Source organism: Agrococcus casei LMG 22410 (assembly GCF_900163565.1).
Classification (GTDB): Bacteria; Actinomycetota; Actinomycetes; order Actinomycetales; family Microbacteriaceae; genus Agrococcus; species Agrococcus casei.
This window is the reverse complement of the sequence record NZ_FUHU01000020.1, coordinates 227006-272467: the sequence shown is the minus strand read 5'-3', so window position 1 is coordinate 272467 and position 45462 is coordinate 227006. Positions and strand designations below refer to the sequence as shown.

Here is a 45462-nt window from a genome sequence, read left to right as displayed (position 1 = left end):
ATCCTTCCAGGCCAGCCCTCTCGGCTAGCCACGCTCGATGTCACCAGTTCCTGCACCAGACCCAACTCATCCCCGCCAACCCGGCAGCACGCTTACGCCTCCCCCAGCCCGACAATCAACGCGAACGCTACCTGACCCGCGACGAAGCATCCCAACTCCTCAACGCGCTCAAAGGTCAGGAGAAAGCGATCGTCGCCATGCTGCTCGGCACCGGCCTCAGATGGGGCGAACTCGCCGGCGCCCACATCGAGCACTACGACCCCAAGACAGCGACGTACAGGGTGACGAAGGTGCACGACGACCACAGCCGCGAACTCCGCGACTACCCCAAAGGCAAGAAGCGCCGCACCGTCCCCATCCCACCCTGGGTACAGAAGGAACTCACCAAGGTCATCGGTAAGCGCCGCAGCGGCCTCATCTTCACCACCACGACTGGAACAGCACTCGACAACGGAAACTTCGTCAAACGGACGCTCACGCCCGCCCTGCTCCACACAGGCATCGAAGACGTCACCCCACACACGTTCAGACACACCTACGCCTCCTGGCTGATCCAAGAAGGCGTATCGCTCGCCGAAGTCGGGAAACTCCTAGGCCACGTCTCCCCGCAAACGACAGCCCGCTACACGCACTTGCTGCAGGAAGCATCGCAGCAAGTGATCGACGCGCTAGCCGATCCGTGGGGCTCGACCGAGAACGATACAGAAATCGGTCAAGTGCGTGGGGCAAACGTGGGGCAGATTCGCGCTACACGACGCTCCGCCACGCTACGCCACTCGAACAGACGAAAGCCCCGTCTCCCCAGCAATAGCAAGGAAATCGGGGCATAACGCTACGCAGCGCATCATCACGCTACAAGGCTCTGTTCAGACTTTTAATCCATTGGTCGCGGGTTCGAGCCCCGCAGGGCCCACTCTGCACATCACGCGTCAGTCGCGCTCGGCGAGCTTCGCCGAGTCGACGATGATCCGAAGCGCCTGCACGTGCCCTTCGAAGGCCTCGCGGCCCATGGCGGTTGCCGAGAACCAGCGCGTGCGCCGCTTGCCCGTGTAGGTCTCCTCCGCCGAGACGTAGCCGACCTCGGCGAGCACCGCGAGGTGGGCCGAGAGGTTGCCGTCGCTGAGGCCGAGGGCCTTCGCGAGCGCCGTGAACCTGATCGACCCCGACTGCGGCAGCCCGTGCAGGGCGGCCTGGATGCGCAGCCGGTTCGAGTCGGTCAGCACCTGGTCAAAGGGCGTGCGCAGCTGGCGGCCGAGCTCGTCTGAGAGCTCGCTGCGGCTCATCTGGTCAGCCACGTCGCACCGTCGCGATCACGCGCGCGAAGCCGACTGCAAGCAGCGGCAGCCCGGCAGCGAGTCCGAACAGCAGCAGCGGCCCGACCGCCTCCTGAAAGCTCGCCACGGCCGCGGCCACGACGCCGATGCCGGCACTGACGGCGTACGGCACGTCCTGCGTCGCAATGGCGTAGAACACCATGCCGACGCTCCACAGTGCGCCGAGCAGCAGCGCGATGTTGACCCAGGTGGCCGGCTGGGCGGCTGCGACGATGAACGGGGATGCGCCCATCAGCACGAACCACCCCGCCTGCATGCGCCCCTCGGTGCCGGTGCGCACCGCTGCGCGCATGGGAGCCCAGCTCAGCGACATGCCGACCATCCACGCGACAACCGCTGCGGCGACGCGCCACCAGCCGTCGAGCAGCTCGAGCGACGAGTAGCCGGCGGCCCATGCGAAGCCCCAGCCGATCAGCGGATATCCGGTGGCGACAGAGCGTCCGCTCGTGCGCGTTCGATCGCGCAGCTCGTCGAGTTCGCGGATGACGCGCTCGGCCTGATCTGAGTCTGAGGACACGGTCAGCATGCTACCCGCGCGAAATTCCTCTGGCCAATACTCCATGCCACAGGGTATCGTGCTCTGTGACACAGAGTATCGGCGTCGAACACCGGGGCCGTGCAACAGATCAGAGCAGATCGAAGGGCAGAACAATGGGTCGTTTCTTCACAAGCGGACTTCTGGCGGGCGTCGTGGCCGCCGTCATCTGGATGGCAGCGGGCCTCTGGGTCGGGCTTCCGCCCGACGCCGTGGGCATGTGGGCGCTGGTGTTCCTCGTGGGCACAGCACTGCTGACCATCCTCGGTGCAACCCTCGGCTCTCGTGCCGGCGACGCCGTCAGCGCACGCACAACCGCAGGCAGCTGAACCTCAGGCTTCGGCGCGCTTCACCATCTCGCTGATCCAGATCGGCGCGAATGGTGAAGTGCAGCCGGGCGCGGTCGGGTAGTCCTTCAGCACCTCGAGCCGCTCGCCGATCGCGAGCGCACGGTCACGGAATTGCGGATGCGCGATGCCGATCTGCGCAAGGGTCGTGTTCATCTCCCACTGCAGACGATCGTGTGCGGTCGACATCTGCGACTCGATCGTGCTGAGCAGCGCGTCGTGGTCGAGGCCGTCGTCGGTGCCCTTCGCGATGCGATGCGCGGTGAGCGCCCACCCGGCGCTTGCGACGACGGGGTCGGTGTCGCGCATCCATCTCTCGCGCAGCGCCTCCATGTGCGGCCCCTTCGTGACGACGTAGCCGATCAGCCAGTCGTGCACCTTGGGAGTGCGGGCCTCGCGCAGCATCGTGTCGAGCTCGTCTGCGGTGAACTCCTTGGGCTTGCAGATGAGCAGCGCGACGAGCCTCGCGGCCGTGTCGTCGGTCGCCCAGAGCTGGCGGGCGAGCTCGGGGTCTCTCTTGAGCGCCTTGGCAACGGCGCGCAGCTTCGTGAGGTTGACGCCGTAGTCGTTGCCGTGCCGCTCGTTGATCGCGCGCGCCTTGGGGTCCTCGAGCTGCGCAAGCTCTTCGAGCGTGCTCGCGACTCGGTCGTCGGTCTGTGGTTCGCTCATGCTGGCATCGTAGCCGTGCCTCAGTCGATGAGACCCTTCTCGCGGGCGACGTGCACTGCGCGCGAGCGGCTCTCGACGTGGAGCTTGGTGAAGATGTGCACGAGGTGGCTCTTGATCGTGGCCTCCGAGACGAAGAGCGCCTTGGCCATGTCGCGGTTCGAGGCGCCTGTGGCCAGCAGCTGCATCACCTCGAGCTCGCGATCGGTCAGGCGCTCGCTGGAGCCGCGCATCCCTGCCATGAGTCGGTTCGTGAGCTCCGGCGGCATGAACATCCCGCCGCGCGACACCGTGCGGATGGCCTCGACGATCGTGGCCGGGTCGACGTCTTTCAGCAGGTAGCCCGAGGCGCCGGCCTCGACGGCTCCGGCGATCTCGGCGTCGCGATCGAAGGTCGTCAGCATGATGACGCCGGGAGCCGGCCGCAGCGCACGCAGCGCCTTTGTCGTCGCGATGCCGTTCATGCCCTCGCCGAGCCGCAGGTCGCACAGCACCACCGCCGGCTGCAGCTGCTCGCTGAGCTTGACGGCCTCTTCTCCGCTCGACGCCTCGCCGGTCACCGCGAGGTCGTCGTATGCCTCGAGCACTGCGCGCAGCCCCGTGCGCACGACGGGGTGGTCGTCCACCAGCAGGATCTCGATGCTCATAGGGCTTCCTCTCGTTGGTTTCCGGCCTCGCCGCTCAGGCGCAGCGGCACATGGGCGCTGAGTGTCGTGCCCTCCCCCGGGCTGCTGACGATGTCGATGCCGCCGCCCAGCTGCACGAGGCGCGATCTGATGAATCCCAGGCCGTAGCCGGCCTCGGCAGTGGGGGTCGACGCCTCCCACTTGGCGACGTCGAAGCCGACGCCGTCATCGACGATGTCGAGGCGCACGACGTCATCCTGGCATGCGAGGGTCACCACGACGCGGTCGGCTCTCGAGTGCTGTGCCGCGTTCGCGAGCGCAGACTGTGCAGCGCGCAGCAAGGCGACTTCGCTCTCGGTGTCGATCGCGGGCATCATGCCCTCCACGCGCAGGTCGGCACGCAGCGTCGACCCCTGCGCCGCGGCTTCGGCGCGAATTCGCCCCACGATGGTCTCTAGTGCGTCTGGCAGCGCGGCCGCCTCGAGCTCTGCCGGAGCCAGCGCCGCGATGATGCGCCGCACATCCGTCAGACTCTCGGTCGCCAGCTGGCCGACGTGTGCAAGGGCCTTCGAGTCGTTGACGTCGACCGCCTTGCCCGCCGCCGCGTGCGACAGCAGCCGGATCGACGAGAGCTGCTGGGCGACGGTGTCGTGCAGGTCGCGTGAGATGCGCGTTCGCTCTTCGCTTGCACCGGCATGCCGCTGAGCGAGCGCGAGTTCGTCCTGCAGGTGCGCGGCCTCGCGCTGCGACCTCGTGAGCGAATCGAGCAGCTGCTCGCGCTCGTGGCCCTCGCGGACGAGCTGGAGGTATCCGCGGGCGATTCCGATTGCGAAGACGCCGCCGATGAGGGGGCCGAGCACGCTTGCGTAGTTGGTGGTGCCGTGGTGGATGAGCGGTGCGATGACGACGACGATGAACACCAGGGCCGAGACCACGAGCGCGCTGGCCATGCCGAGCAGGTAGCCCGCGAGCATCCAGAGCAGGAACGCGACCCAGACGAACTCGGCCGAGACGACGACCGCGAGCCCCCAGACGGCGAGCAGCACCACCCACCACAGCACACGGCGCGACCGCTGCAGGAGGCTCTCGACGAAGATCATGCCGGCGAAGTACCAGGCGAGCATCGCGAGCGCGACCACGCTCGTGGCGAATGGCTCGGCGCCGGTCAGCAGTGCGCGGATCAGGCCGACGGTGACGAGCGCGATCGCGATGAGGTGCTGACCGCCGCGAACGGCGCGCACGACCGGGCGGTCGCTGCGAGAAGGCAGCGGCACGTCGCCCACGCGGGCGCCCTCTGGGTCGGCTTTCGTCACCCTCTGATTGTTGCACTGCCCGGCGGTGCTGCTTTTCTCGGTCGCTCAGCCGATCCGCGACAAATATCGACGCGGCGGCGCCCAGCGACCGAGAAAAGCGCATTGCGGAGGCCAGAACCACCGCATCGCAGCTGCTATCGCTTCGCGGCTTCGACAGGATTCAGGTCAAGGGTGCGCAGCAGCTGCGCATTGAGCGCGACGACCACGGTCGACAGCGACATCAGCACAGCCGCGACGCTCATCGGCAGCATGAACCCGATCGGCGCGAGCACGCCAGCCGCCAGCGGCACCGACAGCAGGTTGTATCCGGCGGCCCACCACAGGTTCTGCAGCATCTTGCGGTAGCTCGCGGCCGAGAGATCGATCACCGAGAGCACACCCCGCGGGTCTGACGAAGCGAGGATCACGCCAGCCGACCCGATCGCGACGTCGGTTCCGGCGCCGATCGCAAGCCCCACATCCGCCCGTGCCAGGGCCGGCGCATCGTTGACGCCGTCGCCCACCATCGCGACCTTGCGGCCATCGGCCTGCAGCTTTGCGACGTGCGACTCCTTGTCTTCGGGTCGCACCTGCGACAGCACGCGGTCGATGCCGAGCTCGCGGCCGACGCTCTCAGCGACAGGAGCCGCGTCGCCCGTGATCATCACCACTTCGACACCGCGCCGATGCAGCGCGTCGACGGCCTCGCGCGACTCGGGGCGAATGGCATCCGCGATGCTCAGCGCTCCCACTGCCTGCCCGTCGACCAGCACGTGCAGCACCGTCGAGTCTCCCCACGCTTCGGTGTCGCCGAGTGGCTGCAGACCGTGCTGCTCGAGCAGGTATGGTCCGCCGACTTCGACGACCGATCCGTCGACGGATGCGCGCACACCGACCGCAGGCGACGACGAGAAGCCAGACGACGCCGGGATGCTGAGGCCGCGCCCCTCGGCAGCCGCGGTGATCGCGCGGGCGAGGGGATGCTCGCTGTCGGCTTCGGCCGCCGCCGCGAGCGCCAGCACCTCGTCGTCACTGCGAGGCTCGATTGCTGCGACGCGCGTGACTTCGGGCTCGCCCTTCGTGAGTGTTCCGGTCTTGTCGAACAGCACGGTGTCGACGGTGCGCATCGATTCGAGGGCGAGGCGATCCTTGACCAGGACGCCGGCTTTGGCCGCGCGCTCCGTCGAGATCGAGACGACGAGCGGAATCGCGAGCCCGAGCGCGTGCGGACACGCGATGACGAGCACCGAGATCGTTCGCACGACGGCATCGTCAGGGCGCCCGAGCAGCAGCCAGACGACAGCGGTGATGACGCCCGCTGCCAGCGCGAACCAGAACAGCCAGCCGGCCGCACGGTCAGCGATGCGCTGCGCCTTCGATGACGACGACTGCGCGTCTGCCACCAGCCGCTGGATTCCGGCGAGGGCGGTCGACTCGCCAACCGCAGTCACGCGCACGCGCACACCCGAGTCGGTCGCGACCGTGCCTGCGACGACCTGCTCGCCCGAACCCCTCCGCACTGCTGCAGACTCGCCCGTGATCATCGACTCGTCGAAGCTCGCCTCGCCTTCGACGATCTCTCCGTCTGCCGGAACGGATGCGCCCGGCCGCACCACGACGACGTCGCCTTCGCGCAGGTCGGCAGGTGCGACGCTCACCGTCTGCTCTCCTTCGACGCGCTCGGCGGTGTCTGGCAGGAGGGCTGCGAGCGAGTCGAGAGCGGATGTGGTCTGGGCGATCGAGCGCATCTCGATCCAGTGGCCGAGCAGCATGATGACGATGAGGAGTGCGAGCTCCCACCACACGTTGAGCTCATGGCTGAGCCAGCCGAGGGTCGAAGCCCAGGACGCGCCGAAAGCGACGGAGATGCCGAGCGCGATGAGCATCATCATTCCGGGCTTGCGAGCCTTCAGCTCGTCGAGCGCACCGGTGAAGAACGGGCGGCCGCCCCAGACGAACATGACGGTGCCGAGCACGGGCGAGATCGACTGCACGAAGATGCTGTCTGGCAGCTCGTAGCCGAGCAGCCCCGCGAACATGCCGTTGAACACGACCACGGGGATCGCGAGCACCAGGTTCACCCAGAACAGGCGGCGGAACATGCCGACGTGGTCGCCGTGGCCGGCGTGGCCAGAGTGATCAGCGTGAGCGCTGTGATCTGCGTGAGCATTGTGGTCGTCGTGGCCCGCGTGCTCGTGAGCGGCGTGCTCATCGTGGTGCTGGTGATCGCTGCTGTGGTTCATGGGTCTCCTTGCCGCCGAGTTTATACCCCTAGGGGGTATCAATCAAGGGTCGTGTCAGAGCCGAGGGATACACTCCCACCATGACTGACGATGCCAATCGCAGCGAAGTGCCGCCAGCTCCGGGCGAAGAGCTCGTGATCGTCGACGGCAAGGTCGCCGCTGACTTTCCTGCAGCACCGGAAGGCGTGCACTGGAGCACCTACGGGCTCGATGTCGCGCCTCCCCCGCCGCCGCGCGGCATCCTGCCCGCCGTCGCCCTCACTGGACTCGTGATCGGCACTTTCCTGCTCGGAGTGTTTCCCGTCGACGCCACGAACTGGCCGACGGCAACGCTCGCAACCTTCGCGAGCATCCATCTGATCCTCGTCGCCGGAGCCCTGGGCTACCGTTCGCGCGCGTTCGCGAGCGTGGCGTTCGGGCTGTCGATCGCGCTCGCGGTGGCCGCGCCGATCGTGCTGCTGGTCACGGCGCTGATCAACTCGACCCCGCAGTCCACGGGCGACCTGGGCGTCATCGGCACCACGTTCGTGCTGTCAAGCATGCTGACCACGATTGCCGCTGTGCTCGCATTCGTTGCTTCGTTCAAACGTCGCGACTGGCCGCGCGGCATGGTAATCACGGCAGCAGCCATGGTCGGGGTCGCCGCGCTCGGCATGCTCGTCTCGAGTGTCATCACGCAGGCCTTGCAGGGCGTCAGCGCCGATGTGTCCGCGGGCTTCCACGCCTACTGGATCACGGCCGTGCAGCTGCTGGTGCTTCCCGTCTCGGCGACCCTCGTCGGCATTCGCAACCCGAAGTTCAAGCTCATCGCGGCAGCCCTGCTCGTGCTCACCGTGCCGCCGATTCTGGTGCCGATTCCGATCGGATTCACGCTCACCCATCTGGCTGTGCCGCTGCCGTTCATCGGCGCCGCCGTCGCCGCCGTGTTCTCGGCTCGCAGATTCACCGAGACCACCCACTACGGCGATCCCGATCGTAGACTGAGCACATGACTGTCTACGAAGGCGTGACCATCCTGCCCTTTCGCCTGAACGGCGAAGTCCGTCAGCCCGAGATCCACGAGAGCGCGACCCTGATGCCAGGCTCATTCGCATCCGGTGCCGTCTCGATCGCCGAAGGCGTCTCGCTGTGGCCCAGCGCATCCGTGCGCGGCGACTCCGACGAGATCTCGATCGGCGCGAACTCGAATGTGCAAGACAACTGCTCGCTGCACGCCGACCCGGGCTCGCCCTGCCGCGTCGGCAGCGGCGTCTCGATCGGCCACAACGCCGTCGTGCACGGCTGCACTGTCGAAGACGACGTGCTGATCGGCATGAGCGCAACCGTCATGAACGCCGCGGTCGTCGGCACGGGCTCGCTCGTGGCTGCAGGTGCGCTGATCACCGAGGGCACCGTGATTCCGCCGAACTCGCTGGTCGCTGGCGTGCCCGGCAAGGTGCGACGCGAGACGACAGAAGAAGAGCGCGAGGCGATCCGTGAGAATGCCCGCCGCTACAGCGAGCGCCCCGCGAACTACGAGGTCTGAGCCGGCGCCACGGCGTGCGGCGGCCGCTGCGTGTTCGCGGTCGGAGCAGCCGGGTCGGTCTCGAGCTGCACGATGCGGTTGTCGGCGTCGACGTGCACGATGTGCGGCACGAGCGCGCGGGCCTCGGCGTCGTCGAACTGGCCGTAGGCGATCACGATGAGCAGGTCGCCGACCTGGCCGAGGCGGGCTGCGGCTCCGTTGAGGCCGATGACGCCCGACCCGCGCTCACCGGCGATCGTGTAGGTCTCGAAGCGAGCGCCGTTGTTGACGTTGACGATCGAGACGAGCTCGCCAGGAAGAATGTCGGATGCGTCGAGCAGGTCGAGATCGACGGTCAGCGACCCGACGTAGTGCAGGTCGGAGTGCGTCACCGTGGCACGGTGGATCTTCGACTTGAACATGGTGCGCTGCATTGAATACTCCCCAGGATTGCGGCCACGCCATTGTACTCGCTGGCAGAACTGCCAGTTGGCGCGGCCGCATCCGGGCGAACGAGTGCCGCTAGCGCGTGCTTCGCTCAGCAGCCGTCACGATGTTGTGCAGCAGCATGACTCGCGTCATGAGGCCGACTCCGCCGGGCACCGGCGACAGGTAGCCTGCGACCTCGGCGACACCCGGGTCGACGTCACCGACGAGCTTCGCCTTGCCGTTCGGGCCGACCGGTCCGCGCGTGATTCCGACGTCGAACACGGCTGCGCCAGGCTTCACCATGTCAGCCGTGACGAGGCCGGGGCGACCTGTTGCGGCGACCACCACATCCGCCTCCCTGACCGTCGCGACGAGGTCACGGGTCTGCGAGTGCGCGAGCACGACGGTCGCGTCGACGCCGCGGCGCGTGAGCAGCAGCCCGAGCGGGCGACCCACAGTCAGGCCGCGACCGACGACGGCAACGTGCTTGCCAGCCAGCTCGATGCCCGAGCGCTGCGCCATCTGCACGACACCGTGGGGCGTCGCGGGCAGCGGAGTCTCGAGCTGCCCCGAGACGCCGAGCACGAGCTTGCCGAGGTTGAACGGGTGCAGGCCGTCGGCGTCCTTGCCCGGATCCATCAGCTCGAGCATCGCCTCTTCGTTGTGCCCGACCGGCAGCGGAAGCTGGATGATGAACCCGGTGATGTCTCGCGCACTGTTGAAGTCCTCGATCGCCTTGCGCACATCCGCCGTCGATGCGCCACTGGGCAGATCGACGCGCACCGACTCGATGCCGAGCTCTTCTGCGTCGCGGTGCTTTCCGTTGACATAGGCGACGGATGCGGGGTCGTCTCCGACCTGCAGGGTCGCCATCTTGGGGTGCACACCGAGTCCGCCGAGGGCATCGACGCGGTCTTTCAGCTCAGCCTTGATCTCGGCCGCGATGGCCTTGCCAGAGAGGATCTGCGCTGTCATCAGGCTCCCAGCGTGGGGTAGAGCGGGAATGCGTCAGCCAGCTTGCGCACACGCTCGCGCAGTGCGGGCAGGTCGGCGTTCGGCAGCAGCGCGAGGGCGATGACGTCGGAGACCTCGGTGAACTCCTCGTCGGCGAAGCCGCGGGTCGCGAGCGCCGGGGTGCCGATGCGCAGACCGCTGGTGACCATCGGAGGTCGCGGGTCGTTCGGCACGGCGTTGCGGTTCACGGTGATGCCGACCTCGTGCAGCACGTCTTCTGCCTGCTTGCCGTCGATCTCGGCGTCTCGCAGGTCGACGAGCACGAGGTGCACGTCGGTGCCGTTCGAGCGAACCGCGATGCCTGCCTGCTTGACGTCATCAGCCTGCAGACGGTCGGCGAGGATGGTCGCGCCGCGCAGGGTGCGCTCCTGGCGCTCCTTGAACTCGTCGGAAGCCGCGAGCTTGAACGCTGTCGCCTTGGCAGCGATCACGTGCATGAGCGGGCCGCCCTGCTGGCCCGGGAACACTGCCGAGTTGAGCTTCTTGGCGACATCGGCGTCGTTGGTGAGGATGAAGCCCGAGCGGGGGCCGCCGATGGTCTTGTGCACGGTCGACGACACGACGTGCGCGTGGGGAACGGGGTTGGGGTGCAGGCCTGCTGCGACGAGTCCGGCGAAGTGCGCCATGTCGACCCAGAGGTATGCGCCGACCTCGTCAGCGATCGCGCGGAATGCCTCGAAGTCAAGCTGACGCGGGTACGCGCTCCAGCCGGCGACGATGACCTTGGGCTTGTGCTCGAGTGCGAGCGCACGCACCTCGTTCATGTCGACGCGGCTGGTCTCGTCGTTCACACCGTAGGCGACGATGTTGTAGAGGCGGCCCGAGAAGTTGATCTTCATGCCGTGCGTCAGGTGGCCGCCGTGGTCGAGAGAGAGACCGAGCAGGGTGTCGCCGGGGCGTGCGATCGCGTGCATGACAGCGGCGTTCGCGGTTGCGCCCGAGTGGGGCTGCACGTTGGCGTACTCAGCGCCGAAGAGCGACTTCGCGCGCTCGATGGCGAGCGACTCGGCGACGTCGACGTACTCGCAGCCACCGTAGTAGCGGCGGCCGGGGTAGCCCTCCGCGTACTTGTTCGTGAGCACGCTTCCGGCGGCTTCGAGCACTGCTGTGGGCACGAAGTTCTCGCTGGCGATCATCTCGAGGTACTCGCGCTGGCGGTTGAGCTCGTTCTCAAGCACCTCGGCGATCTCGGGGTCGACCGTGGCAAGCGGCTCATTGAACGTGGAAGGCAGGCGATCAGACATTGACTACTCCTTGCGGATCAGGTTCGGCCCAGGCGCGCGACCGTGACAGAGCGCCGCTCCCCGGTGGTGACCACCTATGCGCCAGTTGCGGCTGCCTCCATCGTATCCCGTGCCGAGATGCTGGCCCATGCCCCGGATGCTGGAATCCCGCCAGCATCTCAGCACGCATCGGCACATTCCCAGCATTTCAGCACGGCTGATGAACACGGGGGTCGCCTTGCGAGAGCAGTGTGCGGATCACGCGGATGCACGACTCAAGGCGGTAGATCACGTCTGCGTACCCGAAGCGGTGCCAGCGCAGGCCAATGGCAGCGAGCTGCGTGTTGCGGCGGCGGTCCTTGCGCGCCTGATCCTCGTCGTCGTGGGTCGCGGAGCCATCGGCTTCGATGCACAGCCAGCCGTTGATGACCAGATCGAGCCGGCCTCCGCGAAACGGCACCTGAACATCCACCGACCAGCCCTCGTCTTGGCACGCGAGCCTGAGGATGCTCTCAAGACCCGACTCGGCTCTCCCGTCGACACGCTTCAGCCACGATCTCCGTCGCTCAGGCAGCAGACGTGCGAGCTTCTGCAGGTCTGATCGAACGATGCGCTTCTTGTGCAGGGCACTGTCGATCGATGCGATGGCATCGTTTCGGGATGCGCGGCTGCAGTGCTGAGCGAGGGCATCCAGAATCGAGACGCGCCAAGGCGCCGCTGGGTCGAGGGCGAAGGCGCATTCAATGCGACGGGTTCCTGGTTCGAGAGGCGCACAATGAGCGCCAGGCTTCACCGCGAGCCAAGTGGAATCCTCATGCGTGACCCAGACGCCGGCGGTGACCAGTGCCGTGCTGCCTGCCACGCGCCCGTGCGATGCGAGCGCCTTTGCGATGCTGGGATGCGCATCCGGCCGCACCACCCAGCTGCGCGCCGGCGCGATCAGACTTCCGCAGCCAACAGCTGACTGCAGGGAGCGCTTCGAGTGTCCCAGCGCGTAGAGCGCTCGTCGAGTGGTTGCGCCGCCGAAGCGTGCGACATCTGCCAGCAGGTTTTCCATGCGGCCAGCCTTCCTCCCGGATGGGGGCTGATGCGGCAGTTCTTCTCGCCTGTGCAGAGCGAGAACTGTGGAAAGCGCCCCTTGGGCAAGCACGGGCTGGCCAGAATGCTGGGATGGGCGCAGTTGTGCCTGAAAAGCTGGCCCGGGACCAGCAGTTGAGGCACACGCCAGCTATTCAGAACAGCAGCAGCCAGCCACCCTCACCGCCGCGACGAGAACGCCATCAGCGCGATCGCGGCCACGGCCGACAGCAGCAGCGTCCACGGCAGCGCGGCAAAGCCGAACGCGCCGATCACGATCGTGCCCAGCAGCGCTCCGCCGCCGATGCCGATGTTGAAGCCCGTCGTGTAGAGCGCCATCGTGGGCTGCAGCGCCCGCGCCGGCACCACGTGCATGGCGCGCGTCTGCAGCAGCGGCGGCAGCGCCCCGAACGCGAAGCCCCACAGCAGCACGGCGCCGATGACGACCAGAGGCGCGTCGAACATCAGCAGCACGATCATGCCCACCACGATCAGCAGCAGGCACACGATCGCCTCGACCGTCGGCCGCTTGCCGAACCAGATCGAGAGCAGCACGAGAGCCACGACGCCGACGACGCCGTAGAGCAGCAGGGTCGGGCTCAGCCACGTCTCGGGCAGCCCGCCGTGCTCGACGAGGTAGGGCGTGATGTGCGTGTAGACCGCGTACTGGCCGATCATGACCAGCGTCGTGCTGACAATGGCCGCGATGACGGGGAACAGCCAGGCGCGCTGGCTGCGGGCCGGCGCACCTGAGGCGGCCCCCGCATCCGCCACCACGTCGACCGGTCCGGTCTGCGCGACCACGTCTTCTGCACGGTGGTCGACCGCGGGCAGCACCTTCGCCACGACGAGCGCGGCCACGATCGAGACGATGCCGAAGAATGCGAAGGCCCAGCGCCATCCGATCAGCTGTCCCATCAGCGTCGCCAGTGGCACGCCCAGCACGAACGCAACCGAGCCGCCCGCGTTGACGATCGCGACCGCGCGACCGAGCTGCGCCTTGGGCACGAGGTATGCCGAGTACGACCCGACGACAGCCCAGAACACACCGTGCGCGAGGCCGCCGGCGATGCGCAGCGCCACCACGGCGCCGAATCCAGGTGCCACAGCGACCCCGATGCACGAGAGAGCGAAGACCACCAGCACGATCACGACGAGCAGCTTGCGCGACACCTTGCGCGTCAGCCAGATCAGCAGACTCGACGTCAGCACGACCGTGAACGCGAACACCGTCACGAGCAGCCCGACGAGTTCGGCGCTGACGTCGAGGTCGCGGCTCATCGGCAGCATGAGGCCCATCGGCAGCATCTCGACGGTGATGTTGACGAAGATCGTGAACGACAGCGTCAGCAACGCCGCCATCGGCAGACGGGCCGGAGCTGTGGTGCGTGCTGAAGAGGGCATCGATCCAGAATAGAGTGAATCCGTGCCACAGCATCACTGGATACTCTCGTTCGTCTGCGATGACATGCCCGGAATCGTCAACGCCATCTCTGGCGCGATCGTCGACTGCGGTGGAAACATCACCGAATCCCAGCAGTTCGCGTCGTCGAACGGCCGGTTCTTCATGCGTCTGCAAGTCGAGGCGGATGCGCCCCGCGCCGATTTCGAGGCGAGACTTACGCAGGTGGGCGAGCGGCATCAGATGGAGTGGCAGCTCGACGACGTGGGCCGCCCGCTGCGCACCCTCGTGCTCGGGTCGACGGCCAAGCACTGCGTCAGCGATCTGCTCTTCAGGCAGCGCGAGGGCCAGCTGCCGATCGATGTGCCGCTGGTGCTCTCCAACCACGAGTCGCTCAGCCGCATCGCCGACTTCTACGACGTGCCCTTCGAGCACCGGCCCGTGATGACGGCCGAAGAGAAGCAGGCGATGGAGGCTCGCATCCTCGAGCTCGTCGACCAGCACGACATCGAGCTCGTGGTGCTCGCGCGCTACATGCAGATCCTCTCCGAAGACCTCTGCCGTGCGCTCGAGGGTCGCGCGATCAACATCCACCACTCGTTCCTGCCCGGCTTCAAGGGCGCGAACCCATACCGCCAGGCGCACGACCGCGGCGTCAAGCTGATCGGCGCGACCGCGCACTTCGTCACGCCCGATCTCGACGAGGGCCCGATCATCGAGCAGAACGTCACGCGCGTCGACCACTCGCACTCCCCCGCCCAGCTGCAGCACATCGGGCAGGACGTCGAGTCGCAGACCCTCACGCGAGCCGTTCGCTGGTTCGCCGAGCACCGCGTACTGCTCGACGGCGACCGCACCGTCATCTTCAGGTAGCAGCCGGGGCCGACCGTCAGGCGCTGATGGCGGCGAAGGCAGCGTCCGATCGCGCCTCCGCTTCGCGGTCCCAGGTCGCACCGGTGATCATCAGCTCATCGACGCCGACTCGCTCGACCATCGCCTGCAGCCGCCTCGTGACGACATCCTGCGTGCCGTAGACGACGCCGCGCATCCCCGTCTCCAATCGCTCGCGCTCGCGGTCAGTCAGTGCCGAAGCGTCGAGCTCGGCTGCCGGCCGCAGCGGATCGAAGGCACCCGTCGAGCGCGACAGCACGAGCGACCACACCTCGGGCAGCGCAAGGTCGTGGGCCCGGTCGGCAGTCTCGGCGATGTGCGCAGACACCGACAGGATCGCGTGCGGATGCGCGCACCGCTTCGAGGGGCGAAACTCGCGGCGGTACTCGGCCACGGCATCCGCATCGGCAGCCTTCGGGCCGCCCAGCACGAGCCCCAGGCCCATGCGGCCGGCGAACCCCGCACGACTGCCGCCGGTCAGCACGAACAGGGGCGTGTCTGCGACCGGCTGCGGCTGCATCGTCACTGACCCCTGGCCCGAGAGATAGCCGAGAATCTCACTGACGTCGTCGTCATAGCGCCACTTCGCCGGGGCGTCCTGGCGCAGAGCGGCCCGCACCGCCTGTGTGAATCCGACGGATGCGCCGAGCCCTCCGTCGATGCGCCCCGGAAACAGCGCCTCAAGGGTCGCGATCTGCTCAGCGGTCATCATCGGCGGGCGCGCCGGCACCATGAAGCCACCGGCCCCCACGCGAATCGTCGACGTCGCCTGGGCGATTGCCGCCATGAGCAGACCAGGAGCCGACCCGACGATGCCCGGCACCGCGTGATGCTCGGCGACCCAGAGGCGACGGATGCCCAGCTCTTCCAGGTGCGAAGCACGAGTCACGACGCCGGCGAGGGTGTCTGCAGCGGTCTCCCCTGCCCGCGAGTTGGCCCGGTCGAGCACAGAGACAGGAACAGAGAGACGATCCGGCATGCCGCCATTGTCTCAGGGCGCGGCCCCGCACATCCGTTCACTGGATCCGGCCTGAGCCACCACTACTCTCTTGCGACGGATGTTGCTGGATTGGTTCAGCCTCAGTAGACGATGTTCTTGGCTCGCCTCCGACCCTGCGGTCTGGCTGTCGGATGTCATGACCAAGTGGATTCGGCACCGCCACGGGCTTCACGCGCGCCGCTGTGCCGCCCGTTGTTGAGACGACGAGGTTTCGCAGCCATGTCGGTCGAATGATTACCAATGTCACAGCTCCGATCACGATCAGTCCAATAATCACTGTCAGTACTATTCCGGTCTGCGACATGCCGCTGGCGTACAGCGTCACGGGCTCGCCATTGTGGGAGATCGCGCTCCCATTCTGGACCGACTGTGGGAAGGGGACCCCCACTTCTGTTACAACTTGTCCGGTGACGCCATGCTGAGCAACTAGTGGAGCCAGCGAGGGATTGAACCATACATGCGTCGCGGACTCGAACAAACTGGGCTGCGTCGTCGACAGGTTAAACTCCCCACCATCTGTCCAGGACTGGTACGAACCCTGGAAATCGTCGGCGTTGTCACCAGCGATCTCCACGGTGTAGACCACGCTGTCGCCATCTTCGCGTGCCTGCAGCGAACCAGCCGCTTCCCCCGGAGACAGCAGCATCTCGAAACCGTCTCCTACTAGAGCTGCGTCGCTCGCGGCTACTGTGAATTCTGTCTTCGCATTGACGCTCCCGTTGGCGTCAATCTGAACCTTCTGGTCTATCGACTCAAACGCCGGCGCATACTCGAATGCTGTTGACGTTCCCGGCTGGAGCCAGACTTCCGCACTCCCGGGGGAGAAGGAACTCGGCGCAGTCACCTCGTCAAACAACTGCATCACATCAGAGCCACAGATCTTATCGCAGGTTGCTTCGTTGGCAACAGTCACCTGAACCACGGCGGGTCCTCTCTCTGACGGGCCGCTTTCCACTGAGAAGTATGCGTCGTCGGTAGAGAGAACAGTATTTGTGAGATTTGTGATCTCCTCTGGTGTGCCCGAGACCTCAACGCTCCAACGATTGCCCTCATGCACCACGTCGAGACCGTCTACCAGAACTTCGTCAAAGTAGGACTGGTATAGCTCTTCGGGTCCGGACCCGGAGACAAACATGATCTGTCGCTCAACGTTGTCCAGGTCGATGATCTGTGTGGCCATCTTCACCTGTGAGAAGCCATTGTTCACGGTTATATTCTCATTGATGTCGGCCCAAGACTCGTGAGTCGTTCCATCAAACTCCACGACAGTGGTGCCGAGCGAATAGAGGTTGCTTGCTCCCTGGCTTCCATCAATCACACCGTCTTCGACCAACCCGTCGAACAGCCACGCCAGCAAGTCGTAGCTGGTGAATTCCTCTTCGATGATGACTCCATTCACCAGCTTCGAGTCAATAACCTCAAGCTTCGGCGTTGCGATGCTGTCATCCGACAGTCCGAGGAGTGCATCGATCTTCTCGACGTACTCTTCGGTTGACGAAAACTCCAACACGAACGTGGCTTCCAGACCCCCTTCAGCATTCTGAGAGATCCCCGAGTAGTCCAGATCATCAGGGACTCGCTCTACGATGGATGCCTCAAGGGCAGCCGACCCGCCCTTTACGTTCTCCAAGTCACTTTCGTCCAGAACCAGCAGAATCTCGCGCGACCCCGACCCGTCTGTCTCGACGGTCAGCACGGTGCTGATTTCGGCGCCACAAGCCGTCAGCACGAAGGCGAGGCCAGTCACAGTGAAAAGTCGAAGCAGTTTCGACAGCCATCCGGGCCGTCTGTTATTTCGGTGCTCTCGAGAGTCGGACATCGCTTCGTCGCGCACAATGCATCCTTAGTTGTCTTCAAATATACCGAACTGACCGAATAATGGTCGCACACATCTGCTATTTCGTCACTTCTCCTGTCGCCCGCCCATCCGTTCATCAGGCGTTCACCGAAGTCGCGTCAGACGGCAACGTGCGCTCAATAGAGTGCTGGCGTCCGCAGGCCGATTGCTCCTGCCCTCTACTGAAGGACCTCCCATGCACATTCGCAAGAAGACCGCCGCGAGCGCGACCGCGCTGCTGTTGGCCGGTGGTGCGCTGCTCGTCGGCCCGACCGCCGCGAACGCAGCCGAGCATCCGTCTGGCGTCGCCATCAACGAGATCAACTCGAAGGGCGACGATTTCATCGAACTCATCAACACCGGCGAAGAAGCAGTCGACATCTCGGACTGGACCTTCACCGATGACAACACCGACCGCAGCGACGACCGCGGTCGATTCGAGCCTGGTACGACGATCGAACCCGGCGCAGTCATGCTGCTCTGGGGCGAGGGCCACACAGAAGAGGCCTTCGCATTCGGCCTCGGAGGCGGCGACGAAGTCAACGTCTTCGATGGAGCAGGCGAAGTCGTCGATGCCCACGCATACGCCGACCACGCAGGCGACGGCAACACCTGGGGTCGCATCCCCGACGGCGCGGGCGCTTTCGTCCTGACCGCTTCGACGCCGGGCGAGCTCAACCACCCCGCCGACATCGAGACCGTCGAGAGCCCCATCGTGATCAACGAGATCGAGTCGAACGGCGACCCCGTCGACGACTGGGTCGAGCTTGCAAACACCGACACCGAGAACTCGATCGACCTCTCCGGCTGGTCGATCATCGACGGCGACCCGACGCACGAGCCCCTCGTGTTCCCCGAGGGCACCGAGATCGAATCCGGCGGCTACTGGAGCATCTACACCGACGCCGAGCAGGGCGACGCAGGCTTCGGACTCGGCGGCAACGACTCGGTCACACTGTTCAACGCTGACGGCGACGTCGTCGACCAGACCTCGTGGGAAGGCCACTCGGTCACCACGTGGGGCCGCATCCCCGACATGACCGGTGAGTTCGCCGTCACGGGCGAGCCCACGCGAGAAATGCCCAACGTCGAAGCCGGCGAGGCAGAACCCGTCAACAGCACCCCGTGGCCGTGGGCTCTCGACGAGATCGTCGCAGCTGACGCCCCCGGCACCTTCGACGGCGACATCTCTGGCGTCGACTTCGACGAGCAGGGCAACGCCTACGCCGTGCACAACGGAACGGGCGAGCTGTTCGTGCTCGAGTTCGCGGACGGCGGCACGGATGCGCAGGTCACCGCCTCGTACCAGCTGCGGTACGCAGACGGCAGCGGGATCCCCGACGCTGAAGGCGTCACGGTCGGCGAAGGCGGAGCAGTCTTCGTCGCAACCGAGCGCAACAACGCCGACAACGGCACGAGCCGCCCGTCGGTGCTGCGCTTCGAGCTGCCTGCTGACCCGTCGATCGGCGAGCTCGAGCTGAGCGCGACGACCGAGTGGAACCTCGTCGACAGCGTCGGCACCCTCGGCGCCAACAGCGGCCTCGAGGCTGTCGAGTGGCTGCCGAACGCATTCGGCGGCGTCTACGCCGTGGGTGTCGAGGGCACCGGCGAGGTGCTGTTCGTCTCGCTCGCAGCCGACGGCTCGCACGAGCTCGTCAACCGCTACGCATCGCCGTTCCAGGGCGTCATGGCGCTCGACTACCAGGAGCAGTTCGGCGAGCTGCTCGTCACGTGCGACGAGGTCTGCGAGGGTCGCAGCGTGCTGCTGACCATCGACGGCGACGAGATAGCCGAGTCGTCAAACGACAGCGGCGTGCTGCTGATCGACAGCCCCGAACTGCTGCCGAACGTGGCCAACGAAGGGTTCGCGTCGCACATCACAGTCGAGGCGTGCCCGGCGGATGCGCAGGGCCAGCAACAGGACGGCTTCGTGCAGACAGTGCGTCAGCTGTGGGGCGACGACAATGCCACTGACGGCGTCTCGCTGCGCACCGGCATCTCGGTGATCACCGAGTGCGCACCCGCAACAGCCGACGACGACAACGGCACCGGCGATGACGGAACCGGCGACGACGGAACTGGCGACGACAACGCCGATGACGGATCAGTCGACAGTACAGGTGGCAACGAGCTGCCCGAGACCGCAGGGGCTCCGGCACTGTGGATGCTCGCAGCGGGCATGATGCTCGCAGCTGCGGGTCTGCTCACACTGCGCGCCCGCAAGGTCTAGCCAGACGACCGCATGCAGTCAGAGAGCCCGACTACTCCCCGTCAGTCGGGCTCTCTGAGGGCAGCGAGTTCTGGTACGCGCGCTCCATCGCCTCAGCGACCTCGCTGCGAGCGAGTTCGAAGTCAGGATCCTCCGAGAGGATCAGCGGCGGCACGAGCTCGAGGTTCTCGATCGGCAGCACACGAGTCTTGTCAGCGAGGTCGGTGAGGTATCCGATCATCGACTGCGGAATATCGGTCTGCACGAAGTCCTTGCCGGCCTCGGCCAGCCCGTTGTACGAAGTCAGCAGCGTCTGCGGCGTGAACTGCTTGATCACTGCCTCCATCACCTGCCGCTGGCGCTCCATGCGGTCATAGTCAGACGAGTCGGCGCGCGAGCGGGCGTACCAGAGGGCCGTGTAGCCATCCATCACCTGCTCACCCGGCTCGATCCACGCCTCGACCGGGCCACCGGTGATGCCGATGGGCACGCGCTTCTCGACGTTGATCTTCACGCCGCCGAGCGCATCCACCAGGTCTGCGAAGCCCTGCATGTCGATCACGACGTAGTACTGGATCTCAAGCCCGGTCACGCCCTGCACCGCGTCACGCGTTGCCTCGAGCCCGGGGTCGGAATTGTTCTCTTCGGCATCCGGGTAGAGGTCGGGGTTGGCCATGCCGTACGTGTACGCGGCGTTGATCATGCAGTCTGCGCCCGCGCAGTTGAAGCCGTTGGGCCAGTGCGAGGCCATGGGCGAGTCCTCAGGGAACGGCACGTTCATGAGGTTTCGAGGGATGCCCACCATGGTGGCCGCACCGGTCTCGGCGTTCACCGTCACGACGGCGATCGAGTCGGGCCTGAGGCCCTCGCGGTCTTCGCCGGAGTCGGCGCCGAGCAGCATGAACGTGTAGTGGCCGTTGATCGGGTCTTGCGTAGGGCCGCTCGCCTGGAAGACATCGTTGATGAAGCCGCGCGACGCATCGAGCAGGCTTGCGACATAGCCAGCGGCACCGACGGGAACGATGATGGCGACCAGCGCCGCCACTGCGACACTCCACTTGCCAGCACCGCGTATCTTCACGAGCTTCGTGAGCCTGAGGGTGTCGAAGCCGATCACGAGCCAGATGATGCCGTAGGCGATCACGATGATCTCAATCCCGAGCATGGCGATGCCGTTGCCCACGATCGTCAGCAGCAGTCCGCGGTTCACGAACCAGAGCAGCAGCGCAAGCAGCGCGATGCCCCACATGATGAACGTGGTGACGAGGCCGAAGCGGCCGAGCTTGCGATTGCCCGCTGCGATCTGGGCGCTGCCGGGCAGCAGCAGGCCCATGATCACGAGCCACCAGCCGCGCCGATGCATGACCTTCGGCATCTCGGCGACGGGATGCCGAAGCGTCACCTTGGGAGCAAGCAAGCTCACTCGCCGGCCTCCTCGATGATCCTCTTCAGCAGCGACTCGTTCTTGCGCTCGACCTCGTCGCGCAGATTCGCAGCGAACGTCTCGAGGCGAGCGCGGAGGTCGTCGTCGAATGCGCCGATCATGCGCGCAGCCAGGATGCCCGCGTTGCGTGCGCCGGAGATCGACACCGTCGCAACGGGGATGCCGGTCGGCATCTGCACGATCGACAGCAGCGAGTCGAGGCCGTCGAGCTTGTCGAGCTGCACAGGAACCCCGATGACCGGCAGCGTCGTCAGCGATGCGACCATGCCAGGCAGGTGCGCTGCCCCTCCGGCGCCGGCGATGATGACCTTGATGCCGCGACCGGCGGCGGCCTCAGCGAACTCGACCATCTTGTGCGGTGTGCGGTGGGCCGAGACGACCTCTACCTCGTGATCGACGCCGAGCTCTGTGAGCACGGTCGCCGCCGCCGCCATGACTCGCCAGTCTGAGTCCGAGCCCATGATGATGGCTGCCTGAGTCACGCTGACCTCCCGAGTGTGCCGTGGCTTGCTGGTGCCCGCGTCGGGCGAGTCCAAGAGTACGGTCTAGACCTCAAAGAATCGTGCACCGACGCCCGCGCGGTCGGCAACACGCTGAACATCATCGCCGATCGCGGTGACGTGGCCGACCTTGCGGCCAGGCCTCGCGGTCTTCGCGTACGAGTGGAAATGCACGTCGGGGCAGGCTGCAAGGGCGTTCGCGTAGACGTCTTCCATGCGGCCGCTCGAGGGCCCTCCGAGCACGTTGACCATGACCGCAGCGGGCCGCACCATGTCTGCGGTGCCGAGCGGCAGGTCGAGCACGGCACGCAGGTGCTGCTCGAACTGGCTCGTGGTCGACCCTTCGATGGTCCAGTGACCGGAGTTGTGCGGACGCATGGCCAGCTCGTTCACCACCACCCGCCCATCCGCCGTCTCGAACAGCTCGACGGCCATGACGCCGGTCACGCCGACACCCTCTGCGATCAGGTGCGCGATCTCTGCGGCCTCTGCTGCGCGCTTGCGGGCGTCGCCGGCTCCGGCCCTGGCGGGCGCGTAGACCTCGGCACACACCGAGTCGCGCTGCACCGTCTCGACCAGCGGCCAGCTGACGATCTCGCCGCGGATGCTGCGAGCGAGCTGCTGCGAGAGCTCGCGGGTGAAGTCGACGAGCTCCTCGACCAGCAGCTGCGGGCCCTCGCCGCTGACAGCCGCGTCGATCCAGTCGCGCGCATCCGTCACGCTCGTCACGCGCCGCACGCCCTTGCCGTCGTAGCCGCCCTTCGCGGTCTTCAGGATCGCGGCGCCGCCGTGTGCGTCGAGAAACGCCTGCAGATCGTCGTCTGAGTCGACGGGCGCCCAGTCGGGCTGCGGCGCACCGAGCTCGCTCATGCGGCGGCGCATCTCTCGCTTGTCCTGCGCGAACAGCAGGGCGTCGGGGCCGGGAGCCACGCGGATGCCCGCATCGACGACCGCACGCAGCACGTCTTGGGGAACGTGTTCATGGTCGAACGTGAGCACATCGACACCGCGGGCGAACTCGAGCACCGTCGCGGCGTCGCGGTAGTCGCCCACCGCGGTCTGCGCGAGCTGTGCGCTCATGCCGTCGGCTTCTGCCAGCACCCGCAGCTCGATGCCGAGCTGCACCGCGGCAGGGATCATCATCCGGGCCAGCTGCCCGGCGCCGACAACGCCGACGATCACGCTAGGCCTTGGGCTCGAGCGTGCGGCGTCCGAGTGCGATGACCTTGAAGCCGGCGTCGTGCCAGCGCTTGCGGTCGAGGGTGTTGCGTCCGTCGATGACCACCTTCGCGGGGCTCTCGAGCGTCGCGGGGTCGACCTCCTTGAACTCTGCCCACTCGGTGCCGACGACAATCACGTCAGCCTCGGCCACTGCCTCGGCAAGAGTCGAGCGGATGTCGAGGTCAGGCTGCACGCGACCTGCGGTCTCGCCGGCCTTGGGGTCGTAGCCGCGCACCTCGTAGCCGTCGGCCGTCAGGCGCGCCGCCACGTCGAGGGCTGCCGAGTCGCGCACGTCGTCGCTGTTGGGCTTGAACGCGAGACCGAGCACCGCGACGCGCTTCGAGCCGAGGGCGTCGAGCTCACGAGCTGCCAGGTCGACGACGTGGTCGCGACGGCGCAGGTTGACCTTGTCGACCTCCGAGAGGAACTGCAGCGACTCGGTGGCACCGACCTCTTCTGCACGCGCCTGGAAGGCACGGATGTCTTTGGGAAGGCAGCCGCCGCCGAAGCCGAGGCCCGAGTTGAGGAACTTGCGGCCGATGCGCTCGTCGAGGCCGATCGCGTCTGCGAGCTCGGTGACGTCGGCACCGACCTGTTCGGCGATCTCTGCCATGGCGTTGATGAACGAGATCTTGGTCGCGAGGAACGCGTTGGCGCTCACCTTGACGAGCTCGGCCGTTGCGAAGTCGGTGACGATGCGGTCGACGCCCGTGTCGAGGATCGAGCGGTAGACCTCGTCGAGCTGCGCGACGCTGGTGGTGTCGCCGTCGCCGATTCCGTAGACGAGGCGGTCGGGGCGCAGGGTGTCCTGCACTGCGAAGCCCTCGCGCAGGAACTCGGGGTTCCAGAGCATGCGGGCGCCGGTCGACTCGATCTCGCTCGCGAGGCGAGCTGCGGTGCCGACGGGAACGGTCGACTTGCCCGCGATGAGCGTGTGCGCGCCGATGTAGGGCTTGAGCGACTCGATGGCCGAGTTCACGTAGCGCAGGTCGGCCGCGTTCGAGCCCTCGGTCTGCGGGGTGCCGACGCCGATGAAGATGACCTCGGCGTCTGCGACCTTCGAGAAGTCATCAGTGAATGACAGTCGTCCGGTTGCGACCTGTTCGGTCAGCAGCTCGTCGAAGCCCGGCTCGTAGAAGGGCGCGTGGCCCGAGCTGAGCATCTCGAGCTTGCGGGGGTCGACGTCGACGCCGACCACTTCGTGCCCGACCGAAGACATTGCTGCAGAGTGCACAGCCCCGAGGTATCCGCATCCGATGACTGCGATCTTCATAGTTCCTCCGCCGGTTCTTCCAATAGCTCATTCAGCGCTCGATGCACGAGCGATGCGTTGGGCACATCAGCAAGCACAATAGCGCGTTCTCCACCTGTAGACACGAGAACGTCTCCGGATCTGAACATCATCTGCAGGCCGCGTCTGCGCAGCGTGACGTCGTGCACGCGGTTCAGCTGCACCTCGCGGCGTATGCCGCCGAAGCCCGACCGCAGCGTGACCCGCCTGGTCGTGAAGGTGTAGCGGCGCGACATCCACGCCAGAAACGGAAACACGCACAGGATCGCGACCAGTACGCCGCCTGCGATCAGCACGACCGCATTCCAGGGCGACCAGTCGACTCGTCCGAGCAGGAACATCGTGGTGAAGCTCAGCGCCCACAGCACGAGGGTCGGCAGAATCAGCGTGCGGGCATGGGGCCTCACACGAGCGATCACTCGCTCATCCTGCGGATCGGACATGCGTCTAGTCTGCCTGTTCGCCGCCGGTTCGCGCGCTTTGCCACGCCTCGGGCCTCAGGTGCACGACGTCGCCCGCGACCACGGCCGTCTCGCCCGCGTCGGTGTCGATGACCAGGCCCCCATCGTCATCGAGCCGCACAGCTCGCCCTCTGATCATGCGGTCGCCCGGCAGTTCGGCGCGCACGTCGAGCCCGAGCGTGAGGCATTCGGCTTCGATCTGCTCGCGGAGGGCAGGCGTGCCGAGCTGGCCGGCCAGCTCCCGCAGATGGGCACGCATGTCGTCGAGCACGCGCTCGGCCAGAGCTGTGGCCTCACCCTCGGCACCCGCCTGCCGCAGTGAGACTGCGGTCGGAAGCAGCGCATCCGCCTGCTGCACGAGGTTGACCCCGAAGCCGACCACGACGGCACCGTCGCGCATCTCGCACAGGATGCCCGCGACTTTGCGGGCTTCTCCGTCGATCTCGATCTGCACGTCGTTCGGCCATTTGACCCCGACCGGATGCGCGACAAGCGGTCGCAGCGCACGCACCAGTGCCAGCCCGGCCGCCAGTGGCAGCCAGGTCATGCCCTGCTCGGGCTTCACCAGCACGCACGCGGCGAGCGACTCCCCCGGGGTCGACTGCCAGGTGCGATCGCGCCGGCCGCGACCTGCGGTCTGATTGAGCGTCGCCCAGGTCGTCCATTCGGCGGCTGCCGGGTCGGCGTGCTGAAACGTCGAAGGCGTCTGCGCATACATATGAGTCGTTGGCTCGAAGCGCCTGTCTGTTGCCATGGCACCAGAGTAATGCTCGGCCGCTGGGCCGCCTCATCGGAATATCCTCGGATGCCGCGGCGCGACAACGTACACTCGGATGCGTGACTGAAGAGAACGAGAAGCTCCAGACAACGGCCGGCCGAGTCGCCGACCTGAAGACCCGCCTGTCAGAGGCAGTCCTCGCGAAGGAGGAGAAGGCGAAGGAGCGGCAGCACGCCAAGGGCAAGAAGACCGCCCGCGAGCGCATCGCCGAGTTCGTCGACCAGGGAAGCTTCGTCGAGTTCGACACGTTCGTGAAGCACCGCACGACGGCCTTCGGCATGGAGAAGAACCGGCCCGCCGGTGACGCAGTCGTCACGGGCATGGCGACCGTGTTCGGCCGCCGCGTTGCCGTCTACGCGCAGGACTTCACGACCTTCGGCGGCTCGCTCGGCGAGGTCGCGGGCGAGAAGATCGTCAAGGTCATGGACTACGCCCTCGACCTGAAGATTCCGCTGATCTCGATTCTCGACTCGGGCGGCGCGCGCATCCAGGAGGGTGTCGTCGCCCTCGGCAAGTACGCGCAGATCTTCAAGCGCAACACCGCCGCGAGCGGTGTGATCCCCCAGATCTCGATCATCATGGGCCCGGCAGCCGGTGGCGCCGTGTACTCCCCCGCCCTCACCGACTTCGTGATCATGGTCGACAAGTCGAGCCACATGTTCGTGACCGGCCCCGACGTCATCAAGACCGTCACGGGTGAAGAGGTCGGCTTCGAAGAGCTCGGCGGCGCCCGCACGCACAACGAGGTCTCGGGTGTTGCCCACTACCTCGCGGCAGACGAAGACGACGCGCTCGACTACGTGCGCGCGCTGCTGTCGTATCTTCCCGACAACAACAAGGTCGAGGTTCCCGCCTACGACCACACTGCCGCTCGCGTCGTGAACGACCACGACCGCAGACTGAATTCGATCATCCCCGACTCGCCGAACCAGCCGTACGACATGGTCGAGATCATCGAGTCGCTCATGGACGACAACGAGTTCCTCGAGGTGCAGCCGCTGTACGCGCCCAACATCACGATCGGCTTCGGCCGACTCGAGGGCCGTTCGATCGGCGTGATCGCCAACCAGCCGAAGGCCATGGCAGGCACGCTCAACATCGAGGCCGGCGAGAAGGCCGCGCGGTTCATGCGCTTCTGCGACGCCTTCAACATTCCGGTGCTCACCCTCGTCGACGTGCCCGGCTACCTGCCCGGAACCGACCAGGAGTGGTCGGGCGTCATCCGCCGCGGTGCGAAGCTGCTGTACGCATACGCAGAGGCGACGGTGCCCCTCGTCACGGTCATCACGCGCAAGGCCTACGGCGGCGCGTACATCGTGATGGGCTCGAAGCACCTCGGCGCCGACATCAACATTGCGTGGCCGACCGCCGAGATCGCCGTCATGGGCGGCCAGGGCGCCGTGAACATCCTTTACCGCGGGCAGCTGAAAGACGCCGAGAGCAACGGCGACGACGTCGAGGCAGTGCGCAAGCAGCTCGCCGACGACTACACATACAGCGTCGCCAGCCCCTACCTCGCAGCAGAGCGCGGCGAAATCGACGGCATCATCGAGCCCGCCGAGACGCGCGTTGCCGTGTCGAAGGCGTTCCGCTTCCTACGGTCGAAGCAAGTCGCAGGGCCCGACCGCAAGCACGGCAACATTCCTCTCTAGGAGGCGCTCATGTTCGATTCACTCGCGTACTCGCAGACGGCCAAGGCCAAGTCACCGGCGCCGGCTCCCGGAGTCGATGCCAAAGAGATCTACTCCGACATGCAGATCGTCGCCGGCAGCCCCACGACAGAAGAGGCCGCGGCAGTCGAAGCGGTGCTGACAGAGATGGCAGCCGAGTGGGGCGAGACGAAGCACCGCAAGGTGCTCGGCTGAGTTCATGACGCAGCAGCCGACCCGCGCATCCGCCGCCACTCGCATCGCCTTCACCGCAGTGCTGCTGATCGCAGTCGCTGATCTGCTCACGTCGCTGGTGCTCGCCGTCAGGATCTTCGGAGGATCGGCGGGCGTCGGCCCCGTGGTCGCGGCACAGTTCGTGATCCTGCTGAGCGAAGCGGCCGCGCTGACCCTCATCCTCGCCCTGGTACTCTTTCCGTTTCGGGCGGGCCACATCGCCGGCATGATCATCGCCGTGCTCTACACCATCGCACTCTTCGGCGTCGGCGCGTTCTCGCTCGTGCAGGTCGGAGACCTCTCTGGAGCAGCCACGATGCTCTTCAGCGTGTGCTTCGTGATCGCGGGCGGCGCTGCTGTCTACGCGATGCGTGCCGCGCGCCAAGGGCAGACGGGCGTGCCCAGGCTGCCGCTCGTGCTTGGTCTCGTGGCAATCGCTGTGAGCCTGCTGCTCGGCTTCCTGTCGCCGTTCATCTCGGGCACGACGGGCAACACCGGCGTGCCGCTGCTGTCGCTGCTTGCGTCGCTGATCCCGAGCCTCGCGGTCGTCCTGATCGTCGTGCTCGCGGCGTTCGAGTCACTTGCGACGCGCCTGACCGCTGCGGGCGTCTCCGTGCTGCTGGCGCTGGCCTTCGGTGCGCAGGCGATCAACAGCCTGGTCGTCGTGTACGCGCGCGACCAGGCTCTGGGGCTGCTCGCGAAGACCCTCGCTGTGCTGATCGCGGCGGGTCTGCTCGTGTGGGCTGCTCTCGCAAGCCGCAAGCGCCAGCGGGTGCTCGTCAGCCCGCAAGCGCCGCAGTGACCTCGGCGAACGCCGACGACTCGGGGTCGATCAGCTCGTAGTGCCCGCAGTTCGGAGTCGAGAGACGGATGCACGAGTCGCGTTCCGCAAACCGCCTCGAGTACTCGACCGGCACCTCGGTGTCGTTTACGCCATGCACGAGCGCAATCTCGCCCGCGGGCAGCGGCTGGCTCATGGGGTCGGCGCCGGCTGCCGGTGCTCCGCCGAGAAACTCGTCGGCTGCTCCGTTCGACAGGCCTTCGCGCTGGGCGGCTGCCAAGTCGAGTACTCCTGCAAGGGAGACGACCCGCGCATCCGTCTCACCCGCCGCGAGCATCGCGAGGTGGCCTCCGGCTGAGTGGCCGACGACGGTCAGGGGTGCCTCTGGGGCCCCGACCAGCGACCGCACCCCGCGCACCAGGCCGCGGATGTCGTCGACGGATCCGGGGAACCCGCCGCCCGGGTCGCCGACACGGCGAAACTCGGGCAGCGCGACGATCCACCCGGCATCAGCGAGGGCCGCGGCCATCGGGCGCAGGTGCATGCGGTCGTAGCGAGCGCGCCAGAAGCCGCCGTGCACGAGCAGCAGCACGCCGCGCGAGCCTCCGTCATAGACGTCGACCACGCCCGTCGGCGCCGCGCTGTATCGCAGCACCCGATCGGGATCGCGGGCAGAGCGCTCGAGGATGTCGGTCACGGCAGGTCAGCGGGCGAGGCCGGCGGCGATGCGCGAGATCGCGTGCTCGACCTCGGCGAACGACGTCGACAGGGGTGACAGCCCGAGCCGGATGCCTGCCGGGGGCCGGAAGTCGGGGATGACGCCTTCGCTCCAGAGCTCACCGATGAGCGCGGGAAAGCGCTCGTGGTCGATCGTCACGTGGCCGCCGCGCACCGCAGCATCTCTAGGCGACGTGAGCTCGACGCCCGACGGCGCGAGCAGCGCGTCATAGAGCTCGATCGCAAACTCTGTCAGCGCCACCGACTTCTCGCGAATCGCCCCGATGCCCGCCTCTTCGACGAGATCGAGCATCGCCTCGATGCCGATCATCGCGTTCACGGGCGGTGTGCCCGAGACGAACCTGCGGATGCCCTCTGCCGGCTCGTAGACCGGGCCCATCTCGAACGAGTCGCGCACGCCCATCCATCCCTGGATCGGCTGCTGCGCCAGCTCGTGGTGCTCGGCGCGCACATACAGAAAGGCCGGGGCTCCCGGTCCGCCGTTGAGGTACTTGTACGAGCAGCCCGCCGCGAAGTCGACGCCCCAGGCATCGAGCTCGATCGGCAGCACGCCGACCGAGTGGCAGAGATCCCACACGACCAGGCCGCCGGCCTCGTGCACGGCAGCGGTGATCGCCGGCACGTCGGCGACGAAGCCCGAGCGAAACGCCACGTGGCTGAGCAGCACGACAGCGGTCTGGTCGCCGATCACGGCAGCGACGTCGTCGGGCGTGACCCCGGCGCCGAGCTCGACGTCGATCCAGCGAATCGTGCGCCCCGTGTCACGGGCGATGCCCTCGACGATGTAGCGATCGGTCGGAAAGTTGCCCCTATCGACGACGATCTCGCTGCGATCGGGGCGTGCCGCGAGCGCCGCGTGCACAAGCTTGTAGAGCGAGACCGTGGTCGAGTCGCCGACGATGGTCTGGCCTGCGGCGGCTCCGAGCGTGGCTGCTGCGATGCGGTCGCCGAGGGCGAGGGGCTTCGCGAACCAGCCTTCGTCCCAGCCGCGGATGAGCCTGCCGCCCCACTCGGTCTCTACGAAGTCAGCCCAGCGCTGCTTGGCAGCCAGCGGCGGCCTGCCGAGCGAGTTGCCGTCGAGATACGCCGGCACCGCCGGGTCGTCGTGCCCTGCGAACTGACTGCGGAAGCCGGCCAGCGCATCCTGTGCATCGTGCTGCGCTGCGCGCTCTGCCCAGTTCATCGTCCGACCTCCGTGCGCACTTCGAACAGCTCAGGAAAGAACGTGAGCTCAAGCGCCTTGCGCAAGAACGCGACGCCGCTCGATCCGCCCGTGCCTCGCTTGAAGCCGATCGTGCGCTGCACCGTGCGCATGTGCCTGAAGCGCCACTCCTGAAAGTTGTCTTCGAGGTCGACGAGCTCTTCGCACGCTTCGTACGCGTCCCAGTGCTCGGGCGCGCCGTCGTAGATGACCTTGAACACCTCGACCAGCGCGGGGTCGCTCACATGCGCCTTCGACACGTCGCGCTCGAGGATGCTCTCGGGGATCGCGTAGCCTCGGCGGGCGAGGTAGCGCAGGAACTCGTCGTAGAGGCTCGGCGCCTCGAGAATCCGCTCGAGCTCTTCGCGCCACTCGGGCTCGCCGTCGAACACGCGCAGCATGCCGCGGTTCTTGTTGCCGAGGGCGAACTCGACTGCGCGGTACTGGGCCGACTGGAATCCGGATGCGTTGGCGAGCGTGCCGCGGAACTGCGCGTACTCGGTGGGGGTCAGGGTCGCCAGCACCGACCACTGCTCGGTCATGGTCTTCTGGATGTGCTTGATGCGGGCGATCTTCTTCATCGCATCGCCCAGGTCGTCGGCGGCGAGGCTGCTGATGGCGGCGCGCAGCTCATGCAGCACGAGCTTCAGCCAGAGCTCAGAGGTCTGGTGCTGGATGATGAAGAGCATCTCGTCGTGGTGCTCGGGATCGCTCAGCGGGTGCTGCGCCGACAGCACGCGGTCGAGGTCGAGATACGACCCGTAGGTCATCTGCTCGCGCAGATCGGTGTGGATTCCCGACTCGATGTCACGTGTGTTGTCGTTGTCACCCATGGTCGCCTCTCTGCGCGGCAGGCTTCGTCGATGCCGCGGCGACTACGAGTCTATGTCGACGATGGGATTCGGGACGTGCCCCCTTCGCCATTTTCAGGGACTGAGCGGGGCTTCGACGGGATTATCCAGATGACGATGCTGTGCACGCCGAAAAACGGCGACGAATCTGCAGAGACCTCGAAGCAGCGAAGAGCCCCGCACTCATGAGCGAGTGCGGGGCTCTTCAGCGGATGCGCGGGGCTAGCGAGCCTCGACCTCTGCGGCGAGCGGGTGCTCGGGGCAGAGCTGCACGGCAGCCTGCAGCTCAGCGGTCTCTTCGTCGCTGGCAGCAGCCGGGTCGATGCCGCCGAACTCGGGGTGCGCGCACACTGCGTAGAGCGGCGCAACTGCCTCGATGTCGTCGGGCTGGCCGAGCGCCTCAGCGGCTGCGGCCTGCTCCTCGGTCAGCGTGCCGTCGGTCAGCACCTCGCTGCTGCAGTCGGCGATCGAGTCGCCGGGCGACGAGAAGTTCCACGAGGTCTCGAAGTCGATGATCGTAAACTCTGCTCCGCCCTCGGTCGTGCAGATGGTGCTGACGGCAGCGGTGCGCTCGACAGCCTGCTCGCTCGAAGCCGCGCTCTCGCTTTCGGCAGTCTCATCAGCACCGCCAGCGCTGGCGCAGCCTGCCAGGGCGAGTGCTGCTGCGGCAGCAGCGGCGATGAGTGTTGCAGTCTTCTTGAGGGTCATATTCTCAGCTTTCTTCGTCTTCTTCACACAGCAAAGAGACCGCCCCAGCCGGGTGTCATCGATGACACCCGCAGAGCGGTCGTACAGCATTCAGTCTATCGACTGATTGAGAAAACACAATTCAATCGGCGTGCCCTGAGGCACCGTCACGAAACCCCTCAGAGAACCGTGTCGCCCTCACGATTTCGGCGGTATCGCTCGCGCATTCCGAGCACGGGATACACGATCCACGGCAGCGCGAATGCGGCGAGCAGCAGCAGCCACAGCGACCCCTGGGCGATGCCGACGAGTGCGAGGCACCCCATCAGCACCAGCACTGCGGCACCGAGCATCACAGCGACCGGCCAGACCACGCCCGGGGGCACAGCCATGCGCGGCGTCTCGACCCACACCGTGATGAGGGCGCCGAGGAATGCAATCACGACGAACACCGTGATCCAGGGGCTGTCGGTCACGTTGAGGATCGCGATGATGCCGCCGGAGTAGCCGATGGCGAATGCGAGCGTCCAGAGGATCTTGCGCAGCAGCATGCCGGCTACGCGCGTCTGAACGCGGCCACCGACTCGAGGTGGTGCGTGTGCGGAAAGAGGTCGTACGACTCGAGCGTCGCAAGCTCGTAGCCGCGCGCCCGCAGCAGCCCCGTGTCGCGGGCGAGCGCGACGGGGTCACAGGCGACGTAGACCAGCTGCGCCGGCGCATAGTCGGCAAGCAGGTCGATCACCGGCTCGCCGGCACCGGCACGAGGCGGGTCGAGCACGACGGTCGCTGCCCTGAAGCGGTCGCGCTCGGCGGCGCTGGCGCGCTCGAGGGTCGACTTCAGATACTGCTGCACGCTGGCGGTCGCGGTCTGGGCTCCGACCCACTCGGCCAGGTTCTCGGCGGCGTGGTCGGTCGCGATCTCGTTGCCTTCGACGCTCGTCACGCGAGTGGTCGAGCCCAGCAGGTCGCCCAGGGCAGCTGCGAAGAGGCCGACGCCTCCGTAGAGGTCGAGGTTGGCGGCCTTGGGGTCGGCGAGCGAGACGTCGATGGCACGGCGCACAGCATCGGTCAGCAGCGCGGGCGCCTCGCGGTGCACCTGCCAGAACCCTGCCCGGTCGAGCTGGAACTCGCGGTCGCCCACAAGCTCGACGATGGTGTCGCTGCGGCCGGCCTCAGCACCGGCTTCGCTCGCGATGATGTCGGTCGAGCCGTCGGCGAGCGCGACGTAGTCGACGATGGCTGCTCCGACGAGTCGCTCGTCGAGCAGGGCATCACGCTGGATGCTCGGTGCGGCAAGCGGCAGCGACGAGACCGGGACGACATTGTGGGTGCGTGCGGCGAACGGCCCCTGGCGGCCAGCCTCGCTGACCTGGAGTCGGACCCGCGTGCGCCAGCCGAGGCCCCTCGCGTCGTTGTCGCCCGGCGCTGCGACGACCCGCGCATCCGCCTCGACTCCTCCGAAGCGCTGCATCGCCTCGCGCAGCACCTGCGTCTTCAGCTCACGCTGCTTTGCGAGCTTGATGTGGCCGAACTCGGCTCCGCCGGCTCGATGCTCGGGCGCGCGGTCGAGCCTGGCCTCTGGCCAGAAGTGCTCGACGCGGTCGCTCGAAGGCTCGAGCACCTCGAGCAGCTCTGAGTGCGCGAACGACTTCTGCACCCGCGACACCTCGACGCGCACGCGCTCGCCGGGGAGCGCCTCGGGAACGAACACGACCCCGTGCTCGGTGCGCGCGACGAAGATTCCGCCGTGCGCGACGTTGTCGACAACGACCTCGAGGGTGTCGCCTGCTGTCAGTGAGTTTCTCAGATCGCGTTTTGCCACGGTCTCAGTCTAGGAGTCGCGTGCCTGCTTCGAGTGCGCGATGATCGCCTGGGCGGCGCGCTCGCCCATCCGCACGGCTCCGTCGACGTGCTGGTAGCCCTCGGAGGCGATGTCGCTGCACGCGTAGTGGATCGGCCCGGTCGGGCGATTCTGCAGGTGCCCCCAGCGGTGCAGGCCGCCCAGGTCGTAGCTCGTTGCGTAGGCGCCGCGGGTCCACTCCTCGGCACCCAGATCAGAGAGGGCGAACGCGATCGGCCGTTTGGCCTCGTCGCCGAGGTACAGCGCGATCGCGTCGAGGATGCGGGCCTTGCGCTCGTCTGCGTCGAGCGCCCACATCTGCTCGGCGTGCACATCTGAGATGAATCCGACGAGCGTGCCGTGCGGGTCTTCTTCGCCAGGCGTGCCGCCGGCGATGTTCTCGCCGAAGTTGGTGTTGTCGTAGATCTCCTGCACGAGCCGGCCGCCGCCGAAGCCCGTGCCCGAGAGCCCCTGCTCGCGCCAGAACGGCGTCTCGTACACGGCGTGCACCTTGATGACGAGGCCCATCGAGATGTGCTGGTGCGCGACCTGCTGCTCGCGAGGCATCGGAGGAACGAACTGCACGCGGCTGTACAGGTTGGGCGGCACGGCCAGCACGACGCTCTTCGCAGTGACGGTCAGCTTGTCTGACCTGACGACCACGCGCCCGGGTGCGCCGTTGTTCGGAACGCCGTTGCGCACATCCGCCTTGATGCCGTTGCGGGGGTCGGCCGTCGACTCGTCGGGCGTCGCCCACTCGATCTCTCGGACCGGCGATCCGAGCACGACCGCGTCGCCGAGCTCGCGCGCCATGGACTCGGAGACGCGCTGCATGCCGCCGATCACCCGCTTGTCGAGAATGAAGTCCTCGTCGACGAGGTTCGAGAACGAGCCGGCGGATGCGGCCATCAGCACCGCCTGCAGGGTCGAGAACGCGTGCGAGGGCTTGGTGAGCATGCCCGATGCGACGTAGATCGAGACGTTGTCGATCGCCTCAGCGTCGTCGCTGCGCTGCTCGAGCCACGAGCGTAAGGCGATGGTGTCGAGCTCGGCCGCACGCTCGGCAGCCCACGGAGCCTCGGCGCCGACCTCGGCCGCGAGCGCATCGAGCTCGTCAATGAGGCGCTGCATCTCGGTCGCGGTGGTCTCGCTCACGGGCATGCGGTCGCCCTCGTACTCGTGGCGAGTGCCGTCGGGCGAGACGTAGATCGACTTGCCGTCGCGGTAGCGGTCGAAGGTCTCGAGGCCGAGCTCTTCGACGAGTGCGGCGAGGCGCGTCTGGTCGGGCGAGATCCACTGGCCGCCGAGTTCGATGAAGTGCTCGACGCCGGTCTCGTCGATCGTGACGCCGTTCCAGGTGCGGCCGCCGACGCGCTCTCGCGCCTCGAGCACGACGACGCTCCTGCCTGCTGCGGCGAGCGTTCGGGCGGCCATGAGGCCTGCGGGACCGGCTCCTACGACGACGACGTCTGCTTCTGTTCGCATGCCTCGACGATATCTGTGGGCTGCTCGCCGATAGAGTTGCGCCATGCAACTGGTGCTCGCATCCGCCTCCCCCGCCCGGCTCATGCTCTTGCGACAGGCAGGAATCGAGCCCGACGTTCGACCGACCGACGTCGATGAAGATGGGCTGATCGACGCGCACATCGCCGAACACGGCGCACTGACGCCCGAGGCGTATGTCACGCTGCTGGCGCGGGCGAAGGCCGAGGCGTTTCTCGGCGCTGCCGCCGTCGACGGCTTCACGGGGCTGGTGTTCGGCGGCGACTCTTCGCTCGAGCTCGACGGCGAGATGCTCGGCAAGCCCCACACGCCCGAGCGAGCCCGCGAGCGCTGGATCGCGCAGCGCGGCAAGACTGCGGTGCTGCATTCGGGGCATCACCTGATTCGCGTCGAGAACGGCGAGGCAGTGCAGGATGCGCGCTCGGCGACCGCAACATCGGTCACGTTCTCGGCCGACATCACGGACGCTGAGATCGACGACTACGTGGCGACGGGCGAGCCGCTGAAGGTCGCGGGCGCATTCACGATCGACGGTCGCGGCGCCGCCTTCATCGACACCGTCACGGGCGACCCGTCGACGGTGATCGGCATGAGCATCCCAGCGGTTCGGCGCCTGGCGCGCGAGCTCGGGGTGGCGTGGCCGCAGCTGACAACGTAGGGGCCTGTCGGCTTGGCTGCGTCTGCTGGGCTGGCGCGCGTGCACGAGAAGCCGAGATGTGACGAGAAGCCGCAGAATCTGCGGCTTCTCGTGCACATTGTGCTGCATTGCGGTTTCTGGTGACAGCAGCCACAGCAGCGACCCCAGCCAGCCCTACGTCGTCTGCTCCTGCACCGCGATCGACCCGGTCTCGAGCGCCTCTTCGGCGTCGATGTCGACAGCGGCCATCTCGAACTGCGCCTGCAGCAGGCGGTAGTAGGCGCCCTCGGCCGCAACCAGCTCGTCGTGCCCGCCGTGCTCGACGATCGAGCCCTGCTCCATCACCAGGATGACGTCGGCATCGCGAATGGTCGACAGTCGGTGCGCGATCACGAACGACGTGCGGGCAGACCGCAGCGCCGTCATCGCGCTCTGCAGCAGCGCCTCGGTCCGGGTGTCGACCGAAGACGTCGCCTCGTCGAGGATCAGCACGCTCGGCTGCGTCAAGAACGCCCTGGCAATCGTGATCAGCTGCTTCTCGCCCTGTGACAGGTTCGTCGCGTCCTCGTCGATCACCGTGTCGTAGCCGTCGGGCAGCGACTGCACGAAGCGGTCGACATAGGTGGCGCGCGCCGCCTCGAGAATCTCGTCCTCGCTCGCGTCGGGCCTGCCGTAGGCGATATTGTCGCGGATCGTGCCGCCGAACAGCCAGGTGTCCTGCAGCACCATGCCGGTCTGCGCACGAAGCGCCTGCCTGGTCATGTCACGGGTGTCGCGGCCGTCGAGCAGGATGCGCCCTCCATCGATCTCGTAGAACCTCATCAAGAGGTTCACAAGGGTTGTCTTTCCGGCACCGGTCGGGCCGACGATCGCAACCGTCTGCCCCGGCTCGACGACGAGCGACAGGTCTTCGATGAGCGGCTTGTCAGCCGAATACGAGAACTTGACGTGCTGGAAGTCGACGCGGCCTGCGCCGCGCTCGACCGCATCCGTTCCCGTGTCTGCTTCTTCGTCGTCTGCGTCGAGCAGCTCGAAGACGCGCTCTGCCGAGGCTGCGCCCGAGATCACCATGGATCCCGACTGGCCCAGCTGGCTCATGTTCTGCGTGAACTGCTGCGAGTACTGAATGAACGCCTGCACGTCACCGACGAGAATCGCACCGGCCGCGACGAACAGGCCGCCGGCGACCGCCACGAGCACGTAGCCGATATTGCCGACGAAGGTCATGAGCGGAAACATCAGGCCCGAGACGAACTGCGCCTTGAACGATGCGTTGTAGACCTGCTCGTTCTCTTCTTGGAACTGGACGAGGGTCTCGCGCTCGCGTCCGAACACCTTGACCAGTGTGTGCCCCGTGTAGGTCTCTTCGACGATCGAGTTGAGCGCACCGGTGCGACGCCACTGCTTGCGGAACAGCCCCTGCGCCGGAGCCATGACGCCGCCGAGCACGATCGCCGTCAGCGGCAGTGTGATCAAGGCTATGAGCGCGAGGCGCCAGTCGATCCAGAACATCATGAACAGCACGCCGGTCAGCGTCAGCAGCGCTGTGACGATCTGGCTGAACACCTGCGAGAGCGTCTGGCCGATGTTGTCGAGGTCGTTCGTGAGCCGGCTGAGCAGCTCGCCGCGGTTCATGCTGTCGTAGTAGCCCAGCGGCAGCGAATGCACCTTGTTCTCGACGTCCTCGCGCAGGCCGCGAACCGTCTTCTGCACGACGCGGTTGATCACGAAGCCCTGCAGCCAGTTGAACAGGCTGGCCGCGACATACAGGCCGAGCACAATCGCCAGGATGCCCGCGAGCCGCTCGAAGTCGATGCCGGCACCGGCATTGAAGTTCTGCATCGCGGCGATCATGTTGGCGAAGTCGTCTTCGCCCTGCTGCCGAAGGCCTTCGACGATCTGATCCTGCGTGGCTCCCTCGGGCATCTGCCCCTGAATGAAGCCCTCAACGACGACGTGGGTGCCTCGCCAAGCACCTTCGGAGCCAGCACGAGCAGCACGACGCCGATCGAGCCGACCGCGAAGACCGTCGCGAGCAGCCATTTGAACGGCGCGAGCAGACCGAGCAGTCGCTTCACAGTGGGGCCCAGGTTCTTCGGCTTGCCCGGCGGCGGGCCACCCCAGTCGCCGTCAGCCGAGCGACCGGCTTCTTCGAGCTCGAGCTCGAGCTTCTCCTGCTCGGTCAGCTCTTTCGGGGCTTCCGGCTGTGCGTTTCTCTTCGCCATGATCAGGCCTCTACGCTCATCTGCGAGTTCACGATCTCGCGGTAGGTCTCACTGGTCTCCAGCAGCTCGTCATGCGTGCCCTGGTCGAGGATGCGTCCGCTCTCGATCACGAGGATGCGGTCGGCACCCTGCACGGTTGCGACGCGCTGCGCCACGACGATCCTGGTGATGTCTGACAGCTCGGCGTCGAGTGCCGCCCGCAGCCGCGCATCCGTCGACGTGTCGAGCGCCGAGAACGAGTCGTCGAACAGCAGCACTCTCGGGCGCTTCACGAGCGCCCTCGCGATCGACAGTCTCTGTCGCTGCCCTCCCGAGAAGTTCGTGCCGCCCTGCGCCACGCGAGCGTCGAGCCCCTTCTCTGCGACGAATCCCTTGGCCTGCGCGATCTCGAGCGCCTGCCACAGATCAGCTTCGGTGGCGTTCTCATCGCCGAAGCGCAGGTTCGAGGCCACCGTGCCCGAGAACAGGTACGGGCGCTGCGGCACGAGGCCGAGATTCGCCCACAGCTGGTCGGTGTCGGATTCGCGCACGTCGACACCGCCGACTCGCACTGACCCTGCCGTGACGTCGAACTGCCTCGCGATCAGGTTGACGAGCGTTGTCTTTCCGGCGCCCGTCGATCCGATGATGGCAACGGTCTCACCCGGATGCGCGGTGAACGTCACGTCTTCTAGCACAGGGGTGTCGGCACCGGGGTATGAGAAGCTGACGCCCTCGAACTCCACCGTGCCGTCTGCCGGAGCAGCGCTGCCCGTGCCTCGGGCGACCGAGGCCTCAGTCTCGATGACCTCGCTGATACGGCGTGCGCCGACTGCAGCGCGAGGGATCATCATCGTCATGAAGGTCATCATCATGATGCCCATCAGAATCTGCATCAGATACTGCAGGAAGATCATCATCGTGCCGATCTCAAGCTCGCCGCTGTCGACGAGATGGCCACCGAACCAGATGACGGCGACGCTCGAGACCTCGACGATGAGCATGATGAGCGGAAACGCCAGAACGAACAGATTGCCTGTTCGCAGCATCGCCGAGTAGAGGTCTTCGTTCGCCTTGTCGAAGCGGCGCTTCTCGCGCTTCTCCTGCACGAATGCCCGAACGACCCGAATGCCCGTGAGCTGTTCGCGCATGACACGGTTGATCGCGTCGACTTTCTCCTGCAGCGTCGCGAAGATCGGCACCAGACGGCTGACGATGAGCGCCATGACAATCAGCATCACCGGCACGGCGACGGCGACGATCCACGACAGCGTTGCGTCAGCGCGAATCGCGAGCACGATGCCGCCGATCGACAGCATGGGCGCCGACATGAGCATGGTGCACGACATCAGGATGAGCATCTGCACCTGCTGCACGTCGTTCGTGTTGCGGGTGATGAGGCTGGCGGAGCCGAAGCGCTGCATGTCCTGCTCGCTGAAGGCCGATGCCTTCTGGAACACGTCTGCGCGCATGTCGCGGCCAGCGCGCATGGCGATGATCGCTCCGCACAGGATCGCGAGCGTGTTCGCGGCGATCTGCAGCAGGCTGACGACCAGCATCCAGCCGCCGAGGCGCCAGATGACGTCGGTGTTGCCGACGAGCACGCCGTCGTTCAGGATGTCGCCGTTGATGGTGGGCAGCAGCAGGCTGAGCACCGACTGCGCGAACTGGAAGAGCACCACGAGCACGATCAGCGGCCAGTAGGGCCCCGCGTAGCGCTTGATGAGGTGGAGGAGTTTCATTCTTGGGTTCCCTGAGTGGAGTCGTGTGCAGCGGAGTCGCGTGCAGTGGAGTCGAGTGCAGCGGCATCGTGTGGCCGCATGAGGCCGTGGAGGAAGATGTCTGCGTGCTCAGCGGGCGTGAGCTGCTGAGTCCACATGTTGGTGGTGTCGGCCGCTGCCACTGCGTGCATGCGCAGTATCGAGGCAGCTGACTCGGGAGAGGCGCGCAGCCGGTGGCTGTGCTGGAGGAGAGCGTCGGTCCAGGGCTCGAGCTCGCGCTCGAACTGCTCGAGCGCGTCCTTGCCGGGGCTGTCGATGTACGGGCCGAGCGCGTAGAAGATGCGGAATGACCTGCGGTACTGCTCCATGGCGTTCTCGATGATGCCGATCACGAGGTCTTCGAAGCTCATGCCGGCGACGTCGATGCTCTGCAGCCACACCCCGACGCTGTCGGGCATGCCGCTGTGCTTGGACGCGAGAGAGCGAAGCAGGTTCTCCTTCGTCTCGAAGACCTTGAACAGCGTGCCCTCAGAGACTCCGGCCGCCGCGGCCAGGTCTCGCGAGGTCACCGAGATGCCGAGCTCGAGCACGACTTCGAGCACGTCATCAAGGATCTGGTCCTGTCTGTCGGACCTTGAGAGTCGGGGAATCACCACGGAGACACTTTAGGTGAGTGAGCACTCACTCACCTAGTGGCAGAACCCCGTTGGGCGTGTTGCCCCGCGGTTCTGGGGCCGGCGAGACGGACCCCGGATGCGCACTCACCTTCAGTCGTCTGATCGGCTGATCTGCGCATCCGCTCTGCACCTCGCCGCAGCCCCGCTGCCGACCCTATTTTTGTCGGCAACGTCAACGATTTCGCGATTCTGGTAGAGGAATCGGCAGGGCATTCATGCGATGGCTTGTAGAATCTCGAATCATGCCCCGCATTACAAAGGTCCTGGTCGCCAACCGCGGCGAGATCGCAGTCAGAGTCATCCGTGCAGCCAAAGACGCAGGCATCGGATCCGTCGCCGTCTACGCCGACCCCGATCGGGATGCGCGCCACGTGCGCCTGGCCGACGAGGCCTACGCGCTCAAGGGAACAACCAGCGCCGAGACCTACCTCGTCATCGACAAGATCCTCTCGGCAGCGCGCCGCTCGGGCGCCGACGCGGTGCACCCTGGCTATGGCTTCCTCGCCGAGAACTCGGCGTTCGCGCAGGCCGTCATCGACGCGGGCCTGACCTGGATCGGCCCCTCCCCCGCAGCCATCGACGCACTGGGCGACAAGGTGCAGGCGCGCCACATCGCCGAGCGCGTGGGAGCACCCCTTGCGCCGGGCACGCTGAACCCGGTCGAGACCGCCGACGAGGTCATCGCCTTCGCCGACGAGCACGGCCTGCCGGTCGCGATCAAGGCTGCCTTCGGCGGCGGCGGACGCGGACTCAAGGTCGCGCGCAGCCGCGACGAGGTCGCCCAGCAGTTCGAGTCGGCGACCCGCGAGGCCGTTGCCGCATTCGGCCGCGGCGAGTGCTTCGTCGAGAAGTACCTCGACAAGCCCCGCCACGTCGAGACGCAGTGCCTCGCGGATGCGCACGGCAACGTGGTCGTCGTCTCCACCCGCGACTGCTCCCTCCAGCGTCGTCACCAGAAGCTGGTCGAAGAGGCGCCCGCGCCGTTCCTGACCGACGAGCAGCAGACGCTGCTCTACGAGTCGTCGAAGGCCATCCTTCGCGAGGCCGGCTACGTCGGCGCGGGCACATGCGAATTCCTGATCGGATCCGACGGAACCGTCTCGTTCCTCGAAGTGAACACGCGACTGCAGGTCGAGCATCCGGTCTCTGAAGAGGTCACCGGCATCGACCTCGTGCGCGAGCAGTTCCGTCTCGCAGAAGGCGAAGCACTCGGCTACGACGACCCCGAGATCAACGGCCACTCGTTCGAGTTCCGCATCAACGGCGAAGACGCAGGCCGCGGCTTCATGCCGGCGCCCGGCCCCATCCACGTCTTCCGCGCCCCCGACGGTCCGGGTGTGCGCATCGACTCGGGCGTCGTCGCAGGCGACGTCATCAGCGGCAGCTTCGACTCGCTGCTGGCCAAGCTCATCGTCACGGGCGCCACGCGCGAAGAGGCGCTGCAGCGCTCACGCCGGGCGCTCGCCGAGTTCGAGATCGAGGGCCTGCCCACGGTGCTGCCCTTCCACAAGCTCGTCGTCGACGACCCCGCCTTCACGGGCGACGAGGGCTTCGGCGTCTACACCTCGTGGATCGAGACCGAGTGGGCTGGCGACGTCGAGCCCTGGGGCGGCGAGCCCGGCGACCTCGGCCAGCCCGAAGAGCGTCGCTCGGTCGTCGTCGAAGCAGACGGAAAGCGCATCGAGGTGTCGATGCCGTCGCGGCTGTTCGGCGAGGCTCCCGATGCTCGCGGACCCGCTCCGAAGCGCGCGAAGACCGTGCTTGCGGGCGCTGCCAGCGGCACCGTCACGAGCCCGATGCAGGCGACTGTGGTGAAGTGCGAGATCGAGGTCGGCCAGCGCGTCGTCGCGGGCGACCTGCTCGTCGTGCTCGAGGCCATGAAGATGGAGCAGCCGCTGCAGGCCAGCATCTCGGGCACGGTGACCGCGCTCGATGCTCCCGTCGGCAAGACGATCTCGTCGGGGCACACGCTGCTCACGATCGAGCCCGACGAGGAGCAGTAGCGCCGCGGCATCTGACCTGAACTCCCTTTGGAGTTCAGCCTCCGCGTAAGCAGAGAGCGAGCTCCAAAGGGAGTTCAGATCAGCGGATGCGCTGGCTCAGTCCACAATCCGGTGCAGCGAGCGCGCCGCATCGGCGATCGAACCCGTGAGCGACGGGTACACCGGAAACACCTTGGCGATCATGTCGACCGTCAGACGGTTCTCGAACGCCATCGTGATCGGGTAGATCAGCTCTGAGGCCTTCGGCGACACGATGACGCCGCCGATGACGGTGCCCGAGCCCTTGCGCGCGAACAGCTTCACGAAGCCGTCTTCGATGCCCATCATCTTGGCTCGCGGGTTCTGCGACAGGTGCACGACCTGGATGTCGCCCTGCGCGATGTCGTCTTCGAGGTCTTTCTGCTGCCAGCCGACCGTCGCAATCTCGGGCTGCGTGAAGATGTTGCTCGCCACGGCCCGCAGGCTGATCGGGCTCACTGCGTCGCCGAGCGCGTGGAACATCGCCGTGCGTCCCTGCATCTGGGCGACGGATGCGAGGGGCAGCACGTCTGCACAGTCTCCGACCGCGTAGACGCTCGGCAGGTTGGTGCGGGCGACGCGGTTGACCTTGATGTGGCCCGACTCGGTCAGCTCGACGCCAGCCTCTTCGAGGCCGAGACCCTTGGTGTTGGGCACGGAGCCGACTGCCATGAGACAGTGCGAGCCTTCGACCTTGCGGCCGTCTTCGAGCGTGACGACGACACCGGTCTCGGTCGCCTCGACGCTCGCGGCGCGCGACTCCGAGAGCACGTTCATGCCCTGTCGCTTGAAGACCTCTTCGATGACCTCGGCCGCATCTGCGTCTTCGTTCGGCAGCACGCGCTGGCGCGAGGAGACGAGCGAGACCTTGGCTCCGATGTTCGAGTACGCGTTGGCGAACTCGGCGCCCGTCACACCCGAGCCGACCACGATGAGGTGCTCGGGCACGTCGTCCATCGAGTAGAGCTGGGTCCAGGTCAGGATGCGCTTGCCGTCGGGCATCGCGCTCGGCAGCTCACGGGGGCTGGCGCCGACGGAGACGATGACGGTGTCTGCTTCGAACTCGTCGAAGTCAGTGCCCTTCTTGCCCGTCGAGACGACGACGCGGCTGGGGCTGACGAGGCGGCCCTCGCCCTGCACGATCGTGACGCCTGCGCGCTCGAGCTCTGCCTTCATGTCGAGCGACTGCTGGCCGGCGAGCGAGAGCAGGCGTCGGTTGACCGCCTGCAGGTTCACTGCGACCTCTGGCTTGTGGGGTCTGCCGGTCTCGCCGCGCACGTAGAACTGCACGCCGAGGGCGTTCGCATCGCGGATCGCCGCCGCGCTCTCGGCCGTCGCGATCAGCGACTTCGACGGCACGACGTCGGTCAGCACGGCCGAGCCTCCGACGCCGACGCGCTCGATGAGCGTGACGTCAGCACCGAGCTGTGCTCCGGCGAGAGCTGCCTCAGCACCTCCCGGACCGCCGCCGATGACAACTACCTTCTGGGCGCCTGTTGTTGCATTCACACACCCCATCTTGCCGTAGCTTAGGAGCATGAATGCCACACGCGACGAGAATCCCTTCGAACTGGCGAAGCTCGCTGCTGCCGACATCGCAGCGCAGACCGGTGTCGAGAGCCATGACATCGCCCTCACACTGGGCTCCGGATGGGCCAAAGCAGCCGACCTGCTGGGCGAGACGACACACGAGCTCGACGCCACAGGCGTGACCGGCTTCTCGAAGCCAGCGCTCGCCGGGCACGTCGGCACAATCCGCTCCGTGCTGCTCGCAGACGGCCGCCGCGCACTCATCATCGGCGCCCGCACGCACTACTACGAGGGCCGCGGCGTTCGCGCCGTCGTGCACTCGGTGCGCACCGCAGCCGCCGCCGGCGCGAAGACCATGATCCTCACCAATGGCGCAGGCGGCATCAAGCGCCACTGGCAGCCGGGCCAGCCCGTGCTGATCAGCGACCACATCAACCTCACGGCCGACTCGCCCCTCGAGGGCGCCACGTTCGTCGACCTCACCGACCTCTACTCATCGCGGCTGCGTCGCATCGCACTCGAGGTCGACAGCACGCTCGACGAGGGCGTCTACGTGCAGTTCCGCGGACCCCACTACGAGACTCCGGCCGAAGTGAAGATGGCCGAGACGATCGGCGGCCACATCTGCGGCATGTCGACGGCGCTCGAGGCGATCGCAGCTCGCGAGGCCGGCATGGAGGTGCTGGGCCTCAGCCTCATCACCAACCTGGCCGCAGGCATCCAGAAGACCCCGCTGTCGCACGAAGAGGTCGTCGAGGCCGGACGCGAAGCCGAGCCGGTGATCTCAAAGCTGCTTGCCGACATCGTCGAGGCGATCGGAGCCCGGGCATGAGCACCCTCGACACCGCGCGGGCCTGGCTCGCGCAGGATCCCGACCCCGTCACACGCGAAGAGCTCACAGGGCTCATCGCCCAGGCAGAGGCCGGAGACGCCGCGGCTCTCGAGTCGGCGTTCGCCGGACGCCTCGAGTTCGGCACCGCAGGCCTCAGAGGCGAGCTCGGCGCGGGCAGCGCACGCATGAATCGCGTCTCGGTCGCCCAGGCTGCTGCTGGGCTCGCATCGTTCCTGCTTCGGCGCGGCGCGCATCCGAGTGTCGTGATCGGCTACGACGGCCGCGTGAACTCCGACGTCTTCGCTCGCGACACCGCTGAGATCATGGCAGGTGCAGGCGTGCGCGCGCTGCTGCTGCCCGGGCCCGCCCCCACGCCCGTGACCGCGTTCGCAGTGCGCGACCTCGATGTCTCGGCAGGCGTGATGGTGACTGCCAGCCACAACCCGCCGCGCGACAACGGCTTCAAGGTGTACCTCGGCGACGCCGACCAGGGCAGCCAGATCGTGGCACCGGTCGACGCCGAGATCGCAGCCGAGATCGAGCTGATGGCCTCGCGCTACACCTTCGACGACCTCCCGAAAGGCACATTCGAGCAGCTCGGCGACGACGTCCGCGAGCGCTACGTCTCGGCAACCGCCGCACTCGGCCAGCCGGGTGCAAGCTCGCGCGTCGTCTACACGGCCATGCACGGCGTCGGCTGGCTGACCACCCGCGACGCCGTTGCGGCAGCTGGCTTCGAGCCGCTGATCCCGGTGGCCGAGCAGCGCGACCCCGACGGCGCGTTTCCGACCGTCGCGTTTCCGAACCCCGAAGAGCCCGGCGCACTCGACCTCGCCATGGCCACGGCTGATCGCGAGCACGCCGAGCTGATCATCGCCAACGACCCCGACGCCGACCGCCTGTCGGTCTGTGTTCCGGTCGAGGGCGGCTGGCAGCAGCTCACCGGCAACGAGGTCGGCCTGATCTTCGGCTGGGATGCCGCGAAGCGCCTCGGCACCGGCACACTCGCGTGCTCGATCGTCTCCTCCCCCG

Annotated in this window: 44 protein-coding genes and 1 riboswitch (1 of these 45 running past the window's edge); of the genes, 13 read left to right on the top strand and 31 right to left on the bottom strand. The window is 66.8% G+C overall.

The window, feature by feature from the left end; translation table 11 throughout:
* Nucleotides 1-830, top strand: an 830-nt coding sequence (locus CZ674_RS04270) for a tyrosine-type recombinase/integrase (protein WP_143244627.1), incomplete at its 5' end; no start/stop codon positions are given.
* 99 nt (nucleotides 831-929) lie between these two features.
* Here the strand turns inward: CZ674_RS04270 and CZ674_RS04265 are convergent.
* Entirely contained in the window at nucleotides 930-1295 is a 366-nt protein-coding gene (locus CZ674_RS04265) for a transcriptional regulator (protein WP_086991280.1), read from the bottom strand.
* Complete coding sequence (locus CZ674_RS04260; protein WP_143244626.1) at nucleotides 1288-1851, bottom strand: hypothetical protein; 564 nt, start codon at nucleotides 1849-1851, stop codon at nucleotides 1288-1290. Before CZ674_RS04260 ends, CZ674_RS04265 begins: the two co-directional genes overlap by 8 nt.
* Nucleotides 1852-1985: 134 nt before the next feature.
* On the opposite strand from CZ674_RS04260, the gene CZ674_RS04255 reads away from it, so the two are divergent.
* The gene (locus tag CZ674_RS04255; RefSeq protein ID WP_086991278.1) at nucleotides 1986-2198 is read left to right on the top strand and encodes a hypothetical protein; all 213 of its coding nucleotides are present in this window, start codon (nucleotides 1986-1988) and stop codon (nucleotides 2196-2198) included.
* Between the two features lie 3 nt (nucleotides 2199-2201).
* On the opposite strand, the gene CZ674_RS04250 is transcribed toward CZ674_RS04255, so the two are convergent.
* The 4 genes from CZ674_RS04250 to CZ674_RS04235 all read right to left on the bottom strand — a co-directional run bounded on the left by CZ674_RS04250 (nucleotide 2202) and on the right by CZ674_RS04235 (nucleotide 7043).
* Nucleotides 2202-2885: a DNA alkylation repair protein gene (locus tag CZ674_RS04250; protein ID WP_086991277.1), complete on the bottom strand. Its 684-nt coding sequence runs from the start codon at nucleotides 2883-2885 to the stop codon at nucleotides 2202-2204.
* 20 nt (nucleotides 2886-2905) lie between these two features.
* On the bottom strand, nucleotides 2906-3529 hold the full coding sequence (locus tag CZ674_RS04245; protein ID WP_086991276.1) for a response regulator: 624 nt from the start codon (nucleotides 3527-3529) through the stop codon (nucleotides 2906-2908).
* Nucleotides 3526-4821, bottom strand: coding sequence for a sensor histidine kinase (locus CZ674_RS04240; protein WP_234988415.1), 1296 nt, complete (start codon nucleotides 4819-4821; stop codon nucleotides 3526-3528). The genes CZ674_RS04245 and CZ674_RS04240 overlap by 4 nt, the downstream gene beginning before the upstream one ends.
* Nucleotides 4822-4955: 134 nt before the next feature.
* Complete coding sequence (locus tag CZ674_RS04235) at nucleotides 4956-7043, bottom strand: copper-translocating P-type ATPase (protein WP_086991275.1); 2088 nt, start codon at nucleotides 7041-7043, stop codon at nucleotides 4956-4958.
* Between the two features lie 80 nt (nucleotides 7044-7123).
* Between CZ674_RS04235 and CZ674_RS04230 the strand changes: the two genes are divergently transcribed.
* Nucleotides 7124-8035: a hypothetical protein gene (locus tag CZ674_RS04230; RefSeq protein WP_086991274.1), complete on the top strand. Its 912-nt coding sequence runs from the start codon at nucleotides 7124-7126 to the stop codon at nucleotides 8033-8035.
* Nucleotides 8032-8568: a gamma carbonic anhydrase family protein gene (locus CZ674_RS04225; RefSeq protein WP_086991273.1), complete on the top strand. Its 537-nt coding sequence runs from the start codon at nucleotides 8032-8034 to the stop codon at nucleotides 8566-8568. The genes CZ674_RS04230 and CZ674_RS04225 overlap by 4 nt, the downstream gene beginning before the upstream one ends.
* On the opposite strand, the gene panD is transcribed toward CZ674_RS04225, so the two are convergent.
* The 5 genes from panD to CZ674_RS04200 all read right to left on the bottom strand — a co-directional run bounded on the left by panD (nucleotide 8556) and on the right by CZ674_RS04200 (nucleotide 13694).
* Nucleotides 8556-8981, bottom strand: a complete 426-nt coding sequence (gene panD / locus CZ674_RS04220; RefSeq protein WP_086991272.1) for an aspartate 1-decarboxylase — start codon at nucleotides 8979-8981, stop codon at nucleotides 8556-8558. The genes CZ674_RS04225 and panD overlap by 13 nt on opposite strands.
* 88 nt (nucleotides 8982-9069) lie before the next feature.
* A complete protein-coding gene (locus CZ674_RS04215; protein ID WP_086991271.1) occupies nucleotides 9070-9951 on the bottom strand; it encodes a bifunctional 5,10-methylenetetrahydrofolate dehydrogenase/5,10-methenyltetrahydrofolate cyclohydrolase in 882 nt (293 codons plus the stop codon).
* On the bottom strand, nucleotides 9951-11234 hold the full coding sequence (gene glyA / locus CZ674_RS04210) for a serine hydroxymethyltransferase (RefSeq protein ID WP_086991270.1): 1284 nt from the start codon (nucleotides 11232-11234) through the stop codon (nucleotides 9951-9953). The genes CZ674_RS04215 and glyA overlap by 1 nt, the downstream gene beginning before the upstream one ends.
* A gap of 19 nt (nucleotides 11235-11253) precedes the next feature.
* Nucleotides 11254-11333: riboswitch (ZMP/ZTP riboswitch) on the bottom strand.
* Between the two features lie 88 nt (nucleotides 11334-11421).
* Nucleotides 11422-12270 carry an endonuclease domain-containing protein gene (locus tag CZ674_RS04205; RefSeq protein WP_086991269.1) on the bottom strand — a complete coding sequence of 283 codons (849 nt, stop codon included), beginning with the start codon at nucleotides 12268-12270 and terminating at the stop codon, nucleotides 11422-11424.
* A 200-nt stretch (nucleotides 12271-12470) separates the two neighbouring features.
* The gene (locus CZ674_RS04200; RefSeq protein WP_086991268.1) at nucleotides 12471-13694 is read right to left on the bottom strand and encodes an MFS transporter; all 1224 of its coding nucleotides are present in this window, start codon (nucleotides 13692-13694) and stop codon (nucleotides 12471-12473) included.
* Between the two features lie 22 nt (nucleotides 13695-13716).
* Between CZ674_RS04200 and purU the strand changes: the two genes are divergently transcribed.
* The gene (purU, locus tag CZ674_RS04195) at nucleotides 13717-14565 is read left to right on the top strand and encodes a formyltetrahydrofolate deformylase (RefSeq protein WP_268802382.1); all 849 of its coding nucleotides are present in this window, start codon (nucleotides 13717-13719) and stop codon (nucleotides 14563-14565) included.
* A 16-nt stretch (nucleotides 14566-14581) separates the two neighbouring features.
* On the opposite strand, the gene CZ674_RS04190 is transcribed toward purU, so the two are convergent.
* Together CZ674_RS04190 and CZ674_RS04185 are read right to left on the bottom strand one after the other, a co-directional pair.
* Nucleotides 14582-15562: an MsnO8 family LLM class oxidoreductase gene (locus CZ674_RS04190; RefSeq protein WP_086991266.1), complete on the bottom strand. Its 981-nt coding sequence runs from the start codon at nucleotides 15560-15562 to the stop codon at nucleotides 14582-14584.
* A 37-nt stretch (nucleotides 15563-15599) separates the two neighbouring features.
* Nucleotides 15600-17330 carry a hypothetical protein gene (locus CZ674_RS04185; RefSeq protein WP_143244625.1) on the bottom strand — a complete coding sequence of 577 codons (1731 nt, stop codon included), beginning with the start codon at nucleotides 17328-17330 and terminating at the stop codon, nucleotides 15600-15602.
* A gap of 286 nt (nucleotides 17331-17616) precedes the next feature.
* Here CZ674_RS04185 and CZ674_RS04180 point away from each other — a divergent pair, with 286 nt between their 5' ends.
* Nucleotides 17617-19650, top strand: coding sequence for a lamin tail domain-containing protein (locus tag CZ674_RS04180; RefSeq protein ID WP_086991264.1), 2034 nt, complete (start codon nucleotides 17617-17619; stop codon nucleotides 19648-19650).
* 31 nt (nucleotides 19651-19681) lie between these two features.
* Here CZ674_RS04180 and CZ674_RS04175 read toward each other — a convergent pair whose 3' ends face one another.
* The 6 genes from CZ674_RS04175 to CZ674_RS04150 form a co-directional block, all read right to left on the bottom strand.
* Nucleotides 19682-21052: an LCP family protein gene (locus tag CZ674_RS04175; protein WP_086991263.1), complete on the bottom strand. Its 1371-nt coding sequence runs from the start codon at nucleotides 21050-21052 to the stop codon at nucleotides 19682-19684.
* Nucleotides 21049-21534, bottom strand: a complete 486-nt coding sequence (gene purE / locus CZ674_RS04170) for a 5-(carboxyamino)imidazole ribonucleotide mutase (protein ID WP_086991304.1) — start codon at nucleotides 21532-21534, stop codon at nucleotides 21049-21051. The genes CZ674_RS04175 and purE overlap by 4 nt, the downstream gene beginning before the upstream one ends.
* 84 nt (nucleotides 21535-21618) lie before the next feature.
* On the bottom strand, nucleotides 21619-22755 hold the full coding sequence (locus CZ674_RS04165; RefSeq protein WP_200810039.1) for a 5-(carboxyamino)imidazole ribonucleotide synthase: 1137 nt from the start codon (nucleotides 22753-22755) through the stop codon (nucleotides 21619-21621).
* Nucleotide 22756: 1 nt separating this feature from the next.
* The gene (locus tag CZ674_RS04160) at nucleotides 22757-24067 is read right to left on the bottom strand and encodes a UDP-glucose dehydrogenase family protein (RefSeq protein WP_086991262.1); all 1311 of its coding nucleotides are present in this window, start codon (nucleotides 24065-24067) and stop codon (nucleotides 22757-22759) included.
* Nucleotides 24064-24528, bottom strand: coding sequence for a PH domain-containing protein (locus CZ674_RS04155; RefSeq protein ID WP_086991261.1), 465 nt, complete (start codon nucleotides 24526-24528; stop codon nucleotides 24064-24066). Before CZ674_RS04155 ends, CZ674_RS04160 begins: the two co-directional genes overlap by 4 nt.
* 4 nt (nucleotides 24529-24532) lie before the next feature.
* The gene (locus CZ674_RS04150) at nucleotides 24533-25300 is read right to left on the bottom strand and encodes a biotin--[acetyl-CoA-carboxylase] ligase (RefSeq protein WP_086991260.1); all 768 of its coding nucleotides are present in this window, start codon (nucleotides 25298-25300) and stop codon (nucleotides 24533-24535) included.
* Between the two features lie 83 nt (nucleotides 25301-25383).
* On the opposite strand from CZ674_RS04150, the gene CZ674_RS04145 reads away from it, so the two are divergent.
* From CZ674_RS04145 to CZ674_RS04135, 3 genes are read left to right on the top strand one after another with little or no spacing between them, the layout of a single operon-like run.
* Nucleotides 25384-26976 (top strand): acyl-CoA carboxylase subunit beta, encoded by a 1593-nt coding sequence (locus tag CZ674_RS04145; RefSeq protein ID WP_086991259.1) that lies wholly within the window; start codon nucleotides 25384-25386, stop codon nucleotides 26974-26976.
* A gap of 9 nt (nucleotides 26977-26985) precedes the next feature.
* The gene (locus CZ674_RS04140) at nucleotides 26986-27189 is read left to right on the top strand and encodes a hypothetical protein (RefSeq protein ID WP_086991258.1); all 204 of its coding nucleotides are present in this window, start codon (nucleotides 26986-26988) and stop codon (nucleotides 27187-27189) included.
* Between the two features lie 4 nt (nucleotides 27190-27193).
* Complete coding sequence (locus CZ674_RS04135) at nucleotides 27194-28009, top strand: hypothetical protein (RefSeq protein WP_086991257.1); 816 nt, start codon at nucleotides 27194-27196, stop codon at nucleotides 28007-28009.
* On the opposite strand, the gene CZ674_RS04130 is transcribed toward CZ674_RS04135, so the two are convergent.
* The 7 genes from CZ674_RS04130 to CZ674_RS04100 all read right to left on the bottom strand — a co-directional run bounded on the left by CZ674_RS04130 (nucleotide 27987) and on the right by CZ674_RS04100 (nucleotide 34790).
* Entirely contained in the window at nucleotides 27987-28685 is a 699-nt protein-coding gene (locus CZ674_RS04130; protein ID WP_086991256.1) for an alpha/beta hydrolase family protein, read from the bottom strand. The genes CZ674_RS04135 and CZ674_RS04130 overlap by 23 nt on opposite strands.
* A gap of 6 nt (nucleotides 28686-28691) precedes the next feature.
* Nucleotides 28692-29909, bottom strand: a complete 1218-nt coding sequence (gene kynU / locus CZ674_RS04125; protein ID WP_086991255.1) for a kynureninase — start codon at nucleotides 29907-29909, stop codon at nucleotides 28692-28694.
* Nucleotides 29906-30760, bottom strand: coding sequence for a tryptophan 2,3-dioxygenase (kynA, locus tag CZ674_RS04120; RefSeq protein WP_086991254.1), 855 nt, complete (start codon nucleotides 30758-30760; stop codon nucleotides 29906-29908). Before kynA ends, kynU begins: the two co-directional genes overlap by 4 nt.
* A 240-nt stretch (nucleotides 30761-31000) precedes the next feature.
* Entirely contained in the window at nucleotides 31001-31486 is a 486-nt protein-coding gene (locus CZ674_RS04115; RefSeq protein ID WP_143244624.1) for a hypothetical protein, read from the bottom strand.
* 158 nt (nucleotides 31487-31644) lie between these two features.
* The gene (locus CZ674_RS04110; protein ID WP_086991252.1) at nucleotides 31645-32016 is read right to left on the bottom strand and encodes a hypothetical protein; all 372 of its coding nucleotides are present in this window, start codon (nucleotides 32014-32016) and stop codon (nucleotides 31645-31647) included.
* 5 nt (nucleotides 32017-32021) lie between these two features.
* Entirely contained in the window at nucleotides 32022-33287 is a 1266-nt protein-coding gene (locus tag CZ674_RS04105; RefSeq protein ID WP_234988414.1) for a class I SAM-dependent RNA methyltransferase, read from the bottom strand.
* A gap of 9 nt (nucleotides 33288-33296) precedes the next feature.
* Nucleotides 33297-34790, bottom strand: coding sequence for a flavin monoamine oxidase family protein (locus CZ674_RS04100; RefSeq protein WP_086991251.1), 1494 nt, complete (start codon nucleotides 34788-34790; stop codon nucleotides 33297-33299).
* A 43-nt stretch (nucleotides 34791-34833) separates the two neighbouring features.
* Here CZ674_RS04100 and CZ674_RS04095 point away from each other — a divergent pair, with 43 nt between their 5' ends.
* Nucleotides 34834-35466 carry a Maf family protein gene (locus tag CZ674_RS04095; RefSeq protein WP_086991250.1) on the top strand — a complete coding sequence of 211 codons (633 nt, stop codon included), beginning with the start codon at nucleotides 34834-34836 and terminating at the stop codon, nucleotides 35464-35466.
* Between the two features lie 153 nt (nucleotides 35467-35619).
* Here the strand turns inward: CZ674_RS04095 and CZ674_RS04090 are convergent, their stop codons facing one another.
* Genes CZ674_RS04090 through CZ674_RS04080 form a run of 4 tightly spaced genes read right to left on the bottom strand, consistent with a single transcriptional unit; the run spans nucleotide 35620 to nucleotide 40026 of the window.
* Nucleotides 35620-37371: an ABC transporter ATP-binding protein gene (locus tag CZ674_RS04090; protein ID WP_327078613.1), complete on the bottom strand. Its 1752-nt coding sequence runs from the start codon at nucleotides 37369-37371 to the stop codon at nucleotides 35620-35622.
* Nucleotides 37296-37670: a hypothetical protein gene (locus tag CZ674_RS14555; protein ID WP_327078612.1), complete on the bottom strand. Its 375-nt coding sequence runs from the start codon at nucleotides 37668-37670 to the stop codon at nucleotides 37296-37298. Before CZ674_RS14555 ends, CZ674_RS04090 begins: the two co-directional genes overlap by 76 nt.
* A gap of 2 nt (nucleotides 37671-37672) precedes the next feature.
* Nucleotides 37673-39391 carry an ABC transporter ATP-binding protein gene (locus tag CZ674_RS04085; RefSeq protein WP_086991249.1) on the bottom strand — a complete coding sequence of 573 codons (1719 nt, stop codon included), beginning with the start codon at nucleotides 39389-39391 and terminating at the stop codon, nucleotides 37673-37675.
* Nucleotides 39388-40026, bottom strand: a complete 639-nt coding sequence (locus CZ674_RS04080) for a TetR/AcrR family transcriptional regulator (protein WP_086991248.1) — start codon at nucleotides 40024-40026, stop codon at nucleotides 39388-39390. Before CZ674_RS04080 ends, CZ674_RS04085 begins: the two co-directional genes overlap by 4 nt.
* A gap of 263 nt (nucleotides 40027-40289) precedes the next feature.
* Here CZ674_RS04080 and CZ674_RS04075 point away from each other — a divergent pair, with 263 nt between their 5' ends.
* Complete coding sequence (locus CZ674_RS04075) at nucleotides 40290-42050, top strand: acetyl-CoA carboxylase biotin carboxylase subunit (RefSeq protein ID WP_086991247.1); 1761 nt, start codon at nucleotides 40290-40292, stop codon at nucleotides 42048-42050.
* Nucleotides 42051-42146: 96 nt separating this feature from the next.
* Here the strand turns inward: CZ674_RS04075 and CZ674_RS04070 are convergent, their stop codons facing one another.
* Nucleotides 42147-43577: an NAD(P)H-quinone dehydrogenase gene (locus CZ674_RS04070; RefSeq protein WP_407640211.1), complete on the bottom strand. Its 1431-nt coding sequence runs from the start codon at nucleotides 43575-43577 to the stop codon at nucleotides 42147-42149.
* Between the two features lie 28 nt (nucleotides 43578-43605).
* On the opposite strand from CZ674_RS04070, the gene CZ674_RS04065 reads away from it, so the two are divergent.
* A complete protein-coding gene (locus CZ674_RS04065; protein ID WP_086991246.1) occupies nucleotides 43606-44430 on the top strand; it encodes a purine-nucleoside phosphorylase in 825 nt (274 codons plus the stop codon).
* Nucleotides 44427-45462, top strand: partial view of a phospho-sugar mutase gene (locus tag CZ674_RS04060; RefSeq protein WP_086991245.1) — the 5' portion only. 578 nt of this gene lie beyond the right edge of the window; the window shows 1036 of its 1614 coding nt (coding positions 1-1036); its start codon is at nucleotides 44427-44429; the stop codon falls past the right edge of the window. The genes CZ674_RS04065 and CZ674_RS04060 overlap by 4 nt, the downstream gene beginning before the upstream one ends.

What these genes read in the sequence shown, in the direction of transcription:
- CZ674_RS04255 (WP_086991278.1), top strand. Translation starts at nt 1,986, where the DNA reads ATGGGTCGTTTCTTCACAAGCGGACTTCTGGCGGGCGTCGTGGCCGCC.
- CZ674_RS04250 (WP_086991277.1), bottom strand. Translation starts at nt 2,885, where the DNA reads ATGAGCGAACCACAGACCGACGACCGAGTCGCGAGCACGCTCGAAGAG.
- CZ674_RS04245 (WP_086991276.1), bottom strand. Translation starts at nt 3,529, where the DNA reads ATGAGCATCGAGATCCTGCTGGTGGACGACCACCCCGTCGTGCGCACG.
- CZ674_RS04235 (WP_086991275.1), bottom strand. Translation starts at nt 7,043, where the DNA reads ATGAACCACAGCAGCGATCACCAGCACCACGATGAGCACGCCGCTCAC.
- CZ674_RS04230 (WP_086991274.1), top strand. Translation starts at nt 7,124, where the DNA reads ATGACTGACGATGCCAATCGCAGCGAAGTGCCGCCAGCTCCGGGCGAA.
- CZ674_RS04225 (WP_086991273.1), top strand. Translation starts at nt 8,032, where the DNA reads ATGACTGTCTACGAAGGCGTGACCATCCTGCCCTTTCGCCTGAACGGC.
- panD (WP_086991272.1), bottom strand. Translation starts at nt 8,981, where the DNA reads ATGCAGCGCACCATGTTCAAGTCGAAGATCCACCGTGCCACGGTGACG.
- CZ674_RS04215 (WP_086991271.1), bottom strand. Translation starts at nt 9,951, where the DNA reads ATGACAGCGCAGATCCTCTCTGGCAAGGCCATCGCGGCCGAGATCAAG.
- glyA (WP_086991270.1), bottom strand. Translation starts at nt 11,234, where the DNA reads ATGTCTGATCGCCTGCCTTCCACGTTCAATGAGCCGCTTGCCACGGTC.
- CZ674_RS04205 (WP_086991269.1), bottom strand. Translation starts at nt 12,270, where the DNA reads ATGGAAAACCTGCTGGCAGATGTCGCACGCTTCGGCGGCGCAACCACT.
- CZ674_RS04200 (WP_086991268.1), bottom strand. Translation starts at nt 13,694, where the DNA reads ATGCCCTCTTCAGCACGCACCACAGCTCCGGCCCGTCTGCCGATGGCG.
- CZ674_RS04190 (WP_086991266.1), bottom strand. Translation starts at nt 15,562, where the DNA reads ATGCCGGATCGTCTCTCTGTTCCTGTCTCTGTGCTCGACCGGGCCAAC.
- CZ674_RS04180 (WP_086991264.1), top strand. Translation starts at nt 17,617, where the DNA reads ATGCACATTCGCAAGAAGACCGCCGCGAGCGCGACCGCGCTGCTGTTG.
- purE (WP_086991304.1), bottom strand. Translation starts at nt 21,534, where the DNA reads ATGGGCTCGGACTCAGACTGGCGAGTCATGGCGGCGGCGGCGACCGTG.
- CZ674_RS04160 (WP_086991262.1), bottom strand. Translation starts at nt 24,067, where the DNA reads ATGAAGATCGCAGTCATCGGATGCGGATACCTCGGGGCTGTGCACTCT.
- CZ674_RS04155 (WP_086991261.1), bottom strand. Translation starts at nt 24,528, where the DNA reads ATGTCCGATCCGCAGGATGAGCGAGTGATCGCTCGTGTGAGGCCCCAT.
- CZ674_RS04150 (WP_086991260.1), bottom strand. Translation starts at nt 25,300, where the DNA reads ATGGCAACAGACAGGCGCTTCGAGCCAACGACTCATATGTATGCGCAG.
- CZ674_RS04140 (WP_086991258.1), top strand. Translation starts at nt 26,986, where the DNA reads ATGTTCGATTCACTCGCGTACTCGCAGACGGCCAAGGCCAAGTCACCG.
- CZ674_RS04135 (WP_086991257.1), top strand. Translation starts at nt 27,194, where the DNA reads ATGACGCAGCAGCCGACCCGCGCATCCGCCGCCACTCGCATCGCCTTC.
- kynU (WP_086991255.1), bottom strand. Translation starts at nt 29,909, where the DNA reads ATGAACTGGGCAGAGCGCGCAGCGCAGCACGATGCACAGGATGCGCTG.
- kynA (WP_086991254.1), bottom strand. Translation starts at nt 30,760, where the DNA reads ATGGGTGACAACGACAACACACGTGACATCGAGTCGGGAATCCACACC.
- CZ674_RS04115 (WP_143244624.1), bottom strand. Translation starts at nt 31,486, where the DNA reads ATGACCCTCAAGAAGACTGCAACACTCATCGCCGCTGCTGCCGCAGCA.
- CZ674_RS04110 (WP_086991252.1), bottom strand. Translation starts at nt 32,016, where the DNA reads ATGCTGCTGCGCAAGATCCTCTGGACGCTCGCATTCGCCATCGGCTAC.
- CZ674_RS04100 (WP_086991251.1), bottom strand. Translation starts at nt 34,790, where the DNA reads ATGCGAACAGAAGCAGACGTCGTCGTCGTAGGAGCCGGTCCCGCAGGC.
- CZ674_RS04095 (WP_086991250.1), top strand. Translation starts at nt 34,834, where the DNA reads ATGCAACTGGTGCTCGCATCCGCCTCCCCCGCCCGGCTCATGCTCTTG.
- CZ674_RS04090 (WP_327078613.1), bottom strand. Translation starts at nt 37,371, where the DNA reads ATGCCCGAGGGAGCCACGCAGGATCAGATCGTCGAAGGCCTTCGGCAG.
- CZ674_RS14555 (WP_327078612.1), bottom strand. Translation starts at nt 37,670, where the DNA reads ATGGCGAAGAGAAACGCACAGCCGGAAGCCCCGAAAGAGCTGACCGAG.
- CZ674_RS04085 (WP_086991249.1), bottom strand. Translation starts at nt 39,391, where the DNA reads ATGAAACTCCTCCACCTCATCAAGCGCTACGCGGGGCCCTACTGGCCG.
- CZ674_RS04075 (WP_086991247.1), top strand. Translation starts at nt 40,290, where the DNA reads ATGCCCCGCATTACAAAGGTCCTGGTCGCCAACCGCGGCGAGATCGCA.
- CZ674_RS04065 (WP_086991246.1), top strand. Translation starts at nt 43,606, where the DNA reads ATGAATGCCACACGCGACGAGAATCCCTTCGAACTGGCGAAGCTCGCT.